The 53,420-nt window shown below is 64.9% G+C and carries 57 protein-coding genes and 1 tRNA gene (2 of these 58 only partly in view); 32 read left to right on the top strand and 26 right to left on the bottom strand.

Features of this window, described 5'->3' with window-relative positions; translation table 11 throughout:
* Both ACVJ19_RS10885 and ACVJ19_RS10880 read left to right on the top strand, forming a co-directional pair.
* Nucleotides 1–301, top strand: partial view of an SDR family NAD(P)-dependent oxidoreductase gene (locus ACVJ19_RS10885; protein ID WP_453949148.1) — the final stretch only. 485 nt of this gene lie to the left of the window's left edge; 301 of the gene's 786 nt are visible here — the last part of the coding sequence; its start codon lies off the left edge, out of view; the stop codon is at nucleotides 299–301.
* Between the two features lie 198 nt (nucleotides 302–499).
* Entirely contained in the window at nucleotides 500–1,540 is a 1,041-nt protein-coding gene (locus ACVJ19_RS10880; protein ID WP_453948475.1) for an IS110 family RNA-guided transposase, read from the top strand.
* A gap of 313 nt (nucleotides 1,541–1,853) precedes the next feature.
* Here ACVJ19_RS10880 and ACVJ19_RS10875 read toward each other — a convergent pair whose 3' ends face one another.
* A complete protein-coding gene (locus tag ACVJ19_RS10875; RefSeq protein ID WP_212030289.1) occupies nucleotides 1,854–2,126 on the bottom strand; it encodes a GlsB/YeaQ/YmgE family stress response membrane protein in 273 nt (90 codons plus the stop codon).
* 99 nt (nucleotides 2,127–2,225) lie between these two features.
* Nucleotides 2,226–2,819 carry a YidB family protein gene (locus ACVJ19_RS10870; RefSeq protein WP_453949149.1) on the bottom strand — a complete coding sequence of 198 codons (594 nt, stop codon included), beginning with the start codon at nucleotides 2,817–2,819 and terminating at the stop codon, nucleotides 2,226–2,228.
* A gap of 162 nt (nucleotides 2,820–2,981) precedes the next feature.
* On the opposite strand from ACVJ19_RS10870, the gene ACVJ19_RS10865 reads away from it, so the two are divergent.
* Both ACVJ19_RS10865 and ACVJ19_RS10860 read left to right on the top strand, forming a co-directional pair.
* Nucleotides 2,982–3,989: a 2-dehydropantoate 2-reductase gene (locus ACVJ19_RS10865; RefSeq protein ID WP_453949150.1), complete on the top strand. Its 1,008-nt coding sequence runs from the start codon at nucleotides 2,982–2,984 to the stop codon at nucleotides 3,987–3,989.
* A 17-nt stretch (nucleotides 3,990–4,006) separates the two neighbouring features.
* The gene (locus tag ACVJ19_RS10860; RefSeq protein WP_453949151.1) at nucleotides 4,007–4,213 is read left to right on the top strand and encodes a hypothetical protein; all 207 of its coding nucleotides are present in this window, start codon (nucleotides 4,007–4,009) and stop codon (nucleotides 4,211–4,213) included.
* Nucleotides 4,214–4,423: 210 nt separating this feature from the next.
* Here ACVJ19_RS10860 and ACVJ19_RS10855 read toward each other — a convergent pair whose 3' ends face one another.
* A complete protein-coding gene (locus tag ACVJ19_RS10855) occupies nucleotides 4,424–5,050 on the bottom strand; it encodes a hypothetical protein (RefSeq protein WP_453949152.1) in 627 nt (208 codons plus the stop codon).
* 209 nt (nucleotides 5,051–5,259) lie between these two features.
* Here ACVJ19_RS10855 and ACVJ19_RS10850 point away from each other — a divergent pair, with 209 nt between their 5' ends.
* From ACVJ19_RS10850 to ACVJ19_RS10835, 4 genes are all read left to right on the top strand, one after another.
* Complete coding sequence (locus tag ACVJ19_RS10850) at nucleotides 5,260–6,288, top strand: alpha/beta hydrolase (RefSeq protein ID WP_453949153.1); 1,029 nt, start codon at nucleotides 5,260–5,262, stop codon at nucleotides 6,286–6,288.
* Between the two features lie 186 nt (nucleotides 6,289–6,474).
* Nucleotides 6,475–7,113 carry an RraA family protein gene (locus ACVJ19_RS10845; RefSeq protein WP_453949154.1) on the top strand — a complete coding sequence of 213 codons (639 nt, stop codon included), beginning with the start codon at nucleotides 6,475–6,477 and terminating at the stop codon, nucleotides 7,111–7,113.
* Nucleotides 7,114–7,140: 27 nt separating this feature from the next.
* Nucleotides 7,141–7,515 carry a cupin domain-containing protein gene (locus tag ACVJ19_RS10840; RefSeq protein WP_453949155.1) on the top strand — a complete coding sequence of 125 codons (375 nt, stop codon included), beginning with the start codon at nucleotides 7,141–7,143 and terminating at the stop codon, nucleotides 7,513–7,515.
* Between the two features lie 51 nt (nucleotides 7,516–7,566).
* A complete protein-coding gene (locus tag ACVJ19_RS10835) occupies nucleotides 7,567–8,523 on the top strand; it encodes a tripartite tricarboxylate transporter substrate-binding protein (protein WP_453949156.1) in 957 nt (318 codons plus the stop codon).
* A 57-nt stretch (nucleotides 8,524–8,580) separates the two neighbouring features.
* On the opposite strand, the gene ACVJ19_RS10830 is transcribed toward ACVJ19_RS10835, so the two are convergent.
* On the bottom strand, nucleotides 8,581–8,874 hold the full coding sequence (locus ACVJ19_RS10830; protein WP_453949157.1) for a GYD domain-containing protein: 294 nt from the start codon (nucleotides 8,872–8,874) through the stop codon (nucleotides 8,581–8,583).
* 106 nt (nucleotides 8,875–8,980) lie between these two features.
* A complete protein-coding gene (locus ACVJ19_RS10825) occupies nucleotides 8,981–9,334 on the bottom strand; it encodes a VOC family protein (protein WP_453949158.1) in 354 nt (117 codons plus the stop codon).
* Between the two features lie 142 nt (nucleotides 9,335–9,476).
* Between ACVJ19_RS10825 and ACVJ19_RS10820 the strand changes: the two genes are divergently transcribed.
* Nucleotides 9,477–9,553, top strand: a tRNA-Arg gene (locus ACVJ19_RS10820).
* A 134-nt stretch (nucleotides 9,554–9,687) separates the two neighbouring features.
* Here the strand turns inward: ACVJ19_RS10820 and ACVJ19_RS10815 are convergent.
* Nucleotides 9,688–9,897 carry a BA14K family protein gene (locus ACVJ19_RS10815; protein WP_456739522.1) on the bottom strand — a complete coding sequence of 70 codons (210 nt, stop codon included), beginning with the start codon at nucleotides 9,895–9,897 and terminating at the stop codon, nucleotides 9,688–9,690.
* 33 nt (nucleotides 9,898–9,930) lie between these two features.
* Between ACVJ19_RS10815 and ACVJ19_RS10810 the strand changes: the two genes are divergently transcribed.
* Complete coding sequence (locus ACVJ19_RS10810) at nucleotides 9,931–10,161, top strand: hypothetical protein (protein ID WP_453949160.1); 231 nt, start codon at nucleotides 9,931–9,933, stop codon at nucleotides 10,159–10,161.
* A 288-nt stretch (nucleotides 10,162–10,449) separates the two neighbouring features.
* The gene (locus ACVJ19_RS10805; protein ID WP_453955113.1) at nucleotides 10,450–11,589 is read left to right on the top strand and encodes an amidohydrolase/deacetylase family metallohydrolase; all 1,140 of its coding nucleotides are present in this window, start codon (nucleotides 10,450–10,452) and stop codon (nucleotides 11,587–11,589) included.
* A 7-nt stretch (nucleotides 11,590–11,596) separates the two neighbouring features.
* On the opposite strand, the gene ACVJ19_RS10800 is transcribed toward ACVJ19_RS10805, so the two are convergent.
* The 3 genes from ACVJ19_RS10800 to ACVJ19_RS10790 are packed head-to-tail and all read right to left on the bottom strand — an operon-like array spanning nucleotide 11,597 to nucleotide 13,093.
* On the bottom strand, nucleotides 11,597–12,190 hold the full coding sequence (locus ACVJ19_RS10800) for a TlpA family protein disulfide reductase (RefSeq protein ID WP_453949161.1): 594 nt from the start codon (nucleotides 12,188–12,190) through the stop codon (nucleotides 11,597–11,599).
* Nucleotides 12,183–12,644 carry a DsrE family protein gene (locus ACVJ19_RS10795; protein ID WP_453949162.1) on the bottom strand — a complete coding sequence of 154 codons (462 nt, stop codon included), beginning with the start codon at nucleotides 12,642–12,644 and terminating at the stop codon, nucleotides 12,183–12,185. Before ACVJ19_RS10795 ends, ACVJ19_RS10800 begins: the two co-directional genes overlap by 8 nt.
* 20 nt (nucleotides 12,645–12,664) lie before the next feature.
* Nucleotides 12,665–13,093, bottom strand: coding sequence for a DoxX family protein (locus ACVJ19_RS10790; protein ID WP_453949163.1), 429 nt, complete (start codon nucleotides 13,091–13,093; stop codon nucleotides 12,665–12,667).
* Between the two features lie 103 nt (nucleotides 13,094–13,196).
* Here ACVJ19_RS10790 and ACVJ19_RS10785 point away from each other — a divergent pair, with 103 nt between their 5' ends.
* Nucleotides 13,197–14,081: a LysR substrate-binding domain-containing protein gene (locus ACVJ19_RS10785; protein WP_453949164.1), complete on the top strand. Its 885-nt coding sequence runs from the start codon at nucleotides 13,197–13,199 to the stop codon at nucleotides 14,079–14,081.
* 226 nt (nucleotides 14,082–14,307) lie between these two features.
* Here the strand turns inward: ACVJ19_RS10785 and ACVJ19_RS10780 are convergent, their stop codons facing one another.
* A complete protein-coding gene (locus ACVJ19_RS10780; protein ID WP_453949165.1) occupies nucleotides 14,308–15,453 on the bottom strand; it encodes an acyl-CoA dehydrogenase family protein in 1,146 nt (381 codons plus the stop codon).
* Between the two features lie 126 nt (nucleotides 15,454–15,579).
* Here ACVJ19_RS10780 and ACVJ19_RS10775 point away from each other — a divergent pair, with 126 nt between their 5' ends.
* Complete coding sequence (locus tag ACVJ19_RS10775) at nucleotides 15,580–16,257, top strand: alpha/beta hydrolase family protein (protein WP_453949166.1); 678 nt, start codon at nucleotides 15,580–15,582, stop codon at nucleotides 16,255–16,257.
* An 81-nt stretch (nucleotides 16,258–16,338) separates the two neighbouring features.
* Here the strand turns inward: ACVJ19_RS10775 and ACVJ19_RS10770 are convergent, their stop codons facing one another.
* Nucleotides 16,339–17,313 carry a ketopantoate reductase family protein gene (locus tag ACVJ19_RS10770; RefSeq protein WP_453949167.1) on the bottom strand — a complete coding sequence of 325 codons (975 nt, stop codon included), beginning with the start codon at nucleotides 17,311–17,313 and terminating at the stop codon, nucleotides 16,339–16,341.
* A 150-nt stretch (nucleotides 17,314–17,463) separates the two neighbouring features.
* Here ACVJ19_RS10770 and ACVJ19_RS10765 point away from each other — a divergent pair, with 150 nt between their 5' ends.
* Complete coding sequence (locus ACVJ19_RS10765; RefSeq protein ID WP_453949168.1) at nucleotides 17,464–18,267, top strand: enoyl-CoA hydratase-related protein; 804 nt, start codon at nucleotides 17,464–17,466, stop codon at nucleotides 18,265–18,267.
* Between the two features lie 3 nt (nucleotides 18,268–18,270).
* On the opposite strand, the gene ACVJ19_RS10760 is transcribed toward ACVJ19_RS10765, so the two are convergent.
* Both ACVJ19_RS10760 and ACVJ19_RS10755 read right to left on the bottom strand, forming a co-directional pair.
* Nucleotides 18,271–18,543, bottom strand: coding sequence for a hypothetical protein (locus tag ACVJ19_RS10760; protein WP_453949169.1), 273 nt, complete (start codon nucleotides 18,541–18,543; stop codon nucleotides 18,271–18,273).
* A 194-nt stretch (nucleotides 18,544–18,737) separates the two neighbouring features.
* Nucleotides 18,738–19,622 (bottom strand): LysR family transcriptional regulator, encoded by an 885-nt coding sequence (locus tag ACVJ19_RS10755; RefSeq protein WP_453949170.1) that lies wholly within the window; start codon nucleotides 19,620–19,622, stop codon nucleotides 18,738–18,740.
* A 110-nt stretch (nucleotides 19,623–19,732) separates the two neighbouring features.
* Between ACVJ19_RS10755 and ACVJ19_RS10750 the strand changes: the two genes are divergently transcribed.
* The 4 genes from ACVJ19_RS10750 to ACVJ19_RS10735 all read left to right on the top strand — a co-directional run bounded on the left by ACVJ19_RS10750 (nucleotide 19,733) and on the right by ACVJ19_RS10735 (nucleotide 23,912).
* Nucleotides 19,733–21,100 (top strand): FAD-dependent oxidoreductase, encoded by a 1,368-nt coding sequence (locus ACVJ19_RS10750; protein WP_453949171.1) that lies wholly within the window; start codon nucleotides 19,733–19,735, stop codon nucleotides 21,098–21,100.
* A gap of 32 nt (nucleotides 21,101–21,132) precedes the next feature.
* Nucleotides 21,133–22,137, top strand: coding sequence for an ABC transporter substrate-binding protein (locus tag ACVJ19_RS10745; RefSeq protein ID WP_453949172.1), 1,005 nt, complete (start codon nucleotides 21,133–21,135; stop codon nucleotides 22,135–22,137).
* A 184-nt stretch (nucleotides 22,138–22,321) separates the two neighbouring features.
* Nucleotides 22,322–23,095, top strand: a complete 774-nt coding sequence (locus ACVJ19_RS10740) for an ABC transporter ATP-binding protein (protein ID WP_453949173.1) — start codon at nucleotides 22,322–22,324, stop codon at nucleotides 23,093–23,095.
* Nucleotides 23,088–23,912, top strand: coding sequence for an ABC transporter permease (locus ACVJ19_RS10735; protein ID WP_453949174.1), 825 nt, complete (start codon nucleotides 23,088–23,090; stop codon nucleotides 23,910–23,912). Before ACVJ19_RS10740 ends, ACVJ19_RS10735 begins: the two co-directional genes overlap by 8 nt.
* 121 nt (nucleotides 23,913–24,033) lie before the next feature.
* Here ACVJ19_RS10735 and gtdA read toward each other — a convergent pair whose 3' ends face one another.
* Nucleotides 24,034–25,074, bottom strand: coding sequence for a gentisate 1,2-dioxygenase (gtdA, locus tag ACVJ19_RS10730; protein ID WP_453949175.1), 1,041 nt, complete (start codon nucleotides 25,072–25,074; stop codon nucleotides 24,034–24,036).
* A 175-nt stretch (nucleotides 25,075–25,249) separates the two neighbouring features.
* Between gtdA and maiA the strand changes: the two genes are divergently transcribed.
* Together maiA and ACVJ19_RS10720 are read left to right on the top strand one after the other, a co-directional pair.
* Nucleotides 25,250–25,882: a maleylacetoacetate isomerase gene (gene maiA, locus ACVJ19_RS10725; RefSeq protein WP_453949176.1), complete on the top strand. Its 633-nt coding sequence runs from the start codon at nucleotides 25,250–25,252 to the stop codon at nucleotides 25,880–25,882.
* Nucleotides 25,872–26,384 carry a MarR family winged helix-turn-helix transcriptional regulator gene (locus ACVJ19_RS10720; RefSeq protein WP_453949177.1) on the top strand — a complete coding sequence of 171 codons (513 nt, stop codon included), beginning with the start codon at nucleotides 25,872–25,874 and terminating at the stop codon, nucleotides 26,382–26,384. Before maiA ends, ACVJ19_RS10720 begins: the two co-directional genes overlap by 11 nt.
* Nucleotides 26,385–26,781: 397 nt before the next feature.
* On the opposite strand, the gene ACVJ19_RS10715 is transcribed toward ACVJ19_RS10720, so the two are convergent.
* From ACVJ19_RS10715 to ACVJ19_RS10695, 5 genes are all read right to left on the bottom strand, one after another.
* Nucleotides 26,782–28,395 carry a benzoate-CoA ligase family protein gene (locus ACVJ19_RS10715; protein ID WP_453949179.1) on the bottom strand — a complete coding sequence of 538 codons (1,614 nt, stop codon included), beginning with the start codon at nucleotides 28,393–28,395 and terminating at the stop codon, nucleotides 26,782–26,784.
* Nucleotides 28,392–29,558 (bottom strand): FAD-dependent monooxygenase, encoded by a 1,167-nt coding sequence (locus tag ACVJ19_RS10710; protein ID WP_453949180.1) that lies wholly within the window; start codon nucleotides 29,556–29,558, stop codon nucleotides 28,392–28,394. The genes ACVJ19_RS10715 and ACVJ19_RS10710 overlap by 4 nt, the downstream gene beginning before the upstream one ends.
* 189 nt (nucleotides 29,559–29,747) lie before the next feature.
* On the bottom strand, nucleotides 29,748–29,963 hold the full coding sequence (locus ACVJ19_RS10705; protein ID WP_008132706.1) for a hypothetical protein: 216 nt from the start codon (nucleotides 29,961–29,963) through the stop codon (nucleotides 29,748–29,750).
* Between the two features lie 130 nt (nucleotides 29,964–30,093).
* Nucleotides 30,094–30,924 (bottom strand): hypothetical protein, encoded by an 831-nt coding sequence (locus ACVJ19_RS10700; protein WP_453949181.1) that lies wholly within the window; start codon nucleotides 30,922–30,924, stop codon nucleotides 30,094–30,096.
* A 146-nt stretch (nucleotides 30,925–31,070) separates the two neighbouring features.
* Complete coding sequence (locus tag ACVJ19_RS10695; protein ID WP_453949182.1) at nucleotides 31,071–32,078, bottom strand: NADP-dependent oxidoreductase; 1,008 nt, start codon at nucleotides 32,076–32,078, stop codon at nucleotides 31,071–31,073.
* A 212-nt stretch (nucleotides 32,079–32,290) separates the two neighbouring features.
* On the opposite strand from ACVJ19_RS10695, the gene ACVJ19_RS10690 reads away from it, so the two are divergent.
* Both ACVJ19_RS10690 and ACVJ19_RS10685 read left to right on the top strand, forming a co-directional pair.
* Nucleotides 32,291–33,586 (top strand): dicarboxylate/amino acid:cation symporter, encoded by a 1,296-nt coding sequence (locus tag ACVJ19_RS10690; protein ID WP_453949184.1) that lies wholly within the window; start codon nucleotides 32,291–32,293, stop codon nucleotides 33,584–33,586.
* A 12-nt stretch (nucleotides 33,587–33,598) separates the two neighbouring features.
* Entirely contained in the window at nucleotides 33,599–34,516 is a 918-nt protein-coding gene (locus tag ACVJ19_RS10685; protein ID WP_453949186.1) for an amino acid ABC transporter substrate-binding protein, read from the top strand.
* Nucleotides 34,517–34,675: 159 nt separating this feature from the next.
* Here the strand turns inward: ACVJ19_RS10685 and ACVJ19_RS10680 are convergent, their stop codons facing one another.
* Complete coding sequence (locus ACVJ19_RS10680; protein ID WP_453949187.1) at nucleotides 34,676–35,488, bottom strand: ATP-grasp domain-containing protein; 813 nt, start codon at nucleotides 35,486–35,488, stop codon at nucleotides 34,676–34,678.
* 388 nt (nucleotides 35,489–35,876) lie between these two features.
* On the opposite strand from ACVJ19_RS10680, the gene ACVJ19_RS10675 reads away from it, so the two are divergent.
* From ACVJ19_RS10675 to ACVJ19_RS10665, 3 genes are all read left to right on the top strand, one after another.
* On the top strand, nucleotides 35,877–36,650 hold the full coding sequence (locus ACVJ19_RS10675) for a ferredoxin--NADP reductase (RefSeq protein ID WP_453949188.1): 774 nt from the start codon (nucleotides 35,877–35,879) through the stop codon (nucleotides 36,648–36,650).
* 476 nt (nucleotides 36,651–37,126) lie between these two features.
* On the top strand, nucleotides 37,127–38,752 hold the full coding sequence (locus ACVJ19_RS10670; RefSeq protein WP_453955114.1) for an FMN-binding glutamate synthase family protein: 1,626 nt from the start codon (nucleotides 37,127–37,129) through the stop codon (nucleotides 38,750–38,752).
* Between the two features lie 104 nt (nucleotides 38,753–38,856).
* Nucleotides 38,857–39,096, top strand: a complete 240-nt coding sequence (locus ACVJ19_RS10665) for a PilZ domain-containing protein (protein ID WP_018644094.1) — start codon at nucleotides 38,857–38,859, stop codon at nucleotides 39,094–39,096.
* A 224-nt stretch (nucleotides 39,097–39,320) separates the two neighbouring features.
* Here the strand turns inward: ACVJ19_RS10665 and ACVJ19_RS10660 are convergent, their stop codons facing one another.
* Nucleotides 39,321–40,616, bottom strand: a complete 1,296-nt coding sequence (locus tag ACVJ19_RS10660) for a hemolysin family protein (protein ID WP_453949189.1) — start codon at nucleotides 40,614–40,616, stop codon at nucleotides 39,321–39,323.
* 243 nt (nucleotides 40,617–40,859) lie between these two features.
* Between ACVJ19_RS10660 and ACVJ19_RS10655 the strand changes: the two genes are divergently transcribed.
* Both ACVJ19_RS10655 and ACVJ19_RS10650 read left to right on the top strand, forming a co-directional pair.
* Nucleotides 40,860–42,935, top strand: coding sequence for a methyl-accepting chemotaxis protein (locus ACVJ19_RS10655; protein WP_453949190.1), 2,076 nt, complete (start codon nucleotides 40,860–40,862; stop codon nucleotides 42,933–42,935).
* 116 nt (nucleotides 42,936–43,051) lie between these two features.
* On the top strand, nucleotides 43,052–43,609 hold the full coding sequence (locus tag ACVJ19_RS10650) for a TSUP family transporter (RefSeq protein WP_453949191.1): 558 nt from the start codon (nucleotides 43,052–43,054) through the stop codon (nucleotides 43,607–43,609).
* Nucleotides 43,610–43,620: 11 nt separating this feature from the next.
* Here ACVJ19_RS10650 and ACVJ19_RS10645 read toward each other — a convergent pair whose 3' ends face one another.
* From ACVJ19_RS10645 to ACVJ19_RS10630, 4 genes are all read right to left on the bottom strand, one after another.
* Nucleotides 43,621–45,558 (bottom strand): carbohydrate porin, encoded by a 1,938-nt coding sequence (locus ACVJ19_RS10645; protein WP_453955115.1) that lies wholly within the window; start codon nucleotides 45,556–45,558, stop codon nucleotides 43,621–43,623.
* Between the two features lie 432 nt (nucleotides 45,559–45,990).
* Nucleotides 45,991–46,950 carry a DUF1194 domain-containing protein gene (locus tag ACVJ19_RS10640; RefSeq protein ID WP_453949192.1) on the bottom strand — a complete coding sequence of 320 codons (960 nt, stop codon included), beginning with the start codon at nucleotides 46,948–46,950 and terminating at the stop codon, nucleotides 45,991–45,993.
* A gap of 193 nt (nucleotides 46,951–47,143) precedes the next feature.
* Nucleotides 47,144–47,407, bottom strand: coding sequence for a hypothetical protein (locus ACVJ19_RS10635; RefSeq protein ID WP_036045494.1), 264 nt, complete (start codon nucleotides 47,405–47,407; stop codon nucleotides 47,144–47,146).
* 140 nt (nucleotides 47,408–47,547) lie between these two features.
* Nucleotides 47,548–48,354 carry a creatininase family protein gene (locus tag ACVJ19_RS10630; RefSeq protein WP_453955116.1) on the bottom strand — a complete coding sequence of 269 codons (807 nt, stop codon included), beginning with the start codon at nucleotides 48,352–48,354 and terminating at the stop codon, nucleotides 47,548–47,550.
* A gap of 153 nt (nucleotides 48,355–48,507) precedes the next feature.
* Between ACVJ19_RS10630 and ACVJ19_RS10625 the strand changes: the two genes are divergently transcribed.
* Genes ACVJ19_RS10625 through ACVJ19_RS10605 form a run of 5 tightly spaced genes read left to right on the top strand, consistent with a single transcriptional unit; the run spans nucleotide 48,508 to nucleotide 52,852 of the window.
* Nucleotides 48,508–49,530 (top strand): ABC transporter substrate-binding protein, encoded by a 1,023-nt coding sequence (locus tag ACVJ19_RS10625; protein ID WP_453949193.1) that lies wholly within the window; start codon nucleotides 48,508–48,510, stop codon nucleotides 49,528–49,530.
* A gap of 10 nt (nucleotides 49,531–49,540) precedes the next feature.
* Complete coding sequence (locus ACVJ19_RS10620) at nucleotides 49,541–50,356, top strand: ABC transporter ATP-binding protein (RefSeq protein ID WP_453949194.1); 816 nt, start codon at nucleotides 49,541–49,543, stop codon at nucleotides 50,354–50,356.
* A complete protein-coding gene (locus tag ACVJ19_RS10615; RefSeq protein WP_453949196.1) occupies nucleotides 50,353–51,171 on the top strand; it encodes an ABC transporter permease in 819 nt (272 codons plus the stop codon). Before ACVJ19_RS10620 ends, ACVJ19_RS10615 begins: the two co-directional genes overlap by 4 nt.
* Nucleotides 51,171–52,160, top strand: coding sequence for a 2-hydroxyacid dehydrogenase (locus ACVJ19_RS10610; protein WP_453949197.1), 990 nt, complete (start codon nucleotides 51,171–51,173; stop codon nucleotides 52,158–52,160). Before ACVJ19_RS10615 ends, ACVJ19_RS10610 begins: the two co-directional genes overlap by 1 nt.
* Nucleotides 52,160–52,852: an AprI/Inh family metalloprotease inhibitor gene (locus ACVJ19_RS10605; protein ID WP_453949198.1), complete on the top strand. Its 693-nt coding sequence runs from the start codon at nucleotides 52,160–52,162 to the stop codon at nucleotides 52,850–52,852. Before ACVJ19_RS10610 ends, ACVJ19_RS10605 begins: the two co-directional genes overlap by 1 nt.
* Before the next feature lie 175 nt (nucleotides 52,853–53,027).
* Here the strand turns inward: ACVJ19_RS10605 and ACVJ19_RS10600 are convergent, their stop codons facing one another.
* On the bottom strand, nucleotides 53,028–53,420 hold the 3' portion of the coding sequence (locus ACVJ19_RS10600; protein ID WP_453949199.1) for a peptidoglycan-binding protein. Its footprint extends 999 nt past the window's final position; the window shows 393 of its 1,392 coding nt (coding positions 1,000–1,392); its start codon lies beyond the right edge, outside the window; its stop codon occupies nucleotides 53,028–53,030.

Here is a 53,420-nt window from a genome sequence, read left to right as displayed (position 1 = left end):
CTATGCCGCGAGCAAGGGCGCGCTCAATACCATGACCTTGTCGCTGTCGCGCGCGCTGGCGCCGCTGATCCGCGTCAACACGGTGTGCCCCGGCTATATCGACACGCCCTGGTTCACCAAGGGCCGCGGCGAGGCCGGCGCCAAGCAGGTGCGCGACAGCGTGGTGGCGAAGGTGCCGCTGAAGGTCGCATCATCCGCGGACGACATCGCCCAGCTCGTCTGTTTTCTGGCCATGCCGGCCTCCAGCAACATGACCGGCGAGGTCGTGCGCATGGATGCGGGGATGCATTTGATTACGTGAGACGCTCCGCTGGCGCTGCAAATACAACCGTCGTCCCGGCGCAGGCCGGGACCCATAACCACAGGGAGTAGTTTGGCGAAGACTCGGAGTTATCAATCTTCGCCAAACTCCTCCCTGTGGTTGATGGGGTGGACGGCCCCCTACGGCATCAGTGTGCCAGAATGAGGTTGTTGCAAATCTCAGACAAGGGAGCCGTCCGTGAGCGAGATTATCCGAATTGGGATCGATACGTCGAAGCATATTTTTCAACTGCATGGGGTGGACGCGGCGGAGCGGCCAGTGCTGCGCAAGCGGCTGACGCGCAAGCAGATGCTGGAGTTTTTTGCCAAGCTGCCGGCGACGCAGGTGGGGATGGAGGCCTGCGGGGCGGCGCATTACTGGGCGCGGGAGCTGGGCAAGCTGGGCCACGAAGTGAAGTTGATGGCGCCACAGCACGTGAAGCCCTATGTCAAGCGCAACAAGAACGACGGGCGCGACGCTGAGGCCCTGTGCGAGGCGATGAGCCGGCCGACGATGCGGTTCGTGCTGGTGAAGAGTGCCGAGCAGCAGGCCGCGTTGATGCTGACGGGCTTGCGCGAGCAGATGATCGCCCGGCGCACCCAGCTTAGCAACATGATCCGCGGCTATGCGGCTGAGTTCGGGATCACGGCGGCCAAGGGGCTCAGCCAGGTCGAGCCGCTGTTGGCGCAGATCGCGCAAGACGAAAGCGTGCCGGACCTGGCGCGCGATCTGTTGGCGCAGCAGGGCCGCCAGTACGCGCAGTTACAGGAGGAACTGAAGACAATCGAAGCCAGGCTGAAGGCCTGGCACCGTGCCAACCCGGACAGCCGGCGCCTTGCAGAGATTCAAGGGATCGGGCCGATCGGTGCGCCTGAGCTGATCATGAAGACGCCGGATCCGCACGCGTTCAGCTCCGCAAGGCATTATGCGGCCTGGATTGGGCTGTCTCCGAAAGACCATTCCACTGCCGGCAAAACCCGTCTCGGCAAGATCACCCGTGCTGGAGACGAGCGGCTGCGCAGCGTCCTGGTGGCGGGAGCGACCGCCGTGATCAAGCAGGCCATGTGCGGCCGCGGTCACCCGTCACCTTGGCTGTTGGCCCTGCTCAAGCGCAAGCCGCCCAAGCTCGCAGCCGTGGCGCTCGCCAACAAGAATGCCCGCATCGCCTGGAAGCTGATGGTGACGGGGGAGAGATACGACGGCGCTCGGATGCGGGCTGCATCCGCGGCTGCCGCCTAAGGGAGATCAGCCGATCGGGTTCGCCCGACCGGCCGAGCCGGAGCTGCAAGAGGAGTAGATGGTAGGATCGATCGATCCGAGGTGCGAGACATCCCGTGGGACCCATCGGCCGAACCCAGGTCGCGTGGTTGATTGGAGCTCGCGTCGCGGAAACCATCTTGGCCAGCGGTTCAAATCAACCGCACCAACAGGCCGGACATATGGATGCAAGCGATCCGATCAGACCGCCAAGCCTCTTGTGCCACGGGGGCCGTCCACATATGGGTCCCGGATCTGCGCGCGCTTAGGGCGCGCTTGTCCGGGACGACGAGACTCACCCTTTTATCACGCCGCTGGCCACCAGCCGGTGCCAGATGAACAGCACCACCACTGCGCCGATCGTGGCCATGATGAAGCCGGCGCCCTGGTCGGGGCTGTAATGGCCGATGGCCTGGCCGACGAAGGTCGCGAGAAATGCGCCGGCAATGCCGAGGATGGTGGTGAGGATGAAGCCGCTCGGATTGTTCGGCCCCGGCGCGAGCCAGCGCGCGATGAGGCCGGCGATGAAGCCGACGATGATGATCCACAACAGGCCGCCGAAACTCATGACAGTGCTCCCCTTGCCTAGAATTCGCAGAGCGTGATCCGGAAAAGTCTGCAGCGGTTTTCCGAGCGGATCACGCTCAAACTGAACTGAAGACTTCTCCTAAATTCTATCCGAGAGTTCATTCTCGGTCGGCACCCGTCCGTCCGGCGTCAGGTGATCGATCACCTGCGGCAGATACTGGCTGAGACCGGAGAGCAGCTCCTCGCGCGACAGTCCGCTCTGGGCCGACAGGCTCTCGATCTGGTCGGCACCGAGCGCATTGGCGAGATCACCGGGCGCGATCGGCTTGTTCTCGCCCTTGCCGACCCAGGAATTCGCGGCCTCGCCATGGCCGCCCTGCTGAAGCTGGTTGAGCAGATCGCCGAGCCCGCCGCTCAGCACGGTGCCGGCCGCGCCACCGGCGATCAGGCCGCCGAGGCCGCCCTTGAGCAGATCGCTGAGGCCGCCGCTGCCGCCGGGAAGCGTGGCGCTGCCGGTGTTGACAGGCGTCGGAGGCGGCAGCGGTGAGCGCTGCTGCGGGGCGGGCGCTGCACCGCTCTGGCCTGCCGTCAGATGCTTGAACGCCTTCCAGGCGAGCAGGCCCAGCAACGCCATGGTCATCGGCGACATGCCGCCGGAGGATTGCTCGGAGCTTGGCGTGCTCGGGCCGCGGGGGCCGTTCTGCATGCCGTTGAGGACATCGAGTAGACCCATGGTACTCTCCTTTGGCGTCTCGTTCGGCGAGCGCTCGCCGCTGACTGCCCCCCGGGGCGAAAACATATGGGGCTCTCATGACGGTTACAAGGCGGATGCGCCGCAACCAATGGGCAGGCGGCGTTGCCTCTGCTATCGAAGGCGGGAGTTAAGGAGAACGAGGTGGTTGCGGATCGACCGATCGTGGTGGCCGGCGCGGGCGCCATCGGCTGTTTCGTCGGCGGCATGCTGGCGGCCGCCGGTCGCCGCGTCGCGCTGCTGGTGCGGCCGCGGGTGAAGACCGAGATCGAGCGGTTTGGCCTGCTTCTGACCGATTTCGACGGCGCCGAGAAGAAGCTGGATGCCGGCCAGCTCGCGCTCTCGGAGGACCCTTCGATCTTCCACAGTGCCGGCATCGTGCTGGTGACGGTGAAGAGCGCCGACACCGCCGATGTCGCGGACCAGATCGCGCAGCATGCGCCGCAGGATGCCGTCATCGTCTCGCTTCAGAACGGGATAGGAAACGTCGCTGTGCTGCGCGAACGCCTCGGCGGCCGGCCTGTGTTAGCCGGCATGGTGCCGTTCAACGTGGTCGCGATGGGCGAGGGGCGCTTCCACCGCTCGAGCTCCGGCGACATCCATGTCGGAGATGACGAGGCGAACACCGCCGGGGCGCTCTCGGTGCCTGGCCTTAAGGTGCGCGCGAGCGGTGACATCACCGGCGTGCAATGGGGCAAGCTGATCATCAATCTGAACAACGCGCTCAGCGCGCTGTCCGACATGCCGCTCGCGGCGCAACTGGCGAGCCGCGACTGGCGAAGATTGTTCGCCGACCAGATGGCGGAGGGCCTGGCTGCGCTGCACGCCGCCGGCATCGCGCCGGTCTCGTCAACGCCGATCCCGATGAAGTGGTCTCCGACATTGCTGCGGCTGCCCGACAGGATCTTCAACGCGATCCTCGGGCGGACCATGAAGATCGATCCCGAGGCGCGCTCCTCGATGTGGCAGGATCTGAAGCAGGGTCGCAAGACCGAGATCGACTATCTCCAGGGCGCGGTCATCGCGCTTGCCGAGCAGAACAATGTCGGCGTGCCGCTGATGTGCCGCATTGTTGCGCTGGTCAGGGAAGCTGAACGCGCCGGCAAGGGCCCGCCCGGGCTGACGCCGCAGCAGATTCGCGGGATGGCCTGAGTGCAAGGAGGAACGCGATGAGGCGTTGTTTGATGATCGGGCTCGCGCTGACGGCGCTCTGCGGCGTATCGACGCTCGCCTATGCCAGGCCGCCGACGGTCATGACCTCGCCCGGCTATGACAGGCGATTGCAGGAGAGCAGGTCGCAGTTGGGTGGTTCAACAGCGCCAGCGACCGCGCCGGTGGTCAAACCGAAGCGCAGCAAGAAGAAGCAGCCGAACTGAAGCCTCACCTCAGCTGTCGTCCCGGACAAGCGTAAGCGTAGATCCGGGACCCACAACCACGGGAAGCAGTTGTGGCGCGAGGCTGGTAACTCCGAGTCTTCGCCAAATTCAATTCGGTGGCTATGGATCCCGGATCTACGCGCGCTTAGGGCGCGCTTGTCCGGGACGACAGCGGAGTTTGCTGTAGCAGCGGAACGAAAGCAGCGAAGCTCACCCCTTCTTCGCCGGCTTGCTTGGCGTTGGGCTGAACAGCTTCTTCAGATCGTTCAGACTTTCCGACAGCCGCGGCCATTCGCAGGTGAACGAGCCCTTGGTACAGGGCGCGCTCTTCGGTCGCGGGCCTGCGGCCTGCAAAACTTTCGGCCGCTCGACCGGCACCGGCACCGGCACGCGCACGGTCTCGGTTCGCAGCGCGATCTGCTGAAGCTGCTGGACCTGTTGCTCCTGCTGCTCGCGCTGCTGGCGGGCCGTGGCCTGGGCCGCTTCATTGCTGCGGCGCTGACTGGCGAGGTAAGCGGTATAGGTTTCGTCGATCTTCCTCTGCTCCTCCGGCGTCGGGTTGGGACCGGCGATGTCGAAGGTGCGGTCCTGGAGGAAGTCGTAATAGGTGTAACCGCCGCCCGGCTTGCGGCGGCCGGCGAACTTGGCATTGCAGTCGGCGAGCGCCGCCGTCTTCTCGGCCTTGGTTGCGGCCTTCTCGGCGATATCGGCGCATTCCTCGAAGTCGACGGGGGCGCGCTTCCACCATTGCGCCTGGGCATGCGACTGCGTCAGCAGAAAAAATCCTGCTGCGGCAATGAGAAGCGCCGCACGACGCGATGCAACGACAACCGACATTTTACGAGAGCATTCCTTACACGACTCAACCCGAACCGAGCCGAGCCAGATTTTTGCCCCTTTATCGCCGGCTTGTCACCCATGGAACCCGGGAATTTCATGGCTGTGATGCTGACATTTTTTGCTTGACGTGGCGCGGGAGTCACAGCCGCGCGGCACGTGATGCGCTTAGACTTTTATCGATTTGAATCCGAGGGGGAATCTCCGTGATGAGAGCGCTGGCCCGACTTGCCGCACTCGCCCTGATGCTGACTTGCAGCCATGCCGTCGCAGCGGACGAGGATGCACCTAACCGCAAGCCGGTGAAGGCGATCGGCGATGCGCGGCTCTCGGTCGGCGGGCGGGGCATGCTGCCGCTTTACCTCTCCCGCGACTGGTCGATGCCGCTGCCCGCAATTTCGCGCGCGGTCATCGTGCTGCATGGACGGCTGCGCAATGCCGACGAATACTACATATCGGCCAACAATGCGCAGGCCGCGGCGGGCGACGACGGCAAGAGCGCGCTGATGATCGTCCCGCAGTTCCTGGCGGAGATCGATATCGAAGCGCACAAGCTACCCGCGGACACGCTGCGCTGGTCGCTCGAGGGCTGGGAGGGCGGCGATGCCGCGCTTGCGCCGAATCCGGTGTCGTCCTTCGAGGCGCTCGACGCGATCCTGGCAAAACTCTCGGACCGGCGCGTCTTTCCGAACCTGAAGCAGGTCGTGGTCGCCGGCCATTCCGGCGGCGGCCAGGTCGTGCAGCGCTATGCGATCGCGGGCAAGGGCGAGGCGCCACTGCTGCGCCAGCATATCGACATCCGCTATGTCGTCGCCAATCCCTCGTCCTATGCCTATTTCAGCACGGAGCGGCCCTTGCCGAAGGTTGCCGCATCCTGCCCGGGCTACAACAATTGGAAATACGGCATGGGCGACCGTCCGCCCTATCTCGCGGACGCGACACCTGCGGCACTCGAGCAGCGCTATGTCGAGCGCGAGGTGATCTACCTGCTCGGCACGCTCGACACCAATCCAAAACAATCCGCGCTGGACAAGAGCTGCATGGCCGAGGCGCAAGGCCCCACGCGCTACGCCCGCGGCCACGCCTATGCCGATGCGATGGCCAGGCGCGACCACGGCACGCCCAATCACCGGGTCTGGGATGTCCCCGGCATCGGCCATGACGGCGACAGGATGCTGACCTCGAAATGCGGGCTCGCGGCGCTGTTCGACACTCCGGGCTGCGGTGCGGAGCGCTGATGTCTTGAAGGCGCGGCTGTCGCTGTTACACTTCGCGCCGCGAGCGCCTCACCCCGAGGTGCCGCCAAGAAGCCTGTTGCGCGACGAGCGCGCGGCGTGGATGAAGCAAGGGCGCCCCTTCCGGATTTTGCCGGCGAAGGCGCGGGCGCATGCTGGGTAAGAAAATTCACGAAAGGACTCTCTGACATGACGATCACGATCGCAGCGAACAGCGTGCCGAAGCCGCCGGCGGATATCATCGAGGGCTTTCGCGGTGCGCCGACCTCGGTCATCTCGGACAATCTGGCCCGGCTGCCGGGCGCGGTGGGGCTAAAACCCTATCATCGCGGCGGCAAGCTGGTGGGGACGGCGTTCACCGTGCGCACCCGGCCCGGCGACAATCTCGCCATCCACCGCGCGCTGGATCTGGTCGGGCCCGGCGACGTCATCGTGGTCGATGGCGGCGGCGACGAGACACGGGCGCTGGTCGGCGAGATCATGAAGAACATCGCGCAATGGCGCAAAGCCGAAGGCTATGTGATCGACGGCGCGATCCGCGACGTCGCGGCGTTCGCGGCGGACGATTTCCCCTGCTACGCCCGCGCCGTGATCCATCGCGGCCCCTACAAGAACGGCCCCGGCGAGATCAACGTGCCGGTGACGATCGGCGGCAGCGTGATCTCGCCCGGCGACATCGTGGTCGGCGACGAGGACGGCGTGGTGTCGTTTCCGGCCGCCAGCGCCGCGGCGCTGCTGGAAGCGGTGCGTGCCCAGGTCGCACGCGAGGAGGAAACCATGAAGGCGATCCGCGAGGGCCGCTACCAGGGCTCCTATGGCAAAGCCTGACCAGAGAAGAACGAAGGGGAGGATGGCGTGAGCCAGAAGGACGAAGAATTCCACAACATCGACGATCCCAGCGACGGGCTGTTCCGCGAGCTCGCAGCGGGGGTGACCACGCGCATCTTCTCCGGCGAGCAGGCGATGCTGTCGGTGGTGACGCTGGCGCCGCATGCACAGGGTACGCTGCATCATCATCCCGAGGAGCAATGGGGCGTGCTGCTCGACGGCTCCGCGATCCGGGTCCAGGGCGATGAGGAAATCCCGGTGAAGAAGGGCGATTTCTGGCGCACGCCCGGCAATGTGCCGCACACCATGCGCGCCGGCCCCGAAGGCGCCCGCGTGCTGGACATCTTCAGTCCACCTCGGCCAGAATACAGAAAACCGGGGTCGGGTTTCGGCACGACCTGAGCGCTTAAAAGCAAAAAAGCAAAGCGCGAGAAACAAAAAGGGAGGGAGACCATGACGATCACAAGACGGGCGCTGCTGGCCGCGCCCGCCATCCTCGCGATGGCACCGGCAAGCGCGCAGGCTTCAAAGATCACGCTGGTGGTGCCGTTTCCGCCGGGCGGATCGACCGATGCGATGGCGCGGCTGCTTCAGAGCAACCTGCAGACAAAACTCAACCGCATCGTCTTGGTCGAGAACAAGTCGGGCGCCGCCGGTGCGCTCGGTGCGGCGCAGGTCGCCAAAAGCCCGGCCGACGGCTCGACGTTCCTGGTCACGTTCGACTCGCATGCGGTGATTCCGTCGATCCTCGACAAGCCGCCGGTCGATGTCGAGCGCGAGCTGATGCCGGTGCTGCTGATCGGCACCGCGCCTTACGTCATCGCGGCAGGCGCGGGCCGTCCCTACAAGAGTTTTGCCGACGTGGTTGCGGCCTGCAAGGCGACGCCGGGTGCGGTGAAATACGCTTCCGTCGGCATCGGCACGCTCGGCCACCTCGCCATGACCGTGCTTGGCAGCAAGGCCGGGGTCGAGATCATGCACGTGCCCTATCGCGGCGGCGGCCCGGCGATGAACGACGTGCTCGGCGGCCATGTCGATCTGATCGCGGGATCGGCGGCGCTGGTTGCCGCCCAGCTCGGCACCAACATGCTGCGGCCGCTCCTGCAGCTCGGCCGCGAGCGGCTGCCGGCCCTGCCGGATACACCGACCGCGATCGAGGCGGGCTTTCCGGATTTCGAGACGCTGGCCTGGTGGGGCATTTTTGCGCCCGCAGGCACGCCGCCCGACATCGTGTCGGCCATGGCGACGGCCTCAAAGGAGATCCTGAGCGAGCCCGCGACCGCCGCCCAGCTCAAGGACACCCAGCACATGACGCTGCTGCTCCAGGACGGTGCTGCCTTCAAGACCTTCTTCGACAAGCAGGTCGCCTATTGGGGCAAGGTGGTGAAGGACAACAACATCAGGGCGTGAGACGCGTAGTCCCGGGATTGCCATTCCGGGTCCAGTGCGGTCGCGCAGGCTTGAGCGTCAGAGCATGTTGCCGACGATCTTCGTCATATCTGCCGCCGAAAACGCGCGCAGCGTTTCGGTGCGGACATTGCCGAGTGCGCTGAGACTAAGGCTGAGCGACATCGCGGCAGCCTCATCTGGAGCCTCGAGAACGGTTACAACGTCATATCGTCCCTGCGTCCAGACGATCTCTTTCACGGTCACTCCGAACGTCTTGGCCATCTCCTTGAAGGCTTCGGCCCGCTTCGGCGAGTCCTTGACGTTGCGGACTCCCTGATCAGTGAAGTTTCCCAGCACGACATAGGTTACCATGGTCGTCCTCCCTGGTTGGAGCTTGAGGAAACCGCGCCGAGCTTGCCACGGCGGCTGAGACAGCGCTACTTGCACGTTGGAACGTCAGCAGATGCGACTTATTCGGTCAGGACAACGGCCGTGCGAAACTGAGCTCATGGCCGTCGGGGTCGGTGAGATGGAAGTAGCGCTCACCCCATTCGGCATCGCGCGGCGCGGTCGACGGCTGCCATCCGGCGGCGCGTGCGCGCTCGTAGGTCCCGTCGACATCGGCGACATGGAAGATGACGCGGCCCCACCAGGACCAGCGCTTGTCGTCCGGCTGCGCCGTCAGGTTGAGATAGCCGGTGCCGGCGCGAAAGCTGGTGAAGGCCGCGGCTTCGCCGCCATACAGGAGCTCGAACCCGAGCGACCGGTAGAAGTGCACGGCGCGCGCCATGTCATGCGTGCCGAGCGTGATGGCGCTGATGCTTTCGATCATGTGATCTGCTCCGCCGAGAGGGGCCTGGAAGCGATTGTATAGCCGCCCCGTTCAGGTTGACGATGGTCTGGCCCGCCAGACGGCTGGCGAACCGCATTTTGCTCTGCTATGACGGGATCGAACCCGTACCCACGGGTTCCGCGGTCCCGTAGCTCAGCCGGATAGAGCGGCGGTTTCCTAAACCGTAGGTCGGATGTTCGAGTCATCCCGGGATCGCCATTTTTGCAACGGCTTGGCTTCGTGCCGCTGATTTGGAATATCGAATAGCGATGTGCGTGCGCTTCGAGCCGTGCGTCGCCGGCGACCTCAGGGATTGCTGAGTGCCGGTGAGCACGGCTCCCAGTCACGCCTGGCTATGGGCAGGGGTGCCGCTTGCCGTCGTAGCCGAGATATGTGCCCGAAGCCGGGTCGTACGAGCGATACTTTTGCGCGCAATAGGAGGCAGTGGCATCGGCAGGGGCGCTGTCATCAGCGTAGAGGCCGTCGTCGTAACCGTCATAGTAAGGCCAGGCCGAATACGCGCCCAATGCCAAGGCTCCAAGACCAAGACCTCCGCCATACACCCATGCGTGGCGATGACGATGTCCGAGCCAGGCATGATCGCCATGGAAGCCGATACCGTGCCGGAAGTGAGCAACTCCGCCACGGAAGCCTCCGCCTCCGAAATGTCCACCGCCGTGAAATCCGCCGCCGCCTCCGAAATGTCCGCCACCGCCTCCATGCCCGCCGCCGCGTGCAGACGCAGCCGTTCCCGGCGCCAGGACTGCGCAAAGGGCGATCACGCCAAGCAATTTCAATCGTTGCATCATTTTTCTCCAGCTACATGATTTCGGCTGCGACTCAGCTTGCGCCGGACGCTGGCCGGTGACGTGCCACCGCCCGCATGCTCGCCGGATGCGCTCGCGCAGTCTTTTCGATAGGCCCCGGATGTTTCAGCTTCGCACGTGGAAGCCACGCTCACACCGCCCCACGACTTGCACGTGCCGGGAGCGTAACCGCCATGCACACCGGTTTGCTCAGCGGGCGCGAAAATTGCTAACAGGGAGAATTGCAGAGACCTGCCTGGGCCTCCTGCCAGTAACCCTGCAATGCCTTGCCACAATCCGGAGACCATGATGCCTTTTGACTTGATCCTGCGCGGCGGGCGGGTCGTCGACCCCTCTCAGAAGCTCGATGCCGTGACGGATGTCGCATTTTCGGGCGGCAAGGTCGCCGCGATCGGCACTGGGCTCAAGGCGGATCCGGGCACGGAGGTGCGCGATGTCTCGCAATTCATCGTGACGCCGGGGCTGATCGATCTCCACACCCATGTCTATTGGGGCGGCACCTCGCTCGGCATCGATGCCGAGGAATTCTGCCGCCTGTCCGGCGTCACCACGGCGGTGGACACCGGCAGTGCCGGGCCCGGCAATTTCGCCGGCTTCCGCAAGCATGTGATCGAGCCGAGCCAGGTCCGCATCCTCGCTTATTTGCACGTCTCGCACGCCGGCATCTTCGGCTTCTCGCACCGGATCATGGTGGGTGAGAGCGAGGAGCTGCGATTGATGAATCCGATCGAGGCGGCCAAGGTGGCCGATGCCAACCGCGATCTCATCGTCGGCATCAAGGTGCGCGTCGGCTTGCATTCTTCGGGCACCTCGGGACTGGTGCCGCTCGACATCGCGCTCGAGGTCGCCAACGAAGTCGGCATGCCCCTGATGGCGCATATCGATCATCCGCCGCCGAGCTATGAGGACGTGCTCGCCCGCCTGCGCCCCGGCGACGTTCTCACCCATGCGTTCCGTCCCTTCCCCAATACGCCGGCGACCGCGCAGGGCACGGTGAAGAAGGTGGTGCTGGACGCGCGTGAGCGCGGCGTGCTGTTCGACATCGGCCACGGCAAGGGCTCGTTCGCGTTCAAGACCGCGCGCGCCATGCTCGCCAACGGCTTCTATCCGGACACGATTTCCTCGGACATCCATCAGCTCTGCATCGACGGCCCGGCCTTCGACCAGGTCACGACCATGTCGAAGTTCCTGTGCATGGGCATGGAGCTGTCCGACGTCGTCGCGGCCTCGACGGTGAATGCCGCGATGGCGCTACGCCGTCCCGAGCTCGGCAGCCTCAAGCCGGGCAGCGTCGGCGACGCCACGCTGATTTCGGTGAAGCAGGGCCAGTTCGACTACGAGGACGTCGTCGGCGAGCACCTGATCGGCGACAGGAAGATCGTCTCGGAGGGCGTCGTCATCGGCGGCCGCTGGTGGCATCCGAATTGAGGCAGCACTAACCCTGCTCGCGATAGAATTGCAGGATCCGCGCGCCCGCCGGCGAGAGCCAGTCGGGCGCGCCCGCGATGTAGCCTTCGATGCGGCTGCTCGTTCCGACCAGATAGGTGATGGGCATGCCGACCAGCGAGAACGTCGCGGTCGATGCTTCGGCTGCCACGCCATAGCTGTCGGCATAGCAGGCGAGGTTCTGCACGGCGAGGCCGCCGAGAAACGTGCGGATCTTGCGCAGGTCCTTCGTGTCCGTGCAGATCGCGATCACGTCGAGCCGGTCGGTCCGCGACCCCGCAAGGCTTGCGAGCATCGGCAGATCGAGCTTGCAGGCCGCGCACCAGGTCGCCCAGAAGTTCACCAATGTGACGCGGCCCGGCTTTGCCGCCACGGTGACGTCCTTGCCGTGCACGTCCTGAAGCCTGAGCTGTGGCATCATCGCGCGCGGCCGCACCAGTGTGAACTGGCTGCGGCCGGCCTCGAATACCGGCGGCCAGCTGTCCTGCGCGCCGCTGGCGTGCGGGACAGCGAGAGAGGCTGCCGCGGCCATCAGGATCGATCGCCGCGACAGCGCAACGCTTTCGCGCGCCGGCTTACGCATGGATATAGGCCCAGCCCTTCAGTTGCAGATCGACGACGCGGCCGATCCCGAACGGGACGAGGCTCGCACCTGGGATCAGCGGAATCGAGATCTGCTCCTTGGCTTCCGCGATCGTCTTTGACGAGGCGCACATGCTGTAGCTGAGATTGGGCAGCGACTGCCGCAGCGTCGCCAGCGGCTCGACCAGCGGGGTCTTGTCGGCGCGGAAGACGTCGATGCCCTTGCCGTTGGCGACGACCTCGATCAGCAGCCGCGCGCCCCTGTCCGAAAAATGCTTGGACAGGTTGGCCGAGTAGCTGATCGCGTGACCCATGACATAGGGCTCGTTGCTGTCGATCAGGATCACGACGCCCTCAGCGAGGCGATCCTCCTTGGCCGCGGCGGTGCCGCCGGCCGTGAGGATCGCGGTGCCGGCGAGCAGGCCCCTGCGGGACCATCCATTGGCAGGGATCATGGCGACGGCGCTCCTGCCGGTCAGAACTGGCGCGGCGCGATCGGGGCCTTGCTGTTGCGTCCCCACAGCACGAACACGGCGAGCGCCAGCAGGACGACATTGAGCGGTGCAACCGCGGCCTCACCGCGCGAGAGGTGGAAGAGGAGGGCAATCACCTGCAGCACCGAGCAGCCGAGCGCGGCCAGCACCGTAAGCCGCGGCAGGATCCGCGTCAGGGCCGGCAGCAGGATGCCGATGCCGCCGGCGAGATCGACCAGCGCGATGGAGCGGACGAACGTCTCGGAATACTGCCCGGCCCAGGGCATCATCGCGGCCAGCTGGGGAATCGGCGTGGTCAGCTTCACGAACCCCGCCGAGATGAAGACAAGGGCGAGGACGATTTGGGCGGCCCAGAGGCCGATGCGAAGGGCGCGGCCGGGTGTGGCGGTCTCGAGGGTGGTGGCGGACATGGTGGTTCTCCAAGAGGTGAGGGTTGCCACCATTTGATAGTTTCACCGTTTTTGATCATTATCGGTTCCGGGAGCAGTTCCTTTCCTGGATGTTGATGATCTCATGGATTCCCTGGTCAGTATGAGAGTGTTCTGCCTGGTCGCCGAGCTGAAGAGCTTTGCGACCGCGGCGCAGCGCCTGCGCATCTCCCCTGCCATGGCGAGCAAGCATGTGATGCAGCTCGAGAAGCGGCTGGGCACGCGGCTGCTTAACCGGACCAGCCGGCGCGTCAGCCTGAGCGAGAGCGGTGCGCTCTATTTCGAGCAGGCGCGTCAGATGCTGGACTCGCTCGACGAGGTGGAGGCCGCCGTCAGCAACGCGACCGTCGTTCCGCGCGGCACGCTGCGGCTGACCGCGCCGGTGTGGATGGCGAACAAGATCTTCGCGGGCGTGCTGGCGGACTACCAGGCGCGCTATCCCGAGGTGCGGCTCGACATCGATCTCAGCGGGCGCCTCGTCAATCTGGTCGAGGAGGGCTTTGATCTCGCCTTGCGCGCGACGGGCGAGCCTGATGAGGCGCTGATCGCGCGCCCCATCACCAACGTGCCGTTCTACATGGTGGCCGCCCCGGCCTTCCTCAAGCGCGCGGGCCGCCCGAAGACGTTCGCCGATCTCTCCGGCCAGGCCCTGCTGCACTACGCGCTTTATCCGGGCGAGAGCTTCTCGCTGAACACGAACGGCACGGTCGAGACAGTCAAGCTCAACCCGGTCCTGCGCAGCGGCAACGAAACGCTGCTGCACATGGCGGCGCTGGAAGGCATGGGCTTCGCCTTCCTGCCGAAATGGCTGGTCACCGAGGACATCGCCGCCGGACGTCTCCTGCACATCCTGCCTGACGTGGTCATCTTCGAGGGACGCCTGCTCGCGGTCTATCCGAGCCGCAAATATCTCTCCGCGAAGGTGCGGACCTTCATCGACTTCGTCGCCGCCGACAAGCGGATGAGGTAGATGGGCGGCAGCGGCTCGTGGCAAATGCCGTTGCCCCGCCCGTCGTCCCGGCGAAGGCCGGGACCCATACCGCGGAATCTATCGATTGTTGGTGGTAGTAGTACTGAACGACGAGTCTTCGCCAAACTGCTTCCTGTGATTATGGGTCCCGGCCTTCGCCGGGACGACAGTGTCTTTTGTGGAAGCCACATTGCCTCAAACGTCCTTCGCCCGAGGTGGAGCACAGCTACAGCGACCTCGCGATCAACAGCTTCATGATCTCGTTGGTGCCGCCATAGATCTTCTGGATGCGGGAATCGATGAAGATGCGCGAGATCGGGTATTCCTGCATGTAACCATAGCCGCCGAACAGCTGGAGGCATTCGTCCGCGGTCTGCACCTGCTTGTCCGAGCACCAGTATTTCGCCATCGACGCCGTCACGGTGTCGAGATCTTTTTCGATCAGCCGCTCGATGCACCAGTCGACGAAGACGCGGGCGATCATCGCCTCGGTCTTGCGCTCGGCGAGCGTGAAGGCGGTGTTCTGGAAATCCAGCAGCGGCTTGCCGAACGCCTTCCGCTCCTTGGTGTACTCGGTGGTGAGTTTAACAGCGCGCTCCATCGAGGCGACGGCGCCGACCGCGAGCGCGAGGCGCTCCTGCGGCAATTGCTGCATCAGCTGCACAAAGCCCTGGCCCTCTTCCTTGCCGAGCAGGTTTTCCGGCGGCACGGTCACGTTGTCGAAGAACAGCTCCGAGGTGTCGGAGGCGTGCAGGCCGATCTTGTCGAGGTTGCGTCCGCGCTTGTAGCCGTCCGCACCCGCGGTCTCGACCACGATCAGCGAAATGCCTTTGGCGCCGACCTCGCCGGTGCGGGCGACCACGATGACGAGATCGGCGGCCTGGCCGTTGGTGATGAACGTCTTCTGGCCGTTGATGACGTAGGAATTGCCCTGCTTCTTCGCGGTGGTCTTGACGGCCTGCAGGTCCGAGCCGGTGCCGGGCTCGGTCATGGCGATGGCGCCGACCATCTCGCCCGAGGCCATCTTCGGCAGCCAGCGCTTCTTCTGCTCCTCCGAGCCGTAATTGAGAATGTAGTGCGCGACGATGGCGCTGTGCACGGAGACGCCGGTGGTCAGCTCCGGCACGGTGCTTTCGAGGTCGTCCAGCACGGCAGCGTCATAGGCGAAGGTCGCACCCAGGCCGCCATATTCCTCCGGCACGCTCGCCAGCAGCGCACCCATCTCGCCGAGCCCGCGCCAGGCGAAGCGGTCGACCATCTTCTGCTCGCGCCATTTTTCCGCATGCGGGGCCAGATCCTTGGCAAGATATTTCCGGAACTGGTCGCGGAAGATTTCGAGCTCTTCGGTCATCCAGGAGGAGCGGTAGGACATGGTTACCTCGGTTGATGCGCAGTTCCGGCTTGGTAGGCCAGGCCGCGGCGGCAATTATTGTGTTTTCAGGCTGCGCCGGTGACGCTACCAAGGCGGCCGTAACAGCGTCTGTCGGGATGGCTGATTGTGGCGACCAAAACTCAAGAGCTCAAGCTCGACATCGAACGCAGCGGCACGGTCTCGGCGATCCTGACGCTGCCGGCTCATGCGCGCGCCTGCTACGTCCTCGCGCACGGCGCGGGCGCGGACATGCGGCATTCCTTCATGGAGAAGACCGCAGAAGGGCTCGCCGAGCGCGGCATTGCGACGCTCCGCTTCAATTTTCCCTACATGGAAGAGAAAAAGGGACGTCCCGACCAGCCGGCGGTTGCGCACGCCGCCATCCGCGCGGCGGTCGCGGAGGCGGCGCGGCGCTGCCCCGGTCTCAAGCTTGTGGCGGGTGGAAAGTCGTTCGGTGGCCGCATGACCTCGCAGGCGCAGTCCAAGGCTGCATTGCCTGATGTCAAAGGGCTCGCCTTTCTCGGTTTCCCCCTGCATGCCGACAAGAAGCCGTCGTCCGAGCGCGCCGAGCATCTCGCCGGTATTGCTATCCCGATGCTGTTCCTGCAAGGCACGCGCGATGGGCTTGCGGATCTGAGCTACCTCAAGCCTGTCGTCGAGAAGCTCGGCCCGAAGGCGATGCTGCATGAGGTCGAAGGCGGCGATCACTCGTTTGCGGTGCTCAAGAAGTCCGGCCGCACCAACGATGAGGCGCTTACCGAGGTGCTCGACACGCTCGCCGCCTGGATCGATGGGCTCGCCTGAGGCACGAGCATGATCCGGGAAAGTGCGCGGCGGTTTTCCGAGAAGATCATGCTCCAAAAGATAACGTGAAGCGCATGCGCTTCACGCCGAATAAAGCCCCTTGTCGCGGGCCTTCTGGATCGCCAGCGCGGCGATCAGGTCAAGCGTCGGCGTCGACAGGCCGGCGGTGCGCGCGAAGGCGGCCGGCGCTCTCACCAGCACGTCGATCTCCATGGCGCGGCCGAGCTCGTAATCCTGCAGCAGCGACGGCTTGTGGTTGGGGGCGGGGCCGCTGCGGGTGACGCGCTTGACCTCGGGGATGAAGTGCTGGGCGATGTCGTTGGCCTCGTTCAGCATGCGCGGAATGACGTCCGCAAAGGCGGGGTCGTCGCGTACCCCGCGCGCGGTCTGGCCGGTGAGCAGGCACAGCACCGACAGCGACATGTTGGTCAGCAGCTTTGACCAGATCGCCTCCCGGATCTCGGCTACCGGCGGCGATTCCAGCCGGGCGTCGTTGAGGACGTTGCGGAGCTTGGTGATCCGCTCGCAATTGCGATCGTCGCATTCGCCGATCAGGAGGCGGTTGCGGTCCGGCGTGAGGTTCTGCACCACACCGGGCGCGGTCACCTCGTTGGAGGAAAAGATGACGCCGCCGATGATCCGCTCTTTCGGAATGCAGGCGCGCAGGCGGCCGCCGGGATCAAGAAAGGAAATGTCCGGCGGTGTCGGGTGCCGGGGTGGCAGGCCGATGCCGTACCACCAGGGAATGCCGTTCTGCGCGAACACGATGGCGGTGTCGTCCTGCAGCAGCGGCTTGATGGCGGAGACCAGTCCCGTCAGCGCGGTCGCCTTCAGCGTGGAGATCACGACGTCCTGCGGGCCGAGCTGGGCCGGATCCCCTGACGCGTTCACCTTGGCGGAAACCTCGGAATCGCCGACCCGCAGCTTGAGGCCGTTCGCGCGCACCGCCTCCAGATGCGCGCCCCGCATCACGCAACTGACCTCATGGCCGGCGCGCGCCAGCCGTACTGCGATATGGCTGCCGACGGCGCCCGCGCCGAAAATGCAGATGCGCATGTTGATCCCGTCCCTGATCCCTTGGTGCCATCAGGCGGCAGCATGACACAAGCCGCCATGCGATGGACGCGGCTGCCCTACGCCGGAAAGATATGGATCAAGGCGCGCGGCCTCGGCCATAGTGCGCGGCAAACAACCGGAGGATCGCCGATGACTGCCAGCCCCGTCCTGTGGAGCCTCGATGAACGCGGGGTTGCGACCGTCACGTTGAACCGGCCGGAGGTGAACAACGCCTATGACGGCGCGCTGATATCAGGCGTGCTGGCGGCCATGGACGAGCTGGCTAAGAAGCCGGCCTTGCGGGTCGTCGTTCTCAGGGGCAACGGCAAGCATTTTCAGGCCGGCGCCGACCTCAAATGGATCAATGGCGTGCGGCCGCAATCGGCTGAGGCCAACGAGGCGGCCTCGCGGGCGACTTTCGAAGCCGTGCAGCGGCTCAACACCTTGGCCGTCCCGACGGTTGCCCTGGTGCAGGGCGGCTGCTTCGGCGGCGGCACCGGCGTGATCGCGGCCTGCGATGTCGTGATTGCCGCGGACAACGCCCTGTTCTCCATCACCGAAGTGCGCTGGGGCCTGACCGCCGCGATCATCATCCCGCAGCTCTGCGACGCCATCGGCGTCCGGCAAGTCCGCCGCTACGCTCTCACCGGCGAGCGCTTCGGCGCCGAGGACGCCCGCCGTATCGGCTTGGTGCACGAGGTGGTGCCGCTCGCCGAGCTGGAGGCCGCAGGCAGCAAGGTGGTCGAGCAATTGCTAGCCAACGGGCCGGAGGCGATGGCTGAAACCAAGCGGCTGGCGCTGGAGAGCTCGTTCGGGGGCATGGCGATGGACGATGCCGCCTACAAGCGGCTCGTGCACCTGCACTCGGTCAAGCGCCAGAGCGCCGAGGCGGCGGAGGGACTGGCGTCGTTCGCCGAGAAGCGGGCGGCGAAGTGGGGTGGCAGCAAAGGCTGAGCGTCAGCAGCCGCGGCAGATGTTGTTGATGCTGCGATAGACGGCGTCGTCGTCCTGCCGCATCTGGCGCATCGATTCGAGCGTCGTGCTCTCGTCGGTAACAGGTGCCGGCTTGCGTTTCGCGGCGAGCTCTTCCTCCTGCCGCTTGTAGCAGGCCTCGCGATCAAGCTTGGCCTGGATGAAGCGGCAGTTTTGCTCCAGGGCGGAGGCGGGGGTGGTGCAGATCGCGAAAGCGATCAGGACGGGCAGGGCGAATTTCAAAAGCGTCGAATCCATTTGTTGAACCAAGGTGCTTGTCGTCGCCCGGCTTGACCGGGCGACCCAGTACGCCGCGGCCTCTCCGTACACGTTTGACCTCTCTGGAATACTGGATCGCCCGGTCAAGCCGGGCGATGACAGTGGAGCGCGACGGCTCTTCTCTCAGGTCCGCTGCCTGAGGGCAACCGCCATCTTGTGACGCAAGATGTGGCTCACAGCGACGGCGCCAGTGACGTCTTCAGCAGGGTCAGCAGTGCCTGCACCGCGGCCGCATTGCGCCGTCGCTCCGGAATCGCGGCCTTCACCCACAATTCCGGAATCGGAAAGTCGCGCAGCACCGGCTTCAGCCTGCCGTCACGCAAGGCATCCGCCACGAGGTAATGCGACATCAGCGCGATGCCGTTGCCGGCGATCGCGCTGCGCGCCAGCACGTGGCCCTCGTTGGAGGACAGCAATGGGCTGACCTGGATGCTGATGCGGCCGCGAGGGCCGTCAAAGGTCCATTCCGGTCCGGTCGGCAGAAAACTGAGGCAGCGATGCTCGACGAGGTCGCGCGGATGTTTTGGCGTGCCGTGCTTCTTTAAGTATGCAGGCGAGGCGCAGAGCAGCCGCTTCAGCAGACACAGCGGCTCGTCGACCACGCCGCCGAAGGAATGCGGGAAGGCGCCGATGGCGATGTCAAAGCCTTCGGTCACGGGATCGACCGGGCGATCGATCAGCACGATCTCGAGTTTCAGCCGCGGGTTCTGGGTCTGGAACGCGCTGAAGGCGTCGGCAAGGCGCGCCACCGTCAGCGAGGTCGGCGCCTTGATGCGCAGGTGATCGACGAGATCGTGGCCCTTCTCGCCCATGCGCGAGAGCAGGTCCGTGGCATCGGTAACGACGCCGCGCGCGCGATGCACATAGCGCTGGCCGGCCTCGGTGAGACGCAATTGCCGTGTCGAGCGGTGAAACAGCGGCGTGCCGATCCGCGCCTCCAGTTGCGTGACGCGCTTGGCGACGACCGAGGTCGAGACGTTGAGCTTGCGTGCCGCGGCAGAGAAGCCGGCGGCATCCGCGGTGGCGAGGAAGGCCTGGAGGTTCACGAGGATGTCCATTTTGACCTTTCTCGATTCGCGAAAGCTGATCGCATATTTTGGTGGATTGTAGCCCGCTGCGCGTTAATTCATAGTCGCCCCCAAGCAAGGAATTTGGGAAGGGACGCGCCATGCGGGCCACGACGATCGAAGAACCAGCGCGCAAAGTGCCGCTCTACGGCGAGTATGAAGTCGTGGTGCTCGGCGGCGGTCCCGCCGGCATTATCGCGGCGGCCTCTGCGGCGCGCGCGGGACGGAAGACGCTGCTGATCGAGCGTTATGGCTTTCTCGGCGGCATGGGCACTGCCGCCGGCGTCACTAACTTTTGCGGCCTGCACGGCAATGTCTACGGCAAGGCGCACCGGCTGGTGCAGGGCATGGCGTCCGAGCTGTTGGCACGCATCGATCTGCTCAACGGCCTCAACACGCCGCATCTGATCCTCGGCAAGGTCTTCGCCCAGGCCTATGACACCGCGGCCTACAAGATCGCGGCCGATCAACTGCTCGCGAGCCACGGGGTGCACATCCTCTTCCATGCGCTCGGCGCCGGCGTGGTGATGGGCGATGACAGCCGCATCGATGCGTTGCTGGTCGAGACCAAGGCCGGCCGGCAGGCGGTGCGCGCCGAGATTTTTATCGATTGTTCCGGCGATGGTGATCTCGCCGTGTGGGCCGGCGCGCCCTTCGAGATCGGCGACGAGCACGGTCACCCGCTTTATCCGTCGATGATGCTCCGTCTCAACGGTGTCGATCCCGAGAAGGCGGGCGAGGCCTGGCGGACCATCCCGCAATTGATGGAAAAGGCGCTCGCGGCCGGCACGCACACATTCCCGCGCAAGAGCGCGATCGTGCGGCCGCAAAAATCCGGCATCGAATGGCGGGTGAATTTTACGCAAGTCGCGCGCGAGGATGGCCACGCCATCAACGGCATCGAGCCCGACGATCTCACCCGCGGTGAGATCGAAGGCCGCAAGCAGGCGCTCGCCGCGTACGAGTTCCTGCGTAGCACCGTGCCGGGCTTTGAAAAATCCTACATCGTCGATTTGCCGCCGCAGCTCGGCATCCGCGAGACCCGCCGCATCAGGGGCGGCTACCAGCTCAGCGGCGAGGACGTGCTCGGCTGCGCCTCGTTCGAGGACTCGATTGGGGTCAACGGCTGGCCGATCGAGGCTCACGTTCCCGGCGATGTCGTCTTCACCTTCCCGCCGATCCCGGAATCCCGCGGCTATAACGAGCTGCCGTACCGGATGCTGGTGCCCGAGGGCGTCGACAATCTCTTGGTCGCCGGCCGCTGTGCCTCGATGACCCATGAAGGCCAGTCGGCGGCACGGGTCTCCGGTGCCTGTTTCGTGATGGGCGAGGCGGCAGGTTCCGCTGCCGCGCTGGCGCTCTCCGGAAACCGCATTCCACGCGAAATCCCCATTGAAAAATTGCAGGAAACGTTGAAACAACAGGGCGCCTTCATCGGGCGGGACCAGGTGGTGCCCGAGGGCCTGTAACGGACTGCAAGACAAACACGAGAGGAAACGGGATGATCGGAATTGCACGGCTCGCAGCTGCCGGCCTGTTGGCGATCATGGCGATGGGCACGGCGCGCGCCGAGGACGCGCTGAAGGCCAAGGTCGGCGTGCTCCGCCTGTCGTCCTCCGCGCCTGTCTTCATCGCGCAGGACAAGGGCTACTTTCGCGACGCCGGCCTCGATGTCGAGCTGAAGTTCTTTGATGCGGCGCAGCCGATCGCGGTCGCGACGACCTCGGGCGACGTCGATTTCGGCGTCACCGCCTTCACCGCCGGTCTCTACAATCTCGCCGGCAAGGGCACGCTGAAGGTGATCGGCGGCATGAGCCGCGAGAAAGCAGGCTATCCCCTGATCGGGTATTTCGCCAGCAACAACGCCTATGCGAGCGGTCTGAAGACGCCGAAGGATCTTGCGGGCAAGCGGGTGGCGATGACGCAGGTCGGATCAAGCTTCCACTATTCGCTCGGCCTGCTCGCCGACAAATACGGCTTCAAGCTTGCGGACGTGAAGATCGTGCCGCTGCAATCGCTGTCGAACGCGGCCGCCGCGCTCAAGGGCGAGACCGTCGATGCCGCGCTGCTGCCGATCTCGACGGCGCGAAAACTGATGGACGAGGGCGGCGCGAAGTTTCTGGGTTGGGTCGGCGACGAAACGCCCTGGCAACTGGGCGCGGTGTTCGCCTCGCCGAAGACGCTGAGCAACAAGGCGCTGGTGACGAAATTTCTCGCCGCGCTCGCGAAAGCCGACCGCGAATATCACGACGTCATCCTCGCCGCGATGAAGGACGGCACAGCCCCGATCAACGAGCAGACGAAACCGCTTTTGGAGATCATCGCAAAATACACCAACCTGCCGGTCGAGCAGGTGGTCGGCAACTGCGCCTATATCGATCCCGACGGCAAGCTGGACGTGAAGAACGTCGACAACCAGATCAAATGGCTGCAGGAGCAGGGCTTTGCCGATAAGGGCTTTGACGCGAATGCGATCATCGCCAAGGATTATGTGAAGGCGGATTGATGCTGCGCGCTCCCAACCATCCCCGTCACCCTGAGGTGCTCGACTTGCGCTCTTCCGCAAGGCGAGCCTCGAAGGGTGCACGGCCCGGATGCGGCGGGGCCGCTCATCCTTCGAGGCTCCCATCGCGATGCCTTCGCATCGCGATGCTCGCACCTCAGGATGACGGATCGAGAGGAGCGCGCGCATGGACCTGATCGCCAACCACATCACCCACCGCTTCGGCGATCTCGCCGTGCTCGACGACGTCTCCTTCACCCTCAGTGCGGGCGAGGTGGTGGCGATCGTCGGTCCGTCCGGCTGCGGCAAGAGCACGCTGCTGTCGATCCTCGGCGGGCTGTTGCAGCCGACCTCGGGTGCGCCCGAGCTGCGCGGGGCGCCGCCGGCGGACAGCCTCAATCCGCTCACCTTCGTGTTCCAGGATTTTGCGCTGCTGCCCTGGGCCACGGTGGAGGAGAACGTCGAATTCCCGCTGCTGCACACCCAGCTCTCGGCTGCGCAGCGCCGCGCGCTGGTCGAGGACGCCCTGCGCCGCACCGGGCTGACCGATTTTCGCCAGACCTATCCAAAGCAGCTCTCCGGCGGCATGCGCCAGCGCGTCGGCATCTCGCGTGCGCTTGCGGTCAAGCCTGCGATCCTGCTGATGGACGAGCCGCTGTCGGCGCTGGATTCGCAGACGCGTGAGCTGCTGATGGAGGATTTCGTCCGCCTGCTCGCTGACGGCGGCATGGGCGCGGTCTACGTCACGCACAATCTCGAAGAGGCGGCCCGGCTCGCGGATCGCATCGTGGTGCTGTCGCGTAGGCCCGGCCGCATCCGCGAGGTCGTCACCGTGCCGATGACGCGCGCGGCGCGCGGCGAGGCGGCGGCGCGGGAAATGCTACTTGCGCTGCAGAACCAGATCTGGTCGCTGATCCGCAACGAGGCGATCGATGCCGAGCGCGAGGTCCAGCATGCTTGATCGCGCGACGAGCGACGTGGCCCCGAAGGACGAAGCGACGCGCCGCGTTCGTTTTCGCGGCGCCGGATTCGTGCCCGCCAGCAGTCGGTTCGGCGGCTGGATCGCGCTCGCGCTGGTCATCGCGGTCTGGCAGGCCGCCGGCAGCGCCGGCCTCGTCAATGCGCTGTTCCTGCCGACGCCCTCTGCGATCGCGCGCGCGATCTACCAGCTCGCGATCTCGGGCGCGCTGTGGCAGCATCTGTCGGCCTCGCTCCTGCGCATCGGCGTCGGCTGGGTGCTGGGAACGGCGGCCGGCGTCGCCGTCGGCTTCGCCATCGGGCTGTCGCGGCTGGCGCGCAGCGTCGGCATCACCTTCATCTCGGCGCTGTTCCCGATTCCGAAGATCGCGCTGTTGCCGCTGCTCATTCTTTGGCTCGGCATCGGCGAAGAGCCGAAGATCGCGACCATTGCGCTTGGCGTGTTCTTCTCGACCGCGATCTCGGTCTATAGCGGCGTCGATGCGGTGCCGCGCAACCTCATCCGCATGGCGCAGAGTTTCAACGTTCCCTTCGTCACCATCGTGCGCAAGGTGATCTGGCCGGGCGCGCTGCCGGCGATCCTCGCCGGCTTCCGCATCACCGCGTCCGTGGCCCTGCTGCTCGTCGTCAGTGCCGAGATGATCGGCGCGCAATACGGCATCGGCGCCTTCGTGCTGCAGGCCGGCAATCTGATGCAGACCGATCAGCTGCTTGCGGGCGTGGTGATCCTGTCGGTGTTTGGGCTGGCGGTCGGCAAGGTGATCGGCTGGCTGGAGACGCGCCTGTTGCACTGGCGGTAGCCGCTATCACCGCCGCCGTAGGGTGGGCAAAGCGTAAGCGTGCCCACCATTCCTTCATGAGTCGCGAAGACGTGGGCACGGCGCAAGTGCGCCTTTGCCCACCCTACGAGACCGGTGACCGTCACGCGTTCCCGCGATCCTCGCGAAACAAATCCAGCTTCTGCTGCACCGGCCGATCCGAGAAGCTGAACAGCACGGCATCTTCCTCCGCCTCGTGCGTGACCCAGTGCCAGCTCGGCACCACGAACAGATCGCGCGGACCCCATTCGAACACCGCGTCGCCGATGCGGCTGCGGCCGCGGCCTTCGATCGGGCAGAACACGGTGGCGTCGGTCGAACGATAGCGCGCGGTGTTAAAATCCTTCGGCAGCAGCTGGATGAAGGTGCCGATGGTAGGCATCGCGAAATCGCCGGTCTCGGGATTGCTGAACCTCAACTTCAGCCCGTGGCAGGCGTCCCACTCCTGGCGCGTTTTCGCTTTCTCCAGCGCCTCGCGAGTGTGGGCGTAGGGATAGCTGAAGATCGGCGAGGTCTTCGAGCTGCGCTTCACATCGACCGGCAGCAGATTGTGGCCGTAGCGCGCAAAGCTGTCGCCCACAGGCTTGGTGATCTTCTGCTGGTCCTCTTTCGAGCCTTCGGCGAAGGAGCAGTCGAAGAACTGCACCAGCGGGATGTCGAGCCCGTCGAGCCAGAACATCGGCTCGCTGGTCTCATTGGAATGATCGTGCCAGGTCATGGACGGTGTGATGATGAAGTCGCCGGGCTCCATCGCGGTGCGCTCGCCGTCCACCGCGGTGTGGGCGCCCTTGCCTTCGAGCACGAAGCGCAGCGCCGACTGGCTGTGGCGATGGGCAGGCGCGACGTCGCCGGGCACCACCATCTGCACGCCGGCATAGAGCGAGGTGGTGATCTTGGACTGTCCGCGCAGGCCCGGGTTCTCCAGCACCAGCACGCGCCGCTCGGCTTCCTTGGCGGTGATGAGCTTGCCGGCCTCCGTCATGTAGTCGCGGATGACGTCGAACTTCCAGAGGTGCGGCCGGCAGGCGCTCCTCGGCTCCGGCGTGATCAGGTCGCTCATCACCGTCCACAGCGCGGTGAGATTTTCGCCGTCGATCTTCTTGTAAAACGCCTCGCGTTCCGGCGTCTTGGTCACGGCTTCCATGGTTGCTGCTCCCGATCGTTTTGTTGATTGACAGTATACTGACGATCTAGGTAGCGTCAATGTGACGGACGACGTACAAGGTGTCGTTCCGGGGCACGCGGAGCGTGAACCCGGAACCTCGAGATTCCGGGTTCGGCTCTTCGAGCCGCCCCGGAATGACAAAGGGAGGGTTCCGATGAAGCTGCATGGCTATTTCCGCTCCAGCGCCGCCTACCGCGTGCGGATCGCGCTGAACCTCAAGGGCCTCGGCGCCGAGCATCTGCCGCATCACTTACGCAAGGGCGAGCAATGTGCGCCCGCCTATCTCGCCATCAACCCGCAAGGTCTGGTGCCGGCGCTGGAGGATGATGCGGGTGCAGTGCTGACCCAATCGGTCGCCATCATCGAATGGCTCGACGAAACGCACCCCAATCCGCCGTTGCTGCCGAAGGATCCGCTGCGCCGCGCCAAGGTGCGCGCGTTTGCGCTGGCGATCGCCTGCGATACCCATCCGGTGCAGAACTTGAAGGTGCTGGCGCGGCTGCGCGAGCTTGGCCTTGCCGAGGAGAAAGTCCAGGACTGGGCCGCCTGGGTCAACCGCGAGGGCCTGTCGGCCTGCGAGACGTTGATCAAGGGTGAGCCCGGGCCGTTCTGCTTCGGCAATGCGCCGACGCTGGCCGATCTCTGCCTGGTGCCGCAGCTCGCCAATGCGCGCCGCTTCGGCGTCGATGTCTCGGCCTATCCGCGCCTGCTCGCGGCGGAGGCCGCCGCGAAGGCGCTGCCTGCGTTCGCCAATGCCGCGCCGGAGAAGCAGCCCGATGCCGAGTAAGCCTTCCGCTCCGATCACGATCGATGCGGTCTACGCCGCGCCGGGCTATCTGTTCCGGCGCATGCAGCAGATCGCGGTCTCGATCTTCATGGAGGAGTGCAAGGCGTTCGACCTCACGCCGGTGCAATATGCCGCGTTGATCGCGATCCACACCCATCCCGGCATCGACGCGACCCGGCTGTCGGCCGTGATCGCCTTCGATCGCTCCACGCTCGGCAGCGTGATCGAGCGGCTGCAGGCCAAGGATTTTATCGAGCGCAGGCCGGCCCCCGAGGACAAGCGGATCAAGCTGCTCTATCTGACCAAGTCAGGCGCGGCGATCCTGCGCGAGATCATCCCCGCCGTCGAGCGCGCCCAGGCGCGCATGCTGGAGCCGCTCAAGCCCGCCGACCGCAAGGCGCTGATGGGTCTGCTGGTGCAGCTCGTCGACCTCAACAACGAGGCGTCACGGGTGCCGCTGCGCGCCGAGGACGCGCTGGAGCATTTGGGGAAGGGTGGGTGAGGGGAGGTGAGGCTGTGCTGGCGCCTCATTCACCGCCGTCGTCCCGGCGCAGGCCGGGACCCATAACCACGAATCCTAATTTGGCGAAGATTGGCAATGACCAGCCCACGCGACAACCACTGCTGCGGCGTATGGGTCCCGGCCCCCGTGCGCAATTGCGCACTAGGCCGGGACGACAGCGAGGGCTTGGTGACGCCGCCGCCTCAATCTCCACTGTCATTCCCCGCGAAGGCGGGGAATCCAGTACGCCGCGGCTTCTCGGTCTAGCGAGATGTCGTAGGGTGGGCAAAGGCGCTCTTGCGCCGTGCCCACGACCTCTCTCCAACGGATCAGAAGTGGTGGGCACGCTTCGCTTTGCCCACCCTACGATTGCGGTGCGCGGAACTCCGTCCTCGCCTCACATCCTCAGCAACGCCTGCCGGTCGATCTTCCCCGTCCCCGTCTTCGGCAGCTCGTCGATGAAGATCACCTCGCGCGGATATTTGTACGGCAGCAGCTTGCCCTTCACGTAATCCTGCAGCTTCCGCGTCGCTTCGACCTGATCGACCGCGCGGTTGTTCATCACCACCACCGCCTTCAGCGTCATGCGCCGGTCCGGCAGCTCGGCGGCGAACACCGCGCATTCGCGGATATCGGGGTGGTCGGCGAGGCACAGCTCGACCTCGAGCGGGTAGACCCACTGTCCCGAGATCTTGATGAGATCGTCGGCGCGGCCGCGGAAGAAGTGGAAGCCGTCGGCATCGCGGACGAAGCGGTCGCCGGTGTAGATCCAGCCGCCCTCGCGGATGGTCTCGGCGGATTTGTCCGGCCGGTTCCAGTACCGCGGCGTGTTGGAATCGCCGCGCACCCACAAAATGCCTTCCTCGTTGTCGCCGACGTCGCGGCCATCCTTGTCGCGCAGCGCGACCTCGTAACCGGGTACGCGCAAGCCCGCGGCGCCGAGCTTCTTCTGCTCGGGCCGGTTGGAGAGATAGATGTGCAGCACCTCGGTCGAGCCGAGGCCTTCGACGATCTCGAGCCCCGTGAGCGTCTTCCAGCCGTTGAAGACCTCTGCCGAGAGCACTTCTGCGGCGGAGAGCGCCATGCGCAGCGACGAGAAGTTCGTCTTCTCTGCGCCCTCGGCCTTGGTCAGCGAGGTATAGAGCGTCGGCAGGCCGAAGAAGACCGTCGGCTTGTACTGCTCGATCGCCGCGAAGATCGCGGCCGGCTTCGGCTGGCCCGGCAGCAGCAGCGTCGCCGCGCCCGCCGAGAACGGGAAGGTGACGGAATTGCCAAAACCGTAGGCGAAGAAGATTTTCGGCACCGAGAAGCAGATGTCGTCAGGCGTCAGCTTCAGCACGTTCCGCGCAAAAGCGACTTCGCTATAGGCCATGTCGTGCTGGAGATGCACGATGCCCTTGGGCCGGCCCGTCGAGCCCGACGAGTACATCCAGAACGCCATCTCGTTGCGATCGGTGTCCGCTTCGGCGAGCTCAGTCGGGAATTGCGCGAGCCAGCTCGCCGCCGCGACCGCGGCAGGCGCAGCGTGCTCGCCGACCTCGCCATTGACGACGATCAGCGTCTGCAGCTTCGTCTCCTTGCATGCCTCCGCATTGAAGCGCGCGCAGAACTCGGCATCGGCCACCGCCACGGCAGCACCGGAATCGGCGAGATAGAATTGCAGGAGGTCCGGTGGCGTCAGCGTGTTGATCAGCAGTGGCACGAAACCGGCGCGCACCGCGCCGAAGAAGGCGGCCGGATAGGCGGGCGTGTCGTCGAGGAACAGCAGCACGCGGTCGCCGCGCTTAAGGCCCAGCGAAGCAATGCCGTTGCCCCATTGGCAGGCCTCCGCGCAGAGTGCTGCATAAGTGCGCGTGCCCGCTGGCCCGGTCAGCGCGAGCTTGTCGCCACGGCCTTTGCCGAGATTGTCGAACAGCACGCGGCTGGCGTTGTAGATTTGCGGAACGGCAAAGCCGATCTCGCGCGCGCCCGGACTGTCGGCGGGCACCTGGTCGCGAATCTCGTTGCTCATGCGGTAGCCTCACTGGCCGCATCCCCACCGTCGTCTGCACCATTCTTGGCGGCCTCGTAGCGCGCCATGAAGGCCGGCGACATCGCCCGCAGCCGGGAATCGTCGATGCGGCCGGAGCGGGTGATGTAGCTGTAGGCAAAATCCATCAGGTCGAGCTGCATGTGCTGGGCAAAGTTCTCGTACCAGGAGGCGCTGGTTCGTGCGGCGTCGACGAGCTTCTGCACGACCGGTTTGCGCGCCGCCTGGTAGCGTTGCAGCGCGGTCGAAAGATGCGCGTCCGATTCCAACGCCTTGACCAGCGCGATCGCGTCCTCGATCGCAAGCCGCGTGCCCGAGCCGATCGAGAAATGCGCCGAGTGCAGCGCATCGCCGAGCAGCACCATGTTCTTGAACGACCAGTGCTCGTTCCAGACCCAGGGGAAATTGCGCCAGACCGATTTGTTCGAGACGAGGCAATGGCCGCCAAGCGTGTCGGCAAATACCTCCTCGCAGACGCCTTTGGACTGCTCGACGTCCTTGTAGGCGAAGCCATAGGCCTGCCAGGTCGCGTAATCGCATTCGACCAGGAAGGTGCTCATGGTCGGCGAATAGCGGTAGTGGTGCGCGTTGAAGGCGCCGCGATCGGTCTTCACAAAAGTCTGCGACAGCGTGTCGAAGCGCTTCGACGTGCCATACCAGACGAACTTGTTGGAGGAGTAGGACAGCGAGGTGCCGAAATCGCCCTCATAGGCGCGGCGTACCAGCGAGTTCAGCCCGTCGGCGGCGACGATCAGATCGTGGCCGTTGAGCTGGTCGATCGCATGAACCGGCGTGTCGAAGCGCGGCGTGACGCCGGCATCGAGCGCACGCTGCTGCAGGAATCTCAGGAGCTCGAGCCGCCCGATCGAGGAGAAGCCGACGCCGTCGATGGCGACGCTGTCGCCATGAAGGTTGAGCGTGATGTTCTCCCAGCTCTCCATATGCGGGGCGATCGCATCGACCGTCTCGGGGTCGTCGGCACGCAGGAACTCCAGGGCCTGGTCGGAGAACACGACGCCAAAGCCCCAGGTCGCGTCGGCCGGGTTCTGTTCGAACAGGTCGACTTGATCCTCGGGGTGACGCTTCTTCCAGAGATAGGCGAAGTAGAGCCCGCCGGGCCCCCCGCCAATCACGGCGATCCGCAACGTCTGCCTCCCTAATTGACAGTATACTTACTATCTAGGGGTAGACTAATGTGCTCCGGCGTCCGGCGCCAGCGGAATTATCGGCAAGGCCGGCACACCAAAGCTCGCTCTCGGACAGGCGTTTCACGCATGTCCGAAACCGTCAGGTGTGAACCATAGCCAAATGGGGCCGGATTGACCACCCAGGGGTCAGACGCAGCGCTTCACGTAGACGCCGTTCACCAGCACCCTGGTACAGCGGACCACCGGAACCGGCTTGCGGACCACGACGGCCGCGTTCGGTCCGGCGCAACCGGCGCGATAGACACCGCGGGCGCACACGACCGCGTTGGCGTCGGTGGCCTCGAACGTCATGGTTGCCCCGAAGGCGAGGAGCGCGGAAGCGATCAGCAGCAATGAACGCATGTCTTTCTCCCGGTCTTGTCGTGATTGAAATCGGATATTTGCAAAAGGTTTGTCGTCGCAGCCGCGCGAAAATTCATTCGCGCGACGCTTCGTCATGGCCACGCGCCTTGGCGCGTGATCGTGCTCTGCCTTAACGGGCGGCGAACGGGGCGAGCACGTCCTTGCACGCCGGCGACAGCGAGGCGGCGTTGTTGGAGATGCACTGGATGATGCGGCCGCCGCCGGGCGCGACGCCGGCGCAGAGCGTGCGAATGTCGGCGCCGCAGGCGGACCGGACGATGAACAGCTCTTCGCGCGGCAGCAACGGGCGCAGCACGATGACGGCCGGTGCCGCGGCAGGCGCTGCCGCTGCAGCCGGTGCGGCACCAGAAGCAGGCGCGGCCGCCGCCGCACCGCCGCCGAAAGCCGCATTCACGGCCTTGGCGCAGCCTGCCGACACCTTCGCCTTGTTCTTCTCCAGACATTCGAGCGCGGGCGCGCCGCCCGGCGGCACGCCGGCGCAGACCTTGGGATAGTCGCCGCGGCAGGCGCTCTTGATCGCGGAAACCTGTGCAGCGCTCGGCTGCTTTGGTGCTGCCGCTTTCGGGGCGGCTGCCGTTGCCGGTTTGGCCGCAGGCTCGGTGGCGGGCGCAGCTTCCGTCTTTGCAGGCTCGGATTTGGCAGGCTCGGATTTGGCCGGCGCCGCTTCAGTCTTCGGCGCGGCTGCCGGCTCGACGGCGCGAACCGCGGCCTGGCATCCCGACGACAGGCTGGACATGTTCTTGGCGAGGCATTGATACGCTTCCACCCCGCCGGGCGTGACGCTCGAGCAATGCGCCATGAAGTCCGAGCGGCATGCGGACCGCATCGCGCTCTTCTGGGCCTCGGTCGGAGCCTGTGCGAAGGCTCCTGTTGCAGTTGCGAAGAGTGTGGCCGCCAGCAACGCTGCGCGCGTCGATGCATGTTTCAATGTGTTGAACATCTGAGTGAATCCTGCCCGGTCGGCAACGCCGACAATTTTCAAAAGGTATGCAAGCGCAATCGTCGCGAGTAATGCCTCGCGAGCGGCATCTTTGGCCGCTTTGGCCTCTATCGCAAGTAGATAATGTCTGAGCGACCGTGACGTAACTATGTCGTCAGCTTCACCATGCGCTTGCCGCGGTTCTCGCCTGCGAGCAATCCGATCAGCGCTTTCGGCGTGTTCTCGAGGCCATCGATGATGTCCTCCTGCACCTTGAGCTTGCCGGATTTCACCCAGGCCTGGAGATCGGCGAGCGCGCGCTGGCTGTCCTTCATGTAGTCCATCACGATGAAGCCCTGCATCACGAGCCGCTTCACCACGATCAGCCCCGGTACGCCGCGCGGGCCGTGCGCGGAGGGCGCGCCGTCATATTGCGAGATCGCACCGCAACAGGCGATGCGGCCGTAATTGTTCATTTGCGGCAGGCAGGCTTCCAGAATGTCGCCGCCGACATTGTCGAAATAGACGTCGATGCCTTTGGGCGCAGCCGCGCGCAATGCCTTGAACACCGCGCCGTCCTTGTAGTCGACGGCGGCACCGAAACCGAGCTCGGAGGTCAGCCAGTGGCACTTGTCGGCGCCGCCGGCGATGCCGATGACGCGGCACCCCTTGATCTTGGCGATCTGTCCGACGATCGAGCCGACCGATCCCGCGGCCGCCGAGACCACGACCGTCTCGCCCTCTTTGGGCTTGCCGATTTCCAGCAGGCCGAAATAGGCGGTGAGGCCGGCAATGCCGAACACGCTGAGCAGATGCGTCATCGGCTCGAGCTTCGGCATCTTCGTCAGATGCTTCGCCGGCACCGCGGCAAACTCCTGCCAGCCGGTGTCGCCGAACACGATGTCGCCCGCCGCGAGCTCGGGCGCCTTTGAGCTGACGACCTCGGCGATGGCGCCGCCGGCCATCACGCTGTTGGCTTCGACGGCCGAACGATAGGTCGCGCCGTGCATCCAGGCCCGGTTGGCAGCGTCGAGCGAGATGTAACGCACGCGCAGCAAGACCTCGCCGTCCTTCGGCTCCGGCATCGCGCCCTCGACCATCTTGAAATGTTCGGGACCAAGCTTGCCGCTGGGCTTTTCCACCAGCAGAATCTGACGATTGGTGTTGCCGCTCATGGCGTTCCCCTCTTCATTTGTTTGACGATTATTGATGCAGCCGCCGCAAGGAAAACGTGCAAGCCGCGTTCGTTGTGCGCTGCATGAAGGCTAGATCGCGAAGGATCGTTTCACAACGGGAACATCCGGCCAACGCGATCACTCGCCAAGCGTGTTGCGTCATCGTCATATCTGCGACATCATGAAGCGGCCGGTGTAGTGGGGGTCTTTCAATGTCGAACAGGTTTACGCAATACATTCTGGCCGCGATGGTGCTGGGCATCGTCATGGGTTCGGCGATCTACAACTTCCTGCCCGATACCCGCGCCGAATGGGCCTCCTCCATCAACCTGATCGCCATGATGTTCCTGCGCCTGATCAAGATGATCATCGCGCCTTTGGTGTTCGCGACCCTGGTCGGCGGCATCGCGCATATGGGAACCGGTTCGCGGCTCGGGCGCATCTTCGCCAAGACCATGGGCTGGTTCGTCAGCGCCTCCTTCGTCTCGCTGCTGCTCGGCCTCATCATGGTCAATCTGTTGCAGCCCGGCGCGAACTTCCCCGGCACGCTGCCGCAGGCGGGGCAATCGACAGGGCTGCCGGTCTCGGCTTTCTCGATCGAGAAATTCCTCACTCATCTGATTCCGACCTCGATCGCGGATGCGATGGCGCAGAACGAGATCCTCCAGATCGTGATCTTCGCCGTGTTCTTCTCGGTGGCAATGGGCTCGATGCCCGAGCGGTCGAAGCCGATCCTGGCGATGATCGACGACGTCGCCCACATCATGCTCAAGGTGACGAGCTATGTGATGCTGTTCGCGCCGCTCGCGGTGTGGGCCGCCATCACCGCTACCGTCGCCAAGAACGGCCTCGGCGTGCTGTGGAAGCTCGTCGTCTTCATGGGCGGTTTCTATCTCGCGCTCGCCATCCTCTGGGTCATCCTGATGGTTGTCGGCTTCCTCGTGATCGGGCCGCGCTACAGCCACCTCCTGAGGCTGATCCGCGAGCCGCTGATGATCGCGTTCTCGACCGCGAGCTCGGAAGCGGCCTACCCGAAGACGCTGGAGGGGCTGACCAAGTTCGGTGCCTCGTCGCGGATCTCGAGCTTCGTGCTGCCGCTCGGTTATTCCTTCAACCTCGACGGCACGATGATGTACTGCACTTTCGCCAGCATCTTCATTGCGCAGACCTACCACATCGAGATGTCGCTCGCGACGCAGCTCGCGATGCTCGCGACCCTGATGATCACCTCGAAGGGCGTCGCCGGCGTGCCGCGCGCCTCCCTCGTCGTGATTGCCTCGACGCTGTCGCAGTTCGGCATTCCCGAGGCGGGCCTCTTGATGATCATGGGCATCGACACCTTCCTCGACATGGGACGCAGCGCCACCAACGTGATCGGCAACTCGCTGGCGACCGCCGTGGTCGCGAAGTGGGAAGGCGAGCTCGGGCCGGAGCACGAGCTGGGGCCGGGCGAGGTGGCGACGCCGGACATGGTGCCCGGCGAATTGCCTGCGATGGCCGGCCATTGACGGAGGTGCATCATGCGCCTTTCATCGGCGATATCGGGCAGCCTGTTGCTGGCAGCGTGTCTGCTGGCAACCGGGGCCTCAGCGCAGACCGGCAGCGAAGGGCTTAGCCCGACGCTGTCGGCCATCAAGAAAGCGCATACCGTGCGGCTGGGCTATCGCGAAAGCTCGCCGCCGTTCTCCTTCCTCGACCAGTCGGGTCGTCCGATCGGCTACAGCCTCGAACTGTGCGAGGCCATCGTCGAGGAGATCGGCGTCGAGGTCGACGATCCCAATCTCAGAATCGATTACGTCAAGGTCACCTCGGACGACCGCATCGACGCGGTGCTCCAGAACAAGATCGACCTGGAATGCGGCTCGACCACGGCCAATGCCGAGCGTGGCAAGCGCGTCGCCTTCTCGCCGCTGATGTTCGTCGCCGGCACCAAGCTGATGGTGCCGAAGGCGTCAAACGTGTCGGCCATCACCGATCTGAAGGGCAAGACCGTGGTGGTGACTAAGGGCACCACCAACGAGCAGGCGATGCATGCGGCCGACAAGAAGTTTTCGCTCGGCCTCAACATCGTCACCTCGCCCGATCACGAGCAGTCCTACCAGATGCTCGCCGACGGCAAGGCCGATGCGTTCGCGACCGACGACATCCTGCTGTTCGGCCTGATCGCGCGCCACAAGGCGCAGGACAAGTTCCGCGTTACCGGCGACTATTTGTCCTACGATCCCTACGGCATCATGTTCAAGAAGAGTGAGCCGCAGCTCTCCGCCGTGGTCGACCGCACCTTCCGCAAGCTCGGCTCCAACCAGGACCTCATCCCGCTCTACAACAAATGGTTCATCGCACGGCTTCCGACCGGCGAACGCCTGAACGTGCCGATCTCGCTGCAACTGGAGGAAGCCTTCAAATCGATGGACGATTCCGCCAGCGCGAATAATTGAGCTGCGGTTGGCTCTCTCTCCGTCACCCTGAGGTGCGCGCTCGGTAGTGCAGATGCATCGCCGAGCAAGCCTCGAAGGATGAACGGCCGAGCTGCCAGTCGGGCCGTCGTCCTTCGAGGGCCGCTGAAGAAGCGGCCACCTCAGGATGACGGGGATAGGTCAGCGCTCACCGCGCGCTTTATCGAACACCCGGTCCAGCGCGGCATCATACGCCGCCTGCACCAGCTCCGGATGCAGCTTGGCCAGCGCTTCCATCATCACGCCGGAGTTGATCTCGAGCACGCGCCAGGAGCCGTCGACACGGACCACGTCGATTGACGCAAAAGCGATGCCGATGGCGCGCGCGGCATCGATTGCGAGCTTCACGCAAGCCGTGCGGACCTCGCCGTCCTCCAGCGGCACCGGCTTTGCGCCGGCATCGAGATTGTGCCGCCAATCCGAGCCACGCTGCTTGCTGTAGACGACGAGGGGCACGTCATCGAGCAGCACAACGCGGACCTCCTCCTCGATCGCGACATAGGGCGAGATCACGAGCCCCGTGCTCATCGAAAAGACCTCGCCGGCCGCGTGGTCGAGCTCCGCCTCCGTCGTCACCTTGAACACCGAGCGCCCCGATGTGCCCTCGTTCGGCTTCACCACCACGCCTTGCGGATGGTCGTGAAGAAGCGCGAGCATTGCCTCCCGCCAGGCGGCGCCAACGACATTCCTGCCCAGCCTCGGGTTGAGGAAGAGCTGATGGGGAATGCACGGCACGTCCGCCAGCGTCAGCGCCTCGGCGGTCGCCGATTTGTCGTTGGCGAGACGATGCGCGATGGCGCTGTTGAGGCCGATATCGTAGCCGAAGGCGAAGCGGCGCGTCTCGCCGAGGTGCATCGCGATCAGCCAGCCGCCGGCGCGGACATCGACCGCGATGCCACGGCGGGCGCAATAGCGCCTGATCGCCTGGACGAAGATCCGCTCGCTGCCAGCCATCCGATTCAGTCGCTCGTGTCAGTCGTTCCTGGCGCCAAAAGCCGCAAAAATGCGGGAATCGGCGCCATGCCGGGGTGAAAATCAGAGCTATTCTTAATGAAATTCTCGCGAGCGCGACGGAAATTAAGTGCTGCAATCGAGCCTTGACGGGAAAAGAAATTGCCCTCTTCGCGTGCCCGGCAGCAGATTCATTAATGATGTGACCAGTTCTGCCGCAAATGCCGGTTTGATCGGCATCAATTGCATCCGAAACGAGGTTGATTATTGGTCTCAATGGCGTAGATCACACACGCGAAATCCTCCGCCATGGCAAATGGTGACCGCCCCGATTTCAGGGCCGGGCAACGCTTTTGCCCTAAAACCGCAAATATTCGGAATATCGAAAATCATGAGCGCGTTTTACCGAGAGAAGGTTCTTTCCGTCCAGCACTGGACCGACACGCTGTTCAGCTTCCGCGCCACGCGCGATACCGGCTTCCGGTTCCAGAACGGCCAGTTCGCCATGATCGGCCTCGAGGTCGACGGCCGCCCGCTGCTGCGCGCCTACAGCATGGCGAGCGCCAACCACGAGGAAGAGCTCGAGTTCTTCTCGATCAAGGTGCAGGACGGCCCGCTCACCTCGCGCCTCCAGAAGATCAAGGAAGGCGACACCATCCTGGTCGGCCGCAAGGCGACCGGCACGCTGATCACCGACAACCTCATCCCCGGCAAGCGGCTGATGCTGCTCTCGACCGGCACCGGCCTTGCGCCCTTCGCCAGCCTGATCAAGGACCCCGAGGTCTATGACCAGTTCGAGTCCATCGTGCTGGTGCATGGCTGCCGCCAGGTCTCCGAGCTCGCCTATGGCGAGAAGCTGGTCGCGACCCTGCGCGAGGACGAACTGTTCGGCGAGCTGCTCGCCGACAAGCTGATCTACTACCCGACCGTGACCCGCGAGCCCTTCAAGAACCGCGGCCGCATCACCGACCTCATCAACTCCGAGCAGATCTTCAACGACATCGGCCAAGGCCCCCTCGACATCGCGACCGACCGCATCATGATGTGCGGCAGCCCGGCGATGCTCGAAGAGCTCAAGGTGATGTTCGAGAGCCGCGACTTCATCGAAGGAAGCGGCAACAAGCCCGGTCATTTCGTGATCGAGAAGGCCTTCGTCGAGCGCTAAGCGCCGCTTGCCACCCCGGTATCGTGCCGGGCTGCCAGCCTCTGAACTCCGCCGTCGTCCCGGACAAGCGCGCCCAAAGCGCGCGCCGATCCGGGACCTCAGCGCGAGCGCTTGCGCTCGTCGCGGTAACCACAGGGAGTGGTTATGCGAAGACTCGGAGTGACAGCTCTCTCAGCCACGAAATCCTGTGATTATGGATCCCGGGTCTGCGCTTACGCTTGCCCCGGGATGACAGCTCAGTTTGTGGCCACTCGACCCCTCCCATCCCCATCCCTCTGCTGCGGCGCAACAACCTACCCTCTCGGCGGATTGATCTGCGCCGGCCGATTTCGCTAGCCTGAAACAAGGGCCGCGTCATATCCGTATGACAGGCGTGGGCGTATCGTACCGCCTCATGCCGGCGAGAGGATGGGATCGTGGCCGACAATAAAAAGCAGGAATCGCCGAAACGTCTGGCGCTGGCGGAGGAGGGGGTCATGGAGACCCTGCTGCTGCCGTTCTCGCCGCGCTTCATCGTGCTGACGATCTGCGCGGTCGTCACTGCGCTCCTGATCGGCATCGGCATCGCCGACCGCAAGATCTCGGACATCCTGCTGATCCCGATCCTGATCTTCGGCGCCCTGACGCTGCTCGGCGTCCGCGACCTGCTCCAGAAGGGGCACGCGGTGCTGCGCAACTACCCGATCTCGGCGCATATGCGCTTCCTGCTCGAAGAGATCCGCCCCGAGATGCGGCAATATTTCTTCGAGAGCGAGAAGGACGGCATGCCGTTCTCGCGCGATACCCGCTCGTTGGTCTATCAGCGCGCGAAGATGCAGCTCGACAAGCGTCCGTTCGGCACCCAGGAAGACGTCTACCGCGAGGGCTACGAATGGATGCATCACTCGGTCTCGCCGAAGACGCATGCCGAGGAGAAATTCCGCATCACCATCGGCGGGCCCGACTGCAAGAAGCCCTATTCGGCTTCGGTGTTCAACGTTTCGGCCATGAGCTTTGGCGCGCTCAGCCCGAACGCGGTGCGGGCGCTGAATGCCGGCGCCAAAAAGGGCAGCTTCGCGCACGACACCGGCGAGGGCGGCTTCAGCCCCTATCACGCAGAGATGGGCGGCGACATCATCTGGGAGATCGGCTCCGGCTATTTCGGCTGCCGTCATCTCGACGGCTCGTTCGACCCCGAAGCGTTCGCGCGCGTCGCCGGCCAGGACCAGATCAAGATGGTCGAGCTCAAGATCAGCCAGGGCGCCAAGCCCGGCCATGGCGGCGTGCTGCCGGCGGCAAAGGTCTCGGAGGAGATTTCAAAAATCCGCGGCGTCGCCATGGGCGAGGACTGCATCTCGCCGGCCTCGCACCGGGCGTTCTCGACGCCTGTTGGCATGATGCAGTTCATCGCGGAGATGCGGCGCCTGTCCGGCGGCAAGCCGGCCGGCTTCAAGCTGTGCATCGGCCATCCCTGGGAATTCCTGGCGATCTGCAAGGCGATGCTGGAGACCGGCATCTATCCTGATTTCATCGTCGTCGACGGCAATGAAGGCGGCACCGGCGCGGCGCCGCTGGAGTTCATGGACCATTTGGGCATGCCGATGCGCGAGGGCGTCAATTTCGTCCACAATGCGCTGGTCGGCATCAATGCACGCGACCGCATCAAGATCGGCGCTTCCGGCAAGATCGCCACCGCCTTCGACATGGCGCGCGCGATGGCGATCGGCGCCGACTGGTGCAATTCGGCGCGCGGCTTCATGTTCTCGCTCGGCTGTATCCAGTCGCTGAGCTGCCACACCGACCGCTGCCCGACCGGGGTTGCGACGCAGGACCCGACCCGGGCGCGCGCGCTCTACGTGCCGCTCAAGATCGACCGCGTGCACAACTATCACCATGCCACGCTGCACTCGCTGACCGAACTGATCGCCGCGGCCGGCCTCGAACATCCGCAGCAGCTGCGTCCGATCCATTTCAACCAGCGGACATCGACGACCCAGGTGAAGTCGTTCGCACAGCTCTATCCGGCGCTGCGCCCGGGCGAGCTGCTCGAAGGCACGGAAGACCCGCGCTTCCGCGACGCCTGGAAGATGGCGCGGGCGGAGACGTTCCAGCCGGCGCTGTGAGCAAGTCGCTCCGGCCGCGGCCACGTCGGGCGGGTTCGTGTAAATTCACCGCGAGCGGGGCTGGCAATTAGCATTTCATTCAACTTTGGGTGTAAATTCACCCTATGGATGAACGACGCAACAAAGCCAGGCATCGGGTGCTGAAGGCCGGAACGATCGAGTTCGGCGGCGGCGCGATCGACTGCACCGTTCGCAATTTCTCGGACACCGGCGCGGCGCTCGACGTCACCAGCCCGGTCGGCATTCCCGAACACTTCACCCTGTTCATCCAGGCCGACGGAACGCATCTGCCCTGCACCGTGGTCTGGCGCAAGGAAAAGCGGATCGGGGTGAGGTTCGGGTAGGTCGAGCGTTCGGCCTGAGCGCGTGCTGCAATCTCCGCCGTCGTCCTGGACAAGCGTCAGCGCAGATCCAGGACCCATACCGCGTGATCTGTCGATTGCGGTTGGTAGCAGTACCGAGCACCCAGTCTTCGCCAAACTGCTTCCTGGGAGTATGGGTCCCGGATCGGCGCGCGCTTGGGGCGCGCTTGTCCGGGACGACGCGTGGAGAGCTTTACGCCCTCACCTCACGCCGCCGCCTGCTCGCCGTGGCGGCTCGCCAGAATCTTGTCGATCCGCCGGCCGTCGAGATCGACGACCTCGATATGCCAGCCGCCGAGGTCGAAGGCGTCGCCGACGTTGGGCAACATGCTGAATTGCTGCAGCACGAGCCCCGCCACCGTGTTGAAGCGATGCGGCGGCAGCTCGATGCCGAGCAGCTCGCCGAATTCGTCGACCGGCATCCAGCCGGCGACCAGCAGCGATTCGTCCGCGCGCTTGACGTAAGCCGGCTCCGGCGGGCCCTCCTCGGAATGGAACGCGCCGACGATCGATTCCAGGATGTCGGCCGCGGTGACCACGCCTTCGAAGGCGCCGTACTCGTCGTAGACGAAACCGACATGAACCGGCGCGGCCTTCAGGATCGTGAGCACATCGCGGGCATCCGCCGACGCCGGAATGCTCGGCGCTTCGCGGACCAGCGCCCGCAGGTCGGGCGTGCGTTCGTTCATGTACGCGACCAGCAGGTCCTTGGCCTGGAGCACGCCGATCGGCTTGTCGCGATCGCCGTAGGACGCCGGAAAGCGCGAATGCGGGCTCTTCGCGATGATCGCCTGAATGGTTTCAGGAGTATCGTTCAGGTCGATCTCGTCGACCTCCGTGCGCGGCGTCATGACGGCGCCGACCGGCCGGTCGCCGAGCCGCATCACGCCGGCGATCATCTCCTTCTCGCCGGGCTCGAGCACGCCCGCACTCTCGGCTTCGCTGACGAGGTGATGGATCTCGTCCTCCGAGACCTTCTCCTCGGCCTTGCCGCCGCGGCCGAGCAGCGTGAGGATCAGCTTGCCGGAGAGATCGAGCAGGTAGACGAGCGGCAGCGATATCTTCGCAAGCAGGTGCATCGCGGGCGCGACCCTGACCGCGATGCTTTCAGGATCGCGCAGCGCCACCTGCTTCGGCACCAGCTCGCCGACGATCAGGGTGGCGTAGGTGATGATGGTGACGACGATGCCGACGCCGACGATGTCGGCGATGCCGGAGGACAGTCCGAGCTCGACCAGCCATTGCGTCAGCCGCTGCCCGAGCGTCGCGCCGGAGAAGGCGCCCGAGAGCACGCCGACCAGCGTGATGCCGATCTGCACCGTCGAGAGGAATTTCCCGGGATCGGACGCCAGCGTCAGCGCCCGCTCGGCGCCGCGCACGCCCTTGGCGGCGAGCAGCGACAAGCGGGCCGGGCGAGACGAGACCACGGCCAGCTCCGACATGGACAAGAGGCCGTTGATGACGATCAGGACGATGACGATGACGAGTTCGACCGAGAGCATTGACGTTCCGAGGCAAGCAAGTATGGCAGGCGGTTGCCGGCACACGCATTGATATAGGTATTCAGTGCGGAAATGCCGACATTCTGTCGCATCCGTCACCGCGAGGGAACCCGCATGGCGGACGTGTTCCGAGCGAGTCTGCGACGACATGACACCCGCGGAACTACGGGCATGTGCTTAACGGGGTCTTAGTGGCCGCCGACTAGGTTCTCCGCATTTGTAAATGCATTTGGGGGACCGAGGATGCGGATCGGGAAGCTTTTCGCGCTGTCGATGCTGACGGTGACGGTTTTTGCAGTCATCCTCGGCGCCGAGGTGCTCATACCCCAAGCGCGCATCTTCACGAACCGGTCCGACGCGATCAAGGCCGTCGACGCCTTTGGTGCGACCCTGATGGTCAGTCAGCACGTCGCCGGCCTTCGCGCGCCCTACATCGGACCGATCTTCCAGGAAGGTGCCGCCACGCAGGCCCAGATCGAAGCTGCTGCCAAGGCCGCGAAAGCCGCCGATGCCGCGTTCGAGGGAGCAAAGCGAGCCATCATGGTGCTGGATGACGGCGCGCCGATGGCCGACAACCTCGACCGCGCCGCGCGGCGGCTGAAGGACGTCACCACGGCGGCCGATCGCGCGATGAGCGTTCCCCTGGCGGCGCGCGACAGCGCCGCGATCAAGGGCTTTCTGCCCGGCGTGGCCGAGGTCATCGCCGGCATCGAGCCCATCATGAACCGGCTCGAGGCGAAGGTCGTCAGTGCCGACTCCTCGCTCGCGGCGCTCTTGAGCCTGGCACGGACCGCGCAGGATCTGCGCGTCGCGGCGGGCAGCCGCGCGGCCACGCTGTCGCCGCCGCTGTCCGCGCGCCGGCCGCTGACGGCGGCCGAGATAACGCTGATGGACCGCATGCAGGGACGCGTCGAAGCCGACCGCGAGCGCATCGAGGCCGGCGTCGACCAGCTCGGAAATCCGCCCCGGATCGCGACCGCATTGAAGGCGGCGACGGACTCCTATTTCGGCAAGGCCGCGCTTGCGATCGAGAAGGAGATGCCTGCGGCGAGAGCGGACGGCAAATACGGGATCAGCGCCGAAGAGCTCGCGAGCGTCATCGTGCCGGCGATCCAGATGTTCTATGGCGTGCGTGACGCTGCGCTCGCGGAAGCGGGCGAGCGCGCTTCGGCTTCGCGTGATGGCGCGCTGGCGATGCTGGCGCTTGCGGGCGTCGCGGTGCTGGCGCTGCTCGGCACGCTCGGCGGCGTGACCATGATGCTGCGCAGCCGCGTGGTGACGCCGCTCGGCCGTCTCGCCAACGTGATCGGAACGCTCGCCGCCGGACGGCATGACGTCGAGATTCCGGCGACGGGCCGCAATGACGAGATCGGGCAGGTCGCGGGCTCGCTCCAGCACTTCAAGGATTCGCTCCTCGCCAAGAAGGCCGCCGACGAGGCGGCCGCGATCGAGGCCGAGGCGAAGCTCAAACGCAGCCAGCGCATGGACCAGATCGCGCGTGACTTCGAAGCCATGATCGGCGACGTCATCAACACCGTCGCGTCGGCATCCTCGGAGCTGGAGGTATCGGCGGGAACGCTGACGAGCACGGCCGAACAGTCCGAGCAGGTCACTGCGACCGTCGCGGCCGCGTCCGAACAGGCCTCCACCAACGTGCAGACCGTTGCCGCGGCGGCAGAGGAAATGGCCTCGTCGGTCGACGAGATCAGCCGGCAGGTCCAGGACTCCGCGCGCGTCGCCGGTGAAGCCGTGCAGCAGGCCGAGCGGACCAACGATCATGTCGGCGAGCTCGCCAAGGCCGCCGGGCGGATCGGCGATGTCGTCGAGCTCATCAGCCAGATCGCGGGGCAGACCAATCTCCTGGCGCTGAACGCCACCATCGAGGCGGCGCGGGCCGGCGAGGCCGGACGCGGCTTCGCGGTGGTCGCCTCCGAGGTCAAGGCGCTGGCCGAGCAGACCGCCAAGGCCACCGGCGAGATCAGCCAGCAGATATCAGGCATCCAGGCTGCGACCGAGGATTCCGTCGGCGCCATCAAGGCGATCGGCGACACCATCACAAGGATGTCCGAGATCGCATCCGCGATCGCCTCGGCGGTCGAGGAGCAGGGCGCGGCGACCCGGGAGATTTCGCGCAACGTGCAGCAGGCGGCGCGCGGCACCCAGCAGGTCTCCGCCAGCATCGTCGACGTGCAGCACGGCGCGAGCCAGACCGGATCGTCCTCCGCCAACGTGCTCGCCGCCGCCAGATCGCTGTCCGGCGAGAGCACCCGTCTCAAGACCGAGGTCGGAAAATTCCTGGACGCGATCCGGGCGGCGTAACAAGGTCATTGTGCAAGGAAGAGGCTTCACCTAGACTTGCATCACGGGGATGTCGCAGCCTCCCCGTGAAGTGGTGATCCCACGCAAGCGCTGCTCGCTGATCTATGGAGCGAGCAATGGACGGGATCGCAATCGAGCTTCCGCTTTTCCTGTTGGCCACCTTCGCCGGCGCGTTCGTCGCCGGCCTCTTCGGCGTGCCGGCCGGGGTGTCGCTTCTGACCTGGGCTGATCCGAAGAGCGTCCGCATCGCGGTTGGAGCTATTCTGATCGCCTACAGCCTGTACGCATTCTTCCGGCCGCAGCTCAAACTCGCCACCGTTGTGCCGCCGGTCGCTGACATGACGGTCGGCTTCGTCAACGGCCTGCTCGGCGGGCTGACTGGCTTTGCCGGCATCGTCGTCACCATCTGGTGCAACCTGCGGGGCCTGCCCAAGGACGCGCAGCGTGCCACGTTTCAGCCGGTCGCCGTCGTGGTGTTCGCCATGGCGGCGCTCTGGCTGGGTGCCAAAGGATCGCTCACGCTCGACACGGCGAAGCTGTTCGCACTCGGCCTGCCGTTCCTGTTCACCGGCACGTGGCTCGGGCTGAAACTGTTCGGCCGGATCGATGAGGCCGCGTTCCGCAAGATCGTGCTCGCGCTGCTGTTCGTCTCGGGTGTTGCGCTCCTGTTCTGAGCCGTGGCGGCTCAGAACTCCCCGTGCAGCCGCCCTGAAAACACCGACACCGGTCCACGATCCGCGTTGTAGGCGGGATTGACGATGAGCTGGTAGTCGGCGGTGAGGGTGAGATTCTTGTTCAGTGCGTAGGCGTAATAGGTTTCGAGGATGCGCTCCTTGCGGTAGTTGAGCGCGCCGTCGCCGACGAGAACGCCGAGGCCGCCGGCGGCGAGGAAGTCGCGATAGTCCTGCGAAATTGCGTTGATTGCGCCGCCGATGCCGATCACGTCGTCGGGCCGGCCCCATTTCGTACCCTTGATTGAAAGGCCGCCGGACAGGCTGCGATGGATGTCGGTGAAGGCCAGCGTTTCGAAGCGGCCGTCGTTCCAGCTCCAGCGCCCGAACAGTCCGACGTCATCCGTGATCGCCTGCTCGAGGTTGAGCACATAGCCATACTTCAGGCGGCCGCGCCGGGTCTGGGCGATGTCGAGATTGAGCGCGGGATTGTCCAGCGTCTCGCGGAAGCTGCCCATGTTCGCACTGTCGACCCAGCCCATGGTCCTGAGCTTGCCGGGCTGGCCGAGCAGCGAGAAGCGTGTTTCGAGCTCGAGCACGTACTGGCCGCGTTCGCCGACCCTGGTGTCGAAATGATTCGAGTTGGACTCGGAGACCATCAGGAAATAGCCACCACGGAGCGCCCAGAGCTTCTGGTTGAGCTCGGCGGTGACGCCGTAGGTCAGGCCGACCTTGTCGGCGGAATAGTCGAAGGCGCCCGGCGCCCACAGCGACCAGTTCATGAAGTCCTTGCGGGTGTCCTTGGCATAGGCATTGCCGTCGAACACGTCGACCACCGCGAACTTGCCGGCCTGCACGGTGAGACGGGACACGTCGACCTTCTGGCCGAGTTGCAACTGACCGCTCGCGAGCTCTTCCTGCTCGCCGCCGAAGCCGAAGGTCTGGCGTACGAACAGGCGCGAGGTGTTGTAGTGCGGGTAGGGGAAGTTCGACTTCTGCGCCTCGCCGTTCGGGAAGCCGGCCGCGCCGACCGTGTCGTTCAATCCAAAACCCTGGAGCAGTTCGGGATTGTAATAGACCTCGCCGCCGTCCCACAGCCGCGCGTTCAGGAACAGGCTGTTGCTCCACGTCGCCTTGGCTTGCCGCGACGGCGAGAGCGAGTTCGGTCCGCTGTAGAGGGCGGGGAACGACGGATAGCCTTGCGGCAGATAGGTGCTCTGGCCGTGAATCTCCCAGCGATCCGATTCCGTGTCGATCAGCGAGCTGTTCGGGTTGTAGCCCGGCACGCCCGGCCAATCGACCTTGCGGTTGAGGCCGAGCCTGATCGTCTGGAAGTCGAGCGCGGACGAGGTGTACTGCGCGCCCGTCGAGAAGGCGACGTTGGCGCTGTCGAAGCGGCTGTAGAAATATTCGAGCCGCGCGCTCCAATGCGGCGCGAAGCCGTATTCGATGCCGGCGCCCGCGATCCAGCCCGGCCGCGTGTTCAGAATCTTCGGGACTGCTTCGCCGGAGGCCGGCGCGTCGAAATAGCGCTCGCCCATCCACGCAAAGCCGCCGGTGGCATAGACGAGCCACGGACCGCTGGTGTAGCCGACGCGGCCGCGCAGGCTCGCGGTGTAGTCCCATTGCTGCGTGACCGTGTTGGCAGGCGTCGCCAGGAAGGAGACGATCGAGTTCGAGGTGATGTAGTTGGGAAACGAGAAATCGCCCTCGACGCCGACCAGCCAGCCGGAGTTGAGCCGGTAATTGTAGCCCGCCTGCACGCCGCCGATTGTGCCGCTGAAGACGCCGCTGTCGCTGATGTCAGTGCCATCGTTCAGCGCGAAGCGCGACGAACCGCGGCTGTAGCCGGCATGCGCGCCGATATAGAGGCCGGTCCAGTCATAGACGGCTTTCAGGGCCGGGGCCTTCAGCGGCAGATCGGCCGCGCGGCTGGCGGCGGGAAAAACCATCACGCCCGTGGCAATCGCCGCGGCCGTCCGCAAGTACCTGTAACGGTGACCTCTCAACGTCAAAACGAAACGCCCCCAAAACGCGAATGTATCCCACTCGCCGCGATATCCCTGCCGATTCGCGGCCACTCTGTCATCAGGCCTCGGTTGCCGACGCGATCAGTCGAGATGATCCTGTTTCGGCGCGACTTCGACCCAAGTCCCTAATCCTGCTGCGAACCTTATTGCGATTAATTCGCAATAGCAACTAGCGCACGTTGCCGCAGAAGATGGTTCGCACCGCTGTGTGACGGGACTGCAACATCGGTTAAGGGGGCAGGAACGTGGACTTGCTCGAGCGGAACCTGGCCTCTGTTGGAGGCCTATCCGAGGCCGGGCGAATGGGAGGGGCGGCGAGATCCGCGAAGGTCGGCGGTCGGCCAACGTAGGTGCCTAGCAGCCGCGGCAGATGCCCTTGATCTTCCTGTCGAGCAACGCGTCATCCTTGCTGGCCGGGCTGTTCACCGCCGGACTGTTCGCCGGTTTGCTCATCGCCGGACTATACGTCGCCGGCGTATTCCACCGCTGCTGCCAAAGCTTCTCGCCGATCGTGCAGAGAACCCGCGGCTTACCGTCCGCAGAGGGGGCGGTCGATCGTTCCGGTGTGCGGCCCGCGACCTCGAGAGCCAGCTTGGTCCGGATCGCCTCCTTGAAGTTTTCGCGGTTGGTGATCGGCACAACAAAGGAGCCTGGGCCGCCGATCACGCAATCCTCATAGTACCAATCGATATGATCGATATTCTGGAAGTCCGTCGGATCAAGGGGTGTTGCTTTGGTCATGACCGGCAGGCCGGTGATGACGATGCCCTGCAGCACCGCTGCATCACGCGCTGAGGTGACCGGATCACCGTTGCTGTTGGGACCGTCGCCCGAAATATCAATGACACGGCGCGAACCACTGTATGGGTTACGCTCGAAGAGCGAGGTGGCGAACTTGATTGCACTCGAAATCGAGGTACGCGAACCGCGGCGGATCGGTGCGTTGGTGATTTCTGTTGCGACAGCCGCAGCCGCTCCCGGCCCGTCGATCTGTCGCCAGGGGACGATTATTTTCTGGTCGCTGGTCGAGGACCATTCGAAATAGGTCAGCGCGATCTTGCCGACGGGACCGGAGCGCAGGGCTCGCAGAAACTCCTCCGAGACAATGGCCTTGGCATAGCCTTGGCGCTGGGCTGCCAGGTCATCCGGCTCCATCGAGTAGGACACGTCGACCGCGACTACGAGTTCGAGGTCCACGGAGGGGCGGCTGTCAGTCTGGATCGTTGGTTGCGGCTGTGAGGCCGGCTCGGAAAATGCCTGCGTCGATGTCAGGATCGCAATCAGGATCGATCCAATTGAGACCCGCCAATTCACGCTCGCCCTCCAGTCACCCGTTCGCATTTTGGCACGTGCAAGATGTAATCGGAAGGCGGCATTGCCGGGGGCGCCCAAAAAGGATGACCCGCCCGGGGGGACAGCCGGGCGGGTCGGGGGCACGACACGGGGTGGATGAGGCGCCCGTGTCGGACGCAGGATCCACGTGGGAGATCGGCCTCAGGTACCTAGATCAGTAGCAGGTACGAACGCGGCCGACGTACTGGCCGAAGGCGTTGTACTGGGCGACCCAGCCGCAGCGGTGATAGCCGTGGTAATAGGGATCGTTGCTGGCGGCGATCGCGGAGCCGACGACGGCGGCGGTGGCGATGCCGGCACCGACACCCCAGACCCAGCCGGGCTGCTTGGCTTCGGCCGAGGTGGTGGTGGACGCGATGCTGCCGGTGACGGCAAGGGCAGCGAGCGCGGCGGCGGCAATCTTGGTCTTGATCGACATGTGAAACTCCATCCGGGGTTGAGGCGGTCCGTTGTGGCCCGCGTGCCCAGTTGGACGGAGGCATGCCGTGTCAGGTTCGAAAGCGCGCCTGGCGCTCCCGGGAGCCGGTCATTTCCCAAATAGTTTCAGTTGGATGCGGGCTAGCCGAGGGGGCCTTTGGCGAGCCTGTTCACGTCGAAGTTATCGACCTCGGCAAGCAGCTCGCAGAAGGCGCGCGCGCCCTGATCGATCAGCTGCTCGCCTTTCTCGGCGACGGCCAACGTCGCATCGCCGACCGCGCCGCTGGCGTTGAGATCCTGCGCCTGCCAGGCGAACGGCGCGGGGCGCTGCGTCGATAGCCAGCGATACTGCTTTTCCAACGCCACGCTGCTCGCGGGAAAGTCCGCGATCGCGTCCCTGCGAACCTGACCCGGATAGCGCGCCAGCATGATCGAGGTCTCGACCGCGCCGCCGTGAATGCCGTGGCGCACTTCATCGGCGGGGAACAATTTGTCGGCCCCTGAGAGCCGCGACCACGACGTCGTCACCACGAACAGTTTTTGGTGCGCGCGAAGGTCTTGCGCGACCAGCATCATGGCCGCGCTGTTGCCGCCATGGCTGGTGATGATGACGAGCTTCTTCACGCCGCGCCGCGCGACCTCCGTGCCGATCCCTGTCCATGTCTTCAGCGCAATTTCGGTCGGCAGCGTCTGCGTGCCCGGATAGTCGATATGCTCGGTGGAAATGCCCACCCGTTCAACGGGAAGAAAGCTGGCCGGAATGTTTTCGGGCAGCACCTCGCGCACGCGCGCGAGATAGGCGTCCGCGATCAGCACGTCCGTCTCGAGCGGCAAATGCGGGCCGTGCTGCTCGGTCGCCGCCAGCGGCAGCACCGCAATCCAGCGCGATACATCCGCTGGGGCAGCCTTGGCCCAGTTGATGTCGGTCCAGTCGCGGGATGGCGTGATCAAGGTTTCTTTGCCCGAATTTGTCACGTAATTTGGGTTATGAGGGGACGCGGGCCTGGCCGGCTCGCGTCCCCGAACTTCATGCGGTTCTATCGCGTTGCCTTCACTTGAGCCAGACGCGATTGGGCCAGCCACGATCGACGGAGTGCCATCATGACCCCCTCTCATCTGCGGCAAGCGTTAACGGCGGGCTTGGTGGCCGCTTTGCTCTCGATTCTTCCGGCGCGCGCCGAGACGCTCGACAAGGTAACCTTCGGCACCAACTGGGTCGCCGAGGCCGAGCACGGCGGCTTCTTCCAGGCCGTCGCCGACGGCACCTACAAGAAGTACGGGCTGGACGTCACCATCGTCCCCGGCGGTCCCAACGAGAACAACCGGATGCTGCTGATCGCCGGCAAGATCGATTTCTTCATGGCCGCGAACACGCTGATGTCATTCGATGCGGTCGCCAATAACGTCCCCGTCGTCACCATCGCTGCGGTGTTCCAGAAGGACCCGCAGGTGATGCTGACGCAGCCCGACGCCAAGGTCGCCAAGATCGAGGACCTCAAGCCGCTGACGCTGTTCGTCTCCAAGGAGGGCATGACCAGCTACTTCCAGTGGCTGAAGTCCGAATATGGCTTCAACGAGAAGAACGTTCGTCCCTACAATTTCAATCCGCAGCCCTTCATCGCCAACCCCAAGAGCGCGATGCAGGGCTACGTCACCTCCGAGCCCTTCGCGGTCGAGAAGGCCGCCGGCTTCAAGCCCAGCGTGCTGCTGCTCGCCGATTACGGCTTCAACACCTATTCGACCCTGATCGAGACCCGCCGCGACGTCGTCGAGAAGAAGCCCGATCTCGTGCAGCGCTTCGTCGATGCCTCCATGATCGGCTGGTACAATTACATCTATCGCGACAATTCTGCCGGAAACGCCCTGATCAAGCAGCTCAACCCGGAGATGACCGACGATCTGCTCGCCTATTCCGTCGCCAAGATGAAGGAATACGGAATCGTCGATTCCGGCGACAGCTTGAAGAACGGCATCGGCGCGATGAGCGACGAGCGCTACACCTCCTTCTTCAACAAGATGGTGAAGGCGGGAGTCGTGAAGGCGGATCTCGATTTCCGCAAGTCCTACACGCTGCGCTTCGTCAACAAGGGCGTCGGCGTCGAGCTGCGCCCGAGCAAGCCGTAACGCACGGTCGATGTCCGCTGCCCAAACCTCGTCAGCCGTCGAGGCCAGCCTGACCGCTCTCGCCGTCAGCCTGCGCGGCGTGACGAAGACGTTTGACAACGGCGTCACGGCGCTCGGCCCGCTCGACCTTGCCGTGCGCAAGGGCGAGTTCATCTCGCTGCTCGGCCCGTCAGGCTGCGGCAAGTCGACCGCGCTGCGGATCATTGCCGGCCTCAGCGCGCCGTCGTCAGGCACCGTGCGCGTGGCGCGTCACGAGGGCGTGCCGGCGCCCGGCCATGGCATCGGCTTCGTGTTCCAGGAGCCGACCCTGATGCCGTGGACCAGCGTGCGCGAGAACGTGCGGTTGCCGCTGAAGCTCGGCGGCGTCCCGAAGGCCGAAGGGCGCGCGCGTGCCGACGAAGCGCTGGCCAGCGTCGGGCTTGCCGATTTCGCCGATGCCTATCCGCGCGAGCTCTCCGGCGGCATGAAGATGCGGGTGTCGCTGGCGCGCGCGCTCGTTACCGACCCCGATATCCTCCTGATGGACGAGCCGTTCGCGGCCCTCGACGAGATCACGCGCTTCCGCCTCAACAACGACCTGCTCGCGCTGTGGCGAGCCCTGGGCAAGACCATCATCTTCGTCACCCATTCGGTGTTCGAATCCGTCTATCTGTCGCAGCGCGTCGTGGTGATGACGGCGCGGCCGGGCCGCATCCAGGCCGACATCCGCATCGAGACGGTCGAGCCGCGCGGCGAGGAGTTTCGCACTTCGGCGGCCTATTCCGATTATTGCCGGCGCGTGTCGGCCGCGCTGGCGCCGTCCTATTCGGGGCAGTCGGCGCTATGAACGCGCAAGCTCCCGTCGCCGCAAAACCATCCGGCGCGCAACGCGCGATGCGCTTCGTGCTCCCCGTCCTCGTGTTCGCGGCCGGGCTCCTCGCCTGGGAACTCGTGGTCCGTATCAAGGACATCCCGCCTTACGTGCTGCCGGCACCCTCCGTCATTTTCATGACACTGATCAAGGATTGGGCGGTGCTGTCACAATCGCTCACGACCACGCTGCTGACGACGCTGGAAGGTTTTGTCGCCGCCAGCATCGGTGGCATCGCACTGGCGCTGCTGTTCAACCAGTCGAAATGGGTGGAATATTCGCTGTTCCCCTATGCCGTCGTGCTCCAGGTCACGCCGGTGATCGCGATTGCGCCGCTGCTCCTGATCTATCTGGAGCAGCAGACCGCGGTCGTCGTCTGCGCCTTCATCGTCGCCTTTTTCCCGGTGCTGTCGAATACCACGCTCGGGCTGAACTCGGTCGATCGCAACCTCGCCGGGCTATTCCAGCTTTATGGCGCATCAAAGCCGCAGACCCTGCGTTTCCTGAAACTGCCGGCGGCGTTGCCCTATATCCTCGGCGGCCTGCGCATCGCAGGTGGCCTGTCGCTGATCGGCGCAGTTGTGGCCGAGATCGCGGCCGGAACGGCCGGCGCCGGCTCCGGGCTCGCCTACAGGATCGCCGAGTCGGGCTACCGGTTGAACATACCCCGCATGTTCGCCGCGCTGCTTTTGTTGTCGCTGGCCGGGATTGTCATCTATGGGGTGCTGGCGCTAGTTTCCCACCTCGTTTTACGGCGCTGGCATGAAAGCGCGCTTGGAAAGGAAAGCTGATGTCTACCGGTTCGATTTCGTCCGAAAAGATCGATCTTTTGATTTATGGACCGGTGCGGCCGATCCTCGAAAGCGGGTTTTCCGATCATTTCGTCGTGCACAAGGCCGAGACGCGGGGCGATCTCGAGCGCCTGACGCCGGCGATCCGCGAAAAGATCCGCGGCGTGGCGGTGACCTATCACACCGTGCGCGCCGACAGGGATTCGCTGTCGCAGCTGCCCAAGATCGAGATGGTGGCGAGCTTCGGCGTCGGCTACGACCATGTCGATGCCAAATACGCCGCCGAGCACAACATCATCGTCACCAACACGCCCGACGTGCTGACCGAGGAGGTCGCCGACGTCGCGATGGGCCTGTTGATCTCCACCTTGCGCGAGTTCATCAAGGCTGACCGCTACGTCCGCTCCGGGCTCTGGCAGACCCAGAACTATCCGCTCAGCGTCGGTTCGCTGCGCGACCGCAAGGTCGGTATCGTCGGCATGGGGCGGATCGGCCAGGCCATCGCGCGCCGGCTCGACGCCTCTCTGGTGCCGGTGGTCTATCACTCGCGCAATCCGTCCAAGGACGTCTCCTACAAGCACTACCCTGATTTGATCGAGATGGCGAAGGCCGTGGACACCTTGATGGTGATCGTGCCCGGCGGCGCCTCGACCAACAAGATGATCAATGCCGAGGTGCTGAAGGCGCTCGGCCCGCGCGGCGTGCTGGTCAACGTCGCGCGCGGCTCCGTGGTCGACGAGCCGGCGCTGATCCAGGCGCTGAAATCCGGCACCATCCTTGCCGCCGGCCTCGACGTGTTCGCGGCCGAGCCGACCGTGCCGGACGAGCTCAAGTCCATGCAGAATGTCGTGCTGCTGCCGCATATCGGCTCGGCCTCGGTGGTGACGCGCAACGCGATGGACCAGCTTGTCGTCGACAATCTCAAGTCCTGGTTCGCCGGCAAGGCGCCGCTGACGCCGGTTGCGGAAACGCCGTTCAAGGGGCGCTGATGAGAGCTCTTCGGGGCGTTGCATTCGCCGTCGCGGCCTACTTGGCCGCGATCGGCATCGTGCATGCGCAGGATGCGACGAGCCTGAAGAAGTCGATGCCCGGGCAATGGGAGCTTTCGACCACCGAGCGCAGCAAGACCTGCGTCGTCACGCTCAAGGCCGATGCCGCAGGCCAGGGTTACAAGCTGGAGCTCGAGCCGGCCTGCAAGACCGCGCTGCCCTTCACCAAGGGCATCGTCGCCTGGAGCGTGAAGGGCCTCGACATCGTGCGCTTGCAGGATGCGACCGGTGAAGCCGTGATCGACTTCACGGAGGTCGAGGCCGGCATCTTCGAGGGCCTGCGCCAGGGCGAAGGCGTCTACATCCTGCAGGACCTCGCCGCCGCCCGCTCGATGGCCAAGTCGATGGACCAGATGATCGGCGACTGGTCGATGGTGCGCGGCAATGGCCAGCCGGTCTGCGGATTGACGCTGACCAACACGGAAGCCAGCCAGGACAATTTCCAGGTCTTCCTCAAGCCGAAATGCGATGCGGCCATCGCGCAGTTCAACCCGACGCAATGGCGGCTCGAGCGCGGCCAGATCATCCTGATGTCGAAAACAGGCGATGTCTGGCAGTTCGAGGCCGACGACAACGCGCAGTGGCGGCGCGTCCCCGACACCGCCGATCCCCTGATCATGCTGCGTCAGTAGGCGCGGGCTCGGTCACCTCTCCCGCTTGCGGGAGAGGTCGCGCCGAAGGCGCGGGTGAGGGCTTCCTCCTCTTGGGGGTTCCTCGTTGTAGAGGCACCCTCTCCCCAACCCTCTCCCGCAAGCGGGAGAGGGGGCGCACCTGTTCTGTGGCAGGCTCAAGCCCGACCTTGTTGTTTTACGTCGTCACCTTCGGCGCCGGTGCGGTGCCTTGCGCCCATTTCTCCAGCTTGCCGAGCACGCCCCAGGCGGTGAGCGCGAGCGAGATCGGCATCGCGAACTGACCGAGGCCCGGCACTGCCGAGACGATCGTGCCGAGCAGCCCGGCAAAGCCTCCTGCATTGGGGGTCGCCGTCACCGACGAGAGCAACGCGGTGATGAGCGAGCCGCCGATGCCGAGCGCGGTCTTCTTGCCGTCGAGCAGCTTGCCGATGGTCTCGCCGAGCGCGCCGTTGACCTGGCCCAGCATCGGCTTGCCGTTGCTGTTGAGCAGCGTGCTGAGCAGGTCGACGACCTGCTTCAACTGATCGACGGGGGCGGGATTGGTGGGCATGACCGGTCCTGGCATCGG

The sequence above is a fragment of the Bradyrhizobium sp. USDA 376 genome (assembly GCF_054063675.1).
The sequence above is the reverse complement of the archived record's forward strand: the minus strand, read 5'-3'. Positions and strand labels throughout refer to the sequence as shown.

What these genes read in the sequence shown, in the direction of transcription:
- ACVJ19_RS10645 (WP_453955115.1), bottom strand. Translation starts at nt 45,558, where the DNA reads ATGGTTTTTCCCGCCGCCAGCCGCGCGGCCGATCTGCCGCTGAAGGCC.
- ACVJ19_RS10830 (WP_453949157.1), bottom strand. Translation starts at nt 8,874, where the DNA reads ATGGTAACCTATGTCGTGCTGGGAAACTTCACTGATCAGGGAGTCCGC.
- ACVJ19_RS10770 (WP_453949167.1), bottom strand. Translation starts at nt 17,313, where the DNA reads ATGCGCATCTGCATTTTCGGCGCGGGCGCCGTCGGCAGCCATATCGCA.
- ACVJ19_RS10855 (WP_453949152.1), bottom strand. Translation starts at nt 5,050, where the DNA reads ATGTCGGTTGTCGTTGCATCGCGTCGTGCGGCGCTTCTCATTGCCGCA.
- ACVJ19_RS10750 (WP_453949171.1), top strand. Translation starts at nt 19,733, where the DNA reads ATGCGGGCCACGACGATCGAAGAACCAGCGCGCAAAGTGCCGCTCTAC.
- ACVJ19_RS10845 (WP_453949154.1), top strand. Translation starts at nt 6,475, where the DNA reads ATGACGATCACGATCGCAGCGAACAGCGTGCCGAAGCCGCCGGCGGAT.
- ACVJ19_RS10755 (WP_453949170.1), bottom strand. Translation starts at nt 19,622, where the DNA reads ATGGACATCCTCGTGAACCTCCAGGCCTTCCTCGCCACCGCGGATGCC.
- ACVJ19_RS10680 (WP_453949187.1), bottom strand. Translation starts at nt 35,488, where the DNA reads ATGGCTGGCAGCGAGCGGATCTTCGTCCAGGCGATCAGGCGCTATTGC.
- ACVJ19_RS10735 (WP_453949174.1), top strand. Translation starts at nt 23,088, where the DNA reads ATGCTTGATCGCGCGACGAGCGACGTGGCCCCGAAGGACGAAGCGACG.
- ACVJ19_RS10620 (WP_453949194.1), top strand. Translation starts at nt 49,541, where the DNA reads ATGTCCGCTGCCCAAACCTCGTCAGCCGTCGAGGCCAGCCTGACCGCT.
- ACVJ19_RS10870 (WP_453949149.1), bottom strand. Translation starts at nt 2,819, where the DNA reads ATGGGTCTACTCGATGTCCTCAACGGCATGCAGAACGGCCCCCGCGGC.
- ACVJ19_RS10605 (WP_453949198.1), top strand. Translation starts at nt 52,160, where the DNA reads ATGAGAGCTCTTCGGGGCGTTGCATTCGCCGTCGCGGCCTACTTGGCC.
- ACVJ19_RS10745 (WP_453949172.1), top strand. Translation starts at nt 21,133, where the DNA reads ATGATCGGAATTGCACGGCTCGCAGCTGCCGGCCTGTTGGCGATCATG.
- ACVJ19_RS10800 (WP_453949161.1), bottom strand. Translation starts at nt 12,190, where the DNA reads ATGCGTAAGCCGGCGCGCGAAAGCGTTGCGCTGTCGCGGCGATCGATC.
- ACVJ19_RS10790 (WP_453949163.1), bottom strand. Translation starts at nt 13,093, where the DNA reads ATGTCCGCCACCACCCTCGAGACCGCCACACCCGGCCGCGCCCTTCGC.
- maiA (WP_453949176.1), top strand. Translation starts at nt 25,250, where the DNA reads ATGAAGCTGCATGGCTATTTCCGCTCCAGCGCCGCCTACCGCGTGCGG.
- ACVJ19_RS10635 (WP_036045494.1), bottom strand. Translation starts at nt 47,407, where the DNA reads ATGTCGATCAAGACCAAGATTGCCGCCGCCGCGCTCGCTGCCCTTGCC.
- ACVJ19_RS10780 (WP_453949165.1), bottom strand. Translation starts at nt 15,453, where the DNA reads ATGTCCTACCGCTCCTCCTGGATGACCGAAGAGCTCGAAATCTTCCGC.
- ACVJ19_RS10690 (WP_453949184.1), top strand. Translation starts at nt 32,291, where the DNA reads ATGTCGAACAGGTTTACGCAATACATTCTGGCCGCGATGGTGCTGGGC.
- ACVJ19_RS10625 (WP_453949193.1), top strand. Translation starts at nt 48,508, where the DNA reads ATGACCCCCTCTCATCTGCGGCAAGCGTTAACGGCGGGCTTGGTGGCC.
- ACVJ19_RS10655 (WP_453949190.1), top strand. Translation starts at nt 40,860, where the DNA reads ATGCGGATCGGGAAGCTTTTCGCGCTGTCGATGCTGACGGTGACGGTT.
- gtdA (WP_453949175.1), bottom strand. Translation starts at nt 25,074, where the DNA reads ATGGAAGCCGTGACCAAGACGCCGGAACGCGAGGCGTTTTACAAGAAG.
- ACVJ19_RS10850 (WP_453949153.1), top strand. Translation starts at nt 5,260, where the DNA reads ATGAGAGCGCTGGCCCGACTTGCCGCACTCGCCCTGATGCTGACTTGC.
- ACVJ19_RS10670 (WP_453955114.1), top strand. Translation starts at nt 37,127, where the DNA reads ATGGAGACCCTGCTGCTGCCGTTCTCGCCGCGCTTCATCGTGCTGACG.
- ACVJ19_RS10675 (WP_453949188.1), top strand. Translation starts at nt 35,877, where the DNA reads ATGAGCGCGTTTTACCGAGAGAAGGTTCTTTCCGTCCAGCACTGGACC.
- ACVJ19_RS10805 (WP_453955113.1), top strand. Translation starts at nt 10,450, where the DNA reads ATGCCTTTTGACTTGATCCTGCGCGGCGGGCGGGTCGTCGACCCCTCT.
- ACVJ19_RS10695 (WP_453949182.1), bottom strand. Translation starts at nt 32,078, where the DNA reads ATGAGCGGCAACACCAATCGTCAGATTCTGCTGGTGGAAAAGCCCAGC.
- ACVJ19_RS10660 (WP_453949189.1), bottom strand. Translation starts at nt 40,616, where the DNA reads ATGCTCTCGGTCGAACTCGTCATCGTCATCGTCCTGATCGTCATCAAC.
- ACVJ19_RS10705 (WP_008132706.1), bottom strand. Translation starts at nt 29,963, where the DNA reads ATGCGTTCATTGCTGCTGATCGCTTCCGCGCTCCTCGCCTTCGGGGCA.
- ACVJ19_RS10765 (WP_453949168.1), top strand. Translation starts at nt 17,464, where the DNA reads ATGACTGCCAGCCCCGTCCTGTGGAGCCTCGATGAACGCGGGGTTGCG.
- ACVJ19_RS10875 (WP_212030289.1), bottom strand. Translation starts at nt 2,126, where the DNA reads ATGAGTTTCGGCGGCCTGTTGTGGATCATCATCGTCGGCTTCATCGCC.
- ACVJ19_RS10860 (WP_453949151.1), top strand. Translation starts at nt 4,007, where the DNA reads ATGAGGCGTTGTTTGATGATCGGGCTCGCGCTGACGGCGCTCTGCGGC.
- ACVJ19_RS10715 (WP_453949179.1), bottom strand. Translation starts at nt 28,395, where the DNA reads ATGAGCAACGAGATTCGCGACCAGGTGCCCGCCGACAGTCCGGGCGCG.
- ACVJ19_RS10835 (WP_453949156.1), top strand. Translation starts at nt 7,567, where the DNA reads ATGACGATCACAAGACGGGCGCTGCTGGCCGCGCCCGCCATCCTCGCG.
- ACVJ19_RS10610 (WP_453949197.1), top strand. Translation starts at nt 51,171, where the DNA reads ATGTCTACCGGTTCGATTTCGTCCGAAAAGATCGATCTTTTGATTTAT.
- ACVJ19_RS10740 (WP_453949173.1), top strand. Translation starts at nt 22,322, where the DNA reads ATGGACCTGATCGCCAACCACATCACCCACCGCTTCGGCGATCTCGCC.
- ACVJ19_RS10685 (WP_453949186.1), top strand. Translation starts at nt 33,599, where the DNA reads ATGCGCCTTTCATCGGCGATATCGGGCAGCCTGTTGCTGGCAGCGTGT.
- ACVJ19_RS10720 (WP_453949177.1), top strand. Translation starts at nt 25,872, where the DNA reads ATGCCGAGTAAGCCTTCCGCTCCGATCACGATCGATGCGGTCTACGCC.
- ACVJ19_RS10825 (WP_453949158.1), bottom strand. Translation starts at nt 9,334, where the DNA reads ATGATCGAAAGCATCAGCGCCATCACGCTCGGCACGCATGACATGGCG.
- ACVJ19_RS10615 (WP_453949196.1), top strand. Translation starts at nt 50,353, where the DNA reads ATGAACGCGCAAGCTCCCGTCGCCGCAAAACCATCCGGCGCGCAACGC.
- ACVJ19_RS10650 (WP_453949191.1), top strand. Translation starts at nt 43,052, where the DNA reads ATGGACGGGATCGCAATCGAGCTTCCGCTTTTCCTGTTGGCCACCTTC.
- ACVJ19_RS10785 (WP_453949164.1), top strand. Translation starts at nt 13,197, where the DNA reads ATGGATTCCCTGGTCAGTATGAGAGTGTTCTGCCTGGTCGCCGAGCTG.
- ACVJ19_RS10795 (WP_453949162.1), bottom strand. Translation starts at nt 12,644, where the DNA reads ATGATCCCTGCCAATGGATGGTCCCGCAGGGGCCTGCTCGCCGGCACC.
- ACVJ19_RS10810 (WP_453949160.1), top strand. Translation starts at nt 9,931, where the DNA reads ATGATCGCCATGGAAGCCGATACCGTGCCGGAAGTGAGCAACTCCGCC.
- ACVJ19_RS10700 (WP_453949181.1), bottom strand. Translation starts at nt 30,924, where the DNA reads ATGTTCAACACATTGAAACATGCATCGACGCGCGCAGCGTTGCTGGCG.
- ACVJ19_RS10760 (WP_453949169.1), bottom strand. Translation starts at nt 18,543, where the DNA reads ATGGATTCGACGCTTTTGAAATTCGCCCTGCCCGTCCTGATCGCTTTC.
- ACVJ19_RS10665 (WP_018644094.1), top strand. Translation starts at nt 38,857, where the DNA reads ATGGATGAACGACGCAACAAAGCCAGGCATCGGGTGCTGAAGGCCGGA.